General features: G+C 73.5%; 54 protein-coding genes, 3 tRNA genes, 1 pseudogene and 1 riboswitch (1 of these 59 only partly in view). Of the genes and pseudogenes, 23 read left to right on the forward strand and 35 right to left on the reverse strand.

The window, feature by feature from the left end:
* From rnc to fakA, 7 genes are all read right to left on the reverse strand, one after another.
* Positions 1–140, reverse strand: partial view of a ribonuclease III gene (gene rnc / locus MF672_RS02670; RefSeq protein WP_242379249.1) — the beginning only. Its footprint begins 595 nt before the window's first position; the window shows 140 of its 735 coding nt (coding positions 1–140); it begins with the start codon at positions 138–140; its stop codon lies beyond the left edge, outside the window.
* A gap of 295 nt (positions 141–435) precedes the next feature.
* Complete coding sequence (rpmF, locus tag MF672_RS02675; protein WP_033409409.1) at positions 436–615, reverse strand: 50S ribosomal protein L32; 180 nt, start codon at positions 613–615, stop codon at positions 436–438.
* Position 616: 1 nt separating this feature from the next.
* Positions 617–1,186 (reverse strand): YceD family protein, encoded by a 570-nt coding sequence (locus MF672_RS02680; RefSeq protein ID WP_242379236.1) that lies wholly within the window; start codon positions 1,184–1,186, stop codon positions 617–619.
* A 54-nt stretch (positions 1,187–1,240) separates the two neighbouring features.
* A complete protein-coding gene (gene coaD, locus MF672_RS02685; protein WP_242379233.1) occupies positions 1,241–1,717 on the reverse strand; it encodes a pantetheine-phosphate adenylyltransferase in 477 nt (158 codons plus the stop codon).
* A 14-nt stretch (positions 1,718–1,731) separates the two neighbouring features.
* On the reverse strand, positions 1,732–2,301 hold the full coding sequence (gene rsmD / locus MF672_RS02690) for a 16S rRNA (guanine(966)-N(2))-methyltransferase RsmD (RefSeq protein WP_242379228.1): 570 nt from the start codon (positions 2,299–2,301) through the stop codon (positions 1,732–1,734).
* Positions 2,302–2,558: 257 nt separating this feature from the next.
* Positions 2,559–4,742: an ATP-dependent DNA helicase RecG gene (gene recG / locus MF672_RS02695; RefSeq protein WP_242379226.1), complete on the reverse strand. Its 2,184-nt coding sequence runs from the start codon at positions 4,740–4,742 to the stop codon at positions 2,559–2,561.
* A gap of 54 nt (positions 4,743–4,796) precedes the next feature.
* Positions 4,797–6,380 carry a DAK2 domain-containing protein gene (gene fakA / locus MF672_RS02700; RefSeq protein WP_242379223.1) on the reverse strand — a complete coding sequence of 528 codons (1,584 nt, stop codon included), beginning with the start codon at positions 6,378–6,380 and terminating at the stop codon, positions 4,797–4,799.
* A 202-nt stretch (positions 6,381–6,582) separates the two neighbouring features.
* Here fakA and rpmB point away from each other — a divergent pair, with 202 nt between their 5' ends.
* The gene (gene rpmB / locus MF672_RS02705) at positions 6,583–6,768 is read left to right on the forward strand and encodes a 50S ribosomal protein L28 (RefSeq protein WP_049556934.1); all 186 of its coding nucleotides are present in this window, start codon (positions 6,583–6,585) and stop codon (positions 6,766–6,768) included.
* Positions 6,769–6,877: 109 nt separating this feature from the next.
* On the opposite strand, the gene thiD is transcribed toward rpmB, so the two are convergent.
* From thiD to MF672_RS02720, 3 genes are all read right to left on the reverse strand, one after another.
* Positions 6,878–7,681 (reverse strand): bifunctional hydroxymethylpyrimidine kinase/phosphomethylpyrimidine kinase, encoded by an 804-nt coding sequence (gene thiD / locus MF672_RS02710; protein ID WP_242379220.1) that lies wholly within the window; start codon positions 7,679–7,681, stop codon positions 6,878–6,880.
* 26 nt (positions 7,682–7,707) lie between these two features.
* Positions 7,708–9,867 carry a hypothetical protein gene (locus MF672_RS51205; protein WP_302893145.1) on the reverse strand — a complete coding sequence of 720 codons (2,160 nt, stop codon included), beginning with the start codon at positions 9,865–9,867 and terminating at the stop codon, positions 7,708–7,710.
* 269 nt (positions 9,868–10,136) lie between these two features.
* Entirely contained in the window at positions 10,137–11,132 is a 996-nt protein-coding gene (locus MF672_RS02720) for a thiamine-phosphate kinase (RefSeq protein ID WP_302893146.1), read from the reverse strand.
* 47 nt (positions 11,133–11,179) lie between these two features.
* Here MF672_RS02720 and MF672_RS02725 point away from each other — a divergent pair, with 47 nt between their 5' ends.
* Together MF672_RS02725 and MF672_RS02730 are read left to right on the forward strand one after the other, a co-directional pair.
* Positions 11,180–11,413 (forward strand): Lrp/AsnC family transcriptional regulator, encoded by a 234-nt coding sequence (locus MF672_RS02725; protein WP_242379215.1) that lies wholly within the window; start codon positions 11,180–11,182, stop codon positions 11,411–11,413.
* 25 nt (positions 11,414–11,438) lie between these two features.
* On the forward strand, positions 11,439–11,867 hold the full coding sequence (locus tag MF672_RS02730) for a DUF3515 domain-containing protein (protein WP_242379212.1): 429 nt from the start codon (positions 11,439–11,441) through the stop codon (positions 11,865–11,867).
* Here the strand turns inward: MF672_RS02730 and MF672_RS02735 are convergent, their stop codons facing one another.
* From MF672_RS02735 to MF672_RS02745, 3 genes are all read right to left on the reverse strand, one after another.
* Complete coding sequence (locus tag MF672_RS02735; protein ID WP_242379208.1) at positions 11,868–12,965, reverse strand: D-alanine--D-alanine ligase family protein; 1,098 nt, start codon at positions 12,963–12,965, stop codon at positions 11,868–11,870. It abuts the gene before it with no gap.
* Positions 12,966–13,050: 85 nt separating this feature from the next.
* Positions 13,051–14,061 carry an NAD(P)H-dependent glycerol-3-phosphate dehydrogenase gene (locus tag MF672_RS02740; RefSeq protein ID WP_242379206.1) on the reverse strand — a complete coding sequence of 337 codons (1,011 nt, stop codon included), beginning with the start codon at positions 14,059–14,061 and terminating at the stop codon, positions 13,051–13,053.
* A gap of 4 nt (positions 14,062–14,065) precedes the next feature.
* On the reverse strand, positions 14,066–14,722 hold the full coding sequence (locus MF672_RS02745) for a lysophospholipid acyltransferase family protein (RefSeq protein WP_242379203.1): 657 nt from the start codon (positions 14,720–14,722) through the stop codon (positions 14,066–14,068).
* Positions 14,723–14,850: 128 nt separating this feature from the next.
* On the opposite strand from MF672_RS02745, the gene cofC reads away from it, so the two are divergent.
* Positions 14,851–15,498 (forward strand): 2-phospho-L-lactate guanylyltransferase, encoded by a 648-nt coding sequence (gene cofC, locus MF672_RS02750; protein ID WP_242379201.1) that lies wholly within the window; start codon positions 14,851–14,853, stop codon positions 15,496–15,498.
* Here the strand turns inward: cofC and MF672_RS02755 are convergent.
* Complete coding sequence (locus tag MF672_RS02755) at positions 15,482–15,724, reverse strand: hypothetical protein (RefSeq protein WP_242379199.1); 243 nt, start codon at positions 15,722–15,724, stop codon at positions 15,482–15,484. The genes cofC and MF672_RS02755 overlap by 17 nt on opposite strands.
* A gap of 52 nt (positions 15,725–15,776) precedes the next feature.
* Positions 15,777–16,226 (reverse strand): annotated as a pseudogene (locus MF672_RS52010) (MFS transporter); the annotation flags it as partial.
* 57 nt (positions 16,227–16,283) lie between these two features.
* Between MF672_RS52010 and MF672_RS02760 the strand changes: the two are divergent.
* A complete protein-coding gene (locus MF672_RS02760) occupies positions 16,284–16,484 on the forward strand; it encodes a hypothetical protein (RefSeq protein WP_242379197.1) in 201 nt (66 codons plus the stop codon).
* 87 nt (positions 16,485–16,571) lie between these two features.
* On the opposite strand, the gene MF672_RS02765 is transcribed toward MF672_RS02760, so the two are convergent.
* The 4 genes from MF672_RS02765 to leuC all read right to left on the reverse strand — a co-directional run bounded on the left by MF672_RS02765 (position 16,572) and on the right by leuC (position 19,158).
* Entirely contained in the window at positions 16,572–16,871 is a 300-nt protein-coding gene (locus tag MF672_RS02765) for an HU family DNA-binding protein (protein ID WP_242379195.1), read from the reverse strand.
* 98 nt (positions 16,872–16,969) lie between these two features.
* Complete coding sequence (locus MF672_RS02770; protein ID WP_242379193.1) at positions 16,970–17,197, reverse strand: SCO5555 family protein; 228 nt, start codon at positions 17,195–17,197, stop codon at positions 16,970–16,972.
* Positions 17,176–17,763, reverse strand: a complete 588-nt coding sequence (gene leuD / locus MF672_RS02775) for a 3-isopropylmalate dehydratase small subunit (RefSeq protein ID WP_242379190.1) — start codon at positions 17,761–17,763, stop codon at positions 17,176–17,178. The genes MF672_RS02770 and leuD overlap by 22 nt, the downstream gene beginning before the upstream one ends.
* Positions 17,764–17,772: 9 nt before the next feature.
* On the reverse strand, positions 17,773–19,158 hold the full coding sequence (gene leuC / locus MF672_RS02780) for a 3-isopropylmalate dehydratase large subunit (protein WP_242379188.1): 1,386 nt from the start codon (positions 19,156–19,158) through the stop codon (positions 17,773–17,775).
* 142 nt (positions 19,159–19,300) lie between these two features.
* Between leuC and MF672_RS02785 the strand changes: the two genes are divergently transcribed.
* Positions 19,301–20,017: an IclR family transcriptional regulator gene (locus tag MF672_RS02785; protein WP_020543978.1), complete on the forward strand. Its 717-nt coding sequence runs from the start codon at positions 19,301–19,303 to the stop codon at positions 20,015–20,017.
* Between the two features lie 58 nt (positions 20,018–20,075).
* Positions 20,076–21,791 (forward strand): hypothetical protein, encoded by a 1,716-nt coding sequence (locus tag MF672_RS02790; protein ID WP_242379185.1) that lies wholly within the window; start codon positions 20,076–20,078, stop codon positions 21,789–21,791.
* A 115-nt stretch (positions 21,792–21,906) separates the two neighbouring features.
* Here the strand turns inward: MF672_RS02790 and MF672_RS02795 are convergent.
* From MF672_RS02795 to MF672_RS02810, 4 genes are all read right to left on the reverse strand, one after another.
* Positions 21,907–21,979, reverse strand: a tRNA-Glu gene (locus tag MF672_RS02795).
* 18 nt (positions 21,980–21,997) lie between these two features.
* Positions 21,998–22,073: transfer RNA gene (locus tag MF672_RS02800), tRNA-Glu, on the reverse strand.
* Between the two features lie 80 nt (positions 22,074–22,153).
* Positions 22,154–22,765: a response regulator gene (locus MF672_RS02805; RefSeq protein WP_242379183.1), complete on the reverse strand. Its 612-nt coding sequence runs from the start codon at positions 22,763–22,765 to the stop codon at positions 22,154–22,156.
* Positions 22,762–23,835 carry a sensor histidine kinase gene (locus MF672_RS02810; RefSeq protein WP_242379248.1) on the reverse strand — a complete coding sequence of 358 codons (1,074 nt, stop codon included), beginning with the start codon at positions 23,833–23,835 and terminating at the stop codon, positions 22,762–22,764. Before MF672_RS02810 ends, MF672_RS02805 begins: the two co-directional genes overlap by 4 nt.
* Before the next feature lie 273 nt (positions 23,836–24,108).
* Between MF672_RS02810 and MF672_RS02815 the strand changes: the two genes are divergently transcribed.
* Positions 24,109–25,038: an alpha/beta fold hydrolase gene (locus tag MF672_RS02815; protein WP_242379181.1), complete on the forward strand. Its 930-nt coding sequence runs from the start codon at positions 24,109–24,111 to the stop codon at positions 25,036–25,038.
* Positions 25,039–25,078: 40 nt separating this feature from the next.
* On the opposite strand, the gene MF672_RS02820 is transcribed toward MF672_RS02815, so the two are convergent.
* Positions 25,079–25,150: transfer RNA gene (locus MF672_RS02820), tRNA-Gln, on the reverse strand.
* A gap of 166 nt (positions 25,151–25,316) precedes the next feature.
* On the opposite strand from MF672_RS02820, the gene MF672_RS02825 reads away from it, so the two are divergent.
* Positions 25,317–27,287: a M3 family metallopeptidase gene (locus MF672_RS02825; protein WP_242379177.1), complete on the forward strand. Its 1,971-nt coding sequence runs from the start codon at positions 25,317–25,319 to the stop codon at positions 27,285–27,287.
* A 121-nt stretch (positions 27,288–27,408) separates the two neighbouring features.
* On the opposite strand, the gene gltX is transcribed toward MF672_RS02825, so the two are convergent.
* A complete protein-coding gene (gene gltX, locus MF672_RS02830) occupies positions 27,409–28,740 on the reverse strand; it encodes a glutamate--tRNA ligase (RefSeq protein ID WP_242379247.1) in 1,332 nt (443 codons plus the stop codon).
* Positions 28,741–28,774: 34 nt separating this feature from the next.
* Positions 28,775–29,551, reverse strand: coding sequence for a fumarylacetoacetate hydrolase family protein (locus MF672_RS02835; RefSeq protein ID WP_242379174.1), 777 nt, complete (start codon positions 29,549–29,551; stop codon positions 28,775–28,777).
* Positions 29,552–29,716: 165 nt separating this feature from the next.
* Here MF672_RS02835 and MF672_RS02840 point away from each other — a divergent pair, with 165 nt between their 5' ends.
* The 8 genes from MF672_RS02840 (at position 29,717) to MF672_RS02875 (ending at position 34,102) form a co-directional block, all read left to right on the forward strand.
* On the forward strand, positions 29,717–30,226 hold the full coding sequence (locus tag MF672_RS02840; protein ID WP_242379246.1) for an Asp23/Gls24 family envelope stress response protein: 510 nt from the start codon (positions 29,717–29,719) through the stop codon (positions 30,224–30,226).
* Positions 30,223–30,579 carry a hypothetical protein gene (locus MF672_RS02845; RefSeq protein WP_242379173.1) on the forward strand — a complete coding sequence of 119 codons (357 nt, stop codon included), beginning with the start codon at positions 30,223–30,225 and terminating at the stop codon, positions 30,577–30,579. The genes MF672_RS02840 and MF672_RS02845 overlap by 4 nt, the downstream gene beginning before the upstream one ends.
* The gene (locus MF672_RS02850; RefSeq protein WP_242379170.1) at positions 30,576–30,764 is read left to right on the forward strand and encodes a DUF2273 domain-containing protein; all 189 of its coding nucleotides are present in this window, start codon (positions 30,576–30,578) and stop codon (positions 30,762–30,764) included. The genes MF672_RS02845 and MF672_RS02850 overlap by 4 nt, the downstream gene beginning before the upstream one ends.
* Positions 30,761–31,120, forward strand: a complete 360-nt coding sequence (locus tag MF672_RS02855) for an Asp23/Gls24 family envelope stress response protein (protein ID WP_242379167.1) — start codon at positions 30,761–30,763, stop codon at positions 31,118–31,120. The genes MF672_RS02850 and MF672_RS02855 overlap by 4 nt, the downstream gene beginning before the upstream one ends.
* A complete protein-coding gene (locus MF672_RS02860) occupies positions 31,117–31,842 on the forward strand; it encodes a DUF6286 domain-containing protein (RefSeq protein ID WP_242379165.1) in 726 nt (241 codons plus the stop codon). Before MF672_RS02855 ends, MF672_RS02860 begins: the two co-directional genes overlap by 4 nt.
* Positions 31,839–32,417: an alkaline shock response membrane anchor protein AmaP gene (locus MF672_RS02865; RefSeq protein ID WP_242379163.1), complete on the forward strand. Its 579-nt coding sequence runs from the start codon at positions 31,839–31,841 to the stop codon at positions 32,415–32,417. Before MF672_RS02860 ends, MF672_RS02865 begins: the two co-directional genes overlap by 4 nt.
* Positions 32,418–32,441: 24 nt before the next feature.
* Entirely contained in the window at positions 32,442–32,825 is a 384-nt protein-coding gene (locus MF672_RS02870; protein ID WP_242379161.1) for an antibiotic biosynthesis monooxygenase family protein, read from the forward strand.
* Between the two features lie 107 nt (positions 32,826–32,932).
* On the forward strand, positions 32,933–34,102 hold the full coding sequence (locus MF672_RS02875; protein WP_242379159.1) for an alkene reductase: 1,170 nt from the start codon (positions 32,933–32,935) through the stop codon (positions 34,100–34,102).
* On the opposite strand, the gene MF672_RS02880 is transcribed toward MF672_RS02875, so the two are convergent.
* Entirely contained in the window at positions 34,036–37,602 is a 3,567-nt protein-coding gene (locus MF672_RS02880; protein WP_247815150.1) for an AfsR/SARP family transcriptional regulator, read from the reverse strand. The genes MF672_RS02875 and MF672_RS02880 overlap by 67 nt on opposite strands.
* A gap of 4 nt (positions 37,603–37,606) precedes the next feature.
* The gene (locus tag MF672_RS02885; protein WP_242373427.1) at positions 37,607–38,203 is read right to left on the reverse strand and encodes an HD domain-containing protein; all 597 of its coding nucleotides are present in this window, start codon (positions 38,201–38,203) and stop codon (positions 37,607–37,609) included.
* A 141-nt stretch (positions 38,204–38,344) separates the two neighbouring features.
* Between MF672_RS02885 and MF672_RS02890 the strand changes: the two genes are divergently transcribed.
* Both MF672_RS02890 and MF672_RS02895 read left to right on the forward strand, forming a co-directional pair.
* Positions 38,345–39,982: a heparinase II/III family protein gene (locus MF672_RS02890; RefSeq protein ID WP_242373428.1), complete on the forward strand. Its 1,638-nt coding sequence runs from the start codon at positions 38,345–38,347 to the stop codon at positions 39,980–39,982.
* Between the two features lie 91 nt (positions 39,983–40,073).
* Positions 40,074–40,361, forward strand: coding sequence for a hypothetical protein (locus tag MF672_RS02895; RefSeq protein WP_242373429.1), 288 nt, complete (start codon positions 40,074–40,076; stop codon positions 40,359–40,361).
* A 9-nt stretch (positions 40,362–40,370) separates the two neighbouring features.
* Here the strand turns inward: MF672_RS02895 and cimA are convergent, their stop codons facing one another.
* Together cimA and MF672_RS02905 are read right to left on the reverse strand one after the other, a co-directional pair.
* Positions 40,371–41,945 (reverse strand): citramalate synthase, encoded by a 1,575-nt coding sequence (cimA, locus tag MF672_RS02900; RefSeq protein WP_242373430.1) that lies wholly within the window; start codon positions 41,943–41,945, stop codon positions 40,371–40,373.
* Between the two features lie 199 nt (positions 41,946–42,144).
* Positions 42,145–42,789 (reverse strand): DsbA family protein, encoded by a 645-nt coding sequence (locus MF672_RS02905; protein WP_242373431.1) that lies wholly within the window; start codon positions 42,787–42,789, stop codon positions 42,145–42,147.
* A gap of 58 nt (positions 42,790–42,847) precedes the next feature.
* On the opposite strand from MF672_RS02905, the gene MF672_RS02910 reads away from it, so the two are divergent.
* Complete coding sequence (locus MF672_RS02910) at positions 42,848–43,492, forward strand: O-methyltransferase (protein ID WP_242373432.1); 645 nt, start codon at positions 42,848–42,850, stop codon at positions 43,490–43,492.
* Between the two features lie 22 nt (positions 43,493–43,514).
* Here MF672_RS02910 and MF672_RS02915 read toward each other — a convergent pair whose 3' ends face one another.
* Positions 43,515–44,612, reverse strand: a complete 1,098-nt coding sequence (locus tag MF672_RS02915; RefSeq protein ID WP_242373433.1) for a branched-chain amino acid aminotransferase — start codon at positions 44,610–44,612, stop codon at positions 43,515–43,517.
* A gap of 240 nt (positions 44,613–44,852) precedes the next feature.
* Positions 44,853–45,899 (reverse strand): 3-isopropylmalate dehydrogenase, encoded by a 1,047-nt coding sequence (locus MF672_RS02920; RefSeq protein WP_242373434.1) that lies wholly within the window; start codon positions 45,897–45,899, stop codon positions 44,853–44,855.
* A 111-nt stretch (positions 45,900–46,010) separates the two neighbouring features.
* A riboswitch (cyclic di-AMP (ydaO/yuaA leader) is annotated at positions 46,011–46,154 on the forward strand.
* Positions 46,155–46,178: 24 nt separating this feature from the next.
* Between MF672_RS02920 and MF672_RS02925 the strand changes: the two genes are divergently transcribed.
* On the forward strand, positions 46,179–46,754 hold the full coding sequence (locus tag MF672_RS02925) for a C40 family peptidase (protein WP_242373435.1): 576 nt from the start codon (positions 46,179–46,181) through the stop codon (positions 46,752–46,754).
* Positions 46,755–47,258: 504 nt separating this feature from the next.
* On the opposite strand, the gene serA is transcribed toward MF672_RS02925, so the two are convergent.
* Entirely contained in the window at positions 47,259–48,848 is a 1,590-nt protein-coding gene (serA, locus tag MF672_RS02930; protein WP_242373436.1) for a phosphoglycerate dehydrogenase, read from the reverse strand.
* Between the two features lie 242 nt (positions 48,849–49,090).
* Between serA and MF672_RS02935 the strand changes: the two genes are divergently transcribed.
* Both MF672_RS02935 and MF672_RS02940 read left to right on the forward strand, forming a co-directional pair.
* Positions 49,091–49,945 carry a hypothetical protein gene (locus tag MF672_RS02935; protein ID WP_242373437.1) on the forward strand — a complete coding sequence of 285 codons (855 nt, stop codon included), beginning with the start codon at positions 49,091–49,093 and terminating at the stop codon, positions 49,943–49,945.
* 95 nt (positions 49,946–50,040) lie between these two features.
* Positions 50,041–51,402 (forward strand): MFS transporter, encoded by a 1,362-nt coding sequence (locus tag MF672_RS02940; RefSeq protein ID WP_242373438.1) that lies wholly within the window; start codon positions 50,041–50,043, stop codon positions 51,400–51,402.
* On the opposite strand, the gene MF672_RS02945 is transcribed toward MF672_RS02940, so the two are convergent.
* Both MF672_RS02945 and MF672_RS02950 read right to left on the reverse strand, forming a co-directional pair.
* Positions 51,362–53,983: an ABC transporter permease gene (locus MF672_RS02945; protein WP_242373439.1), complete on the reverse strand. Its 2,622-nt coding sequence runs from the start codon at positions 53,981–53,983 to the stop codon at positions 51,362–51,364. The genes MF672_RS02940 and MF672_RS02945 overlap by 41 nt on opposite strands.
* Positions 53,980–54,663, reverse strand: coding sequence for an ABC transporter ATP-binding protein (locus MF672_RS02950; RefSeq protein ID WP_242373440.1), 684 nt, complete (start codon positions 54,661–54,663; stop codon positions 53,980–53,982). The genes MF672_RS02945 and MF672_RS02950 overlap by 4 nt, the downstream gene beginning before the upstream one ends.
* Positions 54,664–54,786 lie beyond the last annotated feature (123 nt).

Below are 54,786 nucleotides of genomic sequence, written 5' to 3' on the forward strand. Positions count from 1 at the left end.
AACTCCAGGCGCTCGTTGGTCGGCAGGCCGCCGTTCTCGTACGCGTACGAGCGGTGCGTCAGCGCCCGCTCCAGGATGTCGGCGTCGAGGCCGACCGACAGAACCCGCTCCAGTTCGTCCCTCGCGACCTCGACGGCCACTGGCTTAGGACCTGCGCCCACGTGCTTCCTCCTCGGACATCTTCCTCATGGCGATGGCGCGCCGACTGCGGGAAGATGCCCGAAAACGTGGTGGGCGTCGGGGGAACGCGTCAGCCCCGGCGTCCACCACGGCCGCGGGCGTACCGCCGCCGCACGCATCTGAGACGGTAACGCCGACCGAGGCACAATGGCACCCGGTCGGCATCACGTCAACTGCTGACGGGAAACCTGCGCGGTGACCGCCGTCGTCCGGAGGGGCGGCGGCGGGGCCGGCAGGCCCGGTCGGGCCGGCGGATCAGGCGGACGGCTCGATGACCTGACGGCGGTTGTAGGTGCCGCAGGTGGGGCACGCGATGTGCGGCTGCTTCGGCGAACGGCACTGCGGGCAGCTCACCAGGGCGACGGCAGTCGTCTTCCACTGGGAGCGACGGGCGCGGGTGTTGCTCCGCGACATCTTTCGCTTCGGGACGGCCACGTCACTTCTCCTGATCGTTATCTTTGTCGGAAATCAGACCTTGCAGCGACGCCCAGCGGGCATCGATCTTCTGGTGCCGGTGGTCGTCGCCGGCCTCGGCCAGCTTGACCCCGCACTCCGCGCAGAGCCCCTCGCAGTCCTCGCGGCACACGGGGCTCAGCGGCAGTGCGAGCACCACCGCGTCGCGGAAGGTCGGCTCGAGGTCGAACAGCTCGCCGTCGAGCAGCGAGTCGTCCTCGGAGGCGTCCTCGTCGGAGTAGAAGAAGAGCTCCTGCAGATCGACCTCGATGTCCGAGGACATCGGGTCGAGACAGCGGGCGCACTCCCCGGCGAGCGGGGCGCGCGCCGTGCCGGACACGAGCACGCCTTCCATCACTGCTTCGAGCCGGAGGTCCAGCTCGACTTCGGAGTCTTTGGGGACTCCGATCATGTCGACGCCGAGGTCTGCCGGTGCCGGGAGCGTCAGGGTCATCTGCCGCATCGTGCCCGGCCGCTTGCCCAGGTCATGAGTGGAGATCACCCACGGGGAGCGGGGGTCGAGGTGCTGAGTCATCCTGATCTCGCTAGGCATGGCGATAACGATCGCCGTCGTACAAGGCCGAAATGAAAGGATAGCAGGTCGCGCTCAGCCCCTGAGCCGCTCGATGAGCAGCTTGTGGACGAGGTCGGGCACCAGGCCCGACACGTCGCCGCCGTAGCGGGCGATCTCCTTGACCCTGCTGGAGGACAGGAACGAGTACTCGGGGTTGGTCGGCATGAACAGCGTCTCGACGCCCGACAGACGGTAGTTGAGCTGGGCCATCTGCAGCTCGTAGTCGAAGTCGCTGACCACCCGGATGCCCTTGACGATGGCGGGGATGTCGTTCTGCTTGCAGAAGTCCACCAGCAGTCCGTGGAACTTGCGGACCTTGACGTTGGCGAACTCCTTGGTCACGGTCTGGAGGATCTCGATGCGTTCATCGACCGTGAACAGGCTGCTTTTCTCGACGTTGATGAGGACCGCCACGGTCACCTCGTCGTACAGGCGGGCCGATCGCCCGATGATGTCGAGGTGGCCATTGGTGATGGGGTCGAACGACCCCGGGCAGACTACGCGGCGCAAGACGCCTCCCAGGTCTACGGGTTCCCGGCGGCGCGACCGTACCAAACGGACGCTTCGCCATAACGACGGACCCTCTCCTCAACGTACCCCCCGGGCCACACCAGGGACTTTCCCCTGCTTTCCCGCTCGAATGCCACCAATCCCTCATCAACCAGCCACCCGTTGTCCCGCAGCAGCTCCAGCACGGCCGTCACCCCGGCGTCCGGCACTGCGTACGGCGGATCGGCGAACACCACGTCGAACGGCCCGCCCTCCGGCGGCCCGGCCAGCAGCCGCTCGGCCTTGTCCGCGACCACCCGCGCGCCCGCCAGGCCCAGCGAGCGCACGTTGTCCTTGATCGTGCGCACCGCCTTCGGGTCCGACTCCACCAGCACCGCCTCGGCCGCGCCGCGCGACAGCGCCTCCAGGCCGATCGCGCCGGAACCGGCGTACAGGTCGAGGAAGCGGACCTCCTCCAGGCCGTACAGGGAGGCGATCGTCAAGAAGATCCCTTCTCTGGCCCTGTCGCTGGTGGGCCTCGTGCCGCGCCCCGGCGGCACCGCCAGCCGCCGGCCACCTGCGCTCCCCGCGATGATCCGAGTCATGTGCCCCATTCTTTCGCATGTTCCCGCAGGTCAAGAGTGGACAAGTGTCGTCCTCGAACGAGCAAGGGTGATTGGTTTCCGCCCGGGGGCCGCGCATGATGAGTCTGCGGCCTTCAAGGTGACCCACATGAAGGCCGACCGGCGTGATCGTGAGCCCTTCCGCACGCCGGTTCCCTCGGCACCTGACCCGAGGGTGGGCCCAGCCGGGGACGGCATTCGGGGGGAGGCCGTCCCCGCGGCTGGGTTCTTTTTCTCTGTCAGGTCTTCTCCAGGTATTCGGCCCGCTCGTCCCGCAGCAGCCGGTCGATCTCGGCGCGGAGCGCCGGGTGGCCGGTGAGCTCCGGGTCCTCCGCCAGGAGGGCGGCGGCCTCCTGGCGGGCCGTGGCGATCACGTCCTCGTCGCGCAGGAGCTGCAACAGCTTCAGGCTGCTGCGCTTGCCCGACTGGGCGGCGCCCAGCACGTCGCCCTCGCGGCGCTGCTCCAGGTCGACCCGGGACAGCTCGAAGCCGTCGAGCGTGGCGGCCACCGCGTCGAGGCGGGCGCGGGCCGGGGTGCCCTCGGCGAAGTCGGAGACCAGCAGGCACAGACCGGGCAGGCCGCCCCGGCCCACCCGGCCGCGGAGCTGGTGGAGCTGGGAGACGCCGAAGCGGTCGGCGTCCATGATGATCATGACGGAGCTGTTGGGGACGTCCACGCCGACCTCGATCACCGTGGTCGCGATCAGCACGTCGAGCTCGCCGCGCGAGAACGAGCGCATCACCGCGTCCTTCTCCTCCGGCGGCAGCTTGCCGTGCAGGACCCCCACCCGAAGGTCGTGGAAGGGGCCCTGGGTCAGCAGCTCGGCCACGTCGAGCACGGCCAGCGGCGGGCGGCGGTCGTCGTCGCCGGACGCGCCCGCCTGCAGGTCGCCCTCGTCGCCCTCCAGGTCGCCGATGCGCGGGCACACGATGTACGCCTGCCGCCCCAGCGCCACCTCCTCGCGCACCCGCTCCCACGTGCGCTCCAGGTAGTGGGGCTTCTCGGCGGCCGGGACGACGTGCGTGGTGATGGGCGCGCGGCCCGCCGGGAGCTGCGACAGCGTGGAGACCTCCAGGTCGCCGAAGACCGTCATGGCGACCGTGCGCGGGATCGGCGTCGCGGTCATGACCAGCACGTGCGGCCGGGCGTCGCCGGCCTTCTCGCGGAGGGCGTCGCGCTGCTCGACCCCGAAGCGGTGCTGCTCGTCGACGACCACCAGCCCGAGATCGGCGAACTGCACGTGCTCCTGGAGCAGCGCGTGCGTGCCGACCACGATCCCGGCGTTGCCGGAGGCCGCGTCGAGCAGAGCCGCGCGCCGGGCCGCCGCCCCCATCGAGCCGGTCAGCAGCGTGACCGCCGTGCCGCCGAACATGCCGCCCTGCGCCAGGTCGCCCAGCATGCTCGTGATCGAGCGGTGGTGCTGCTGGGCCAGCACCTCGGTGGGGGCCAGCAGCGCGGCCTGCCCGCCCGCGTCGACCACCTGGAGCATCGCGCGCAGCGCCACCACGGTCTTGCCCGCGCCCACCTCGCCCTGGAGCAGGCGGTGCATCGGGTGCTCGCGGGCGAGGTCGTCGGCGATCTCCTCGCCGACCGCGGCCTGCCCCTCGGTCAGCGCGAACGGCAGCCGCCCGTCGAACTCGGCGAGCAGCCCGTCGGCGCGGCGCGGCCGGGGCCGCGCGGGCCAGGCCGTGGCCGCCTGGCGGCGCTGCAGCAGCACGGACTGCAGCACGAACGCCTCGTCGAACTTCAGCCGCTGCCGCGCCCGCCCCATCTCCGCGAAGTCCTTCGGGCGGTGGATGCCGGCCAGCGCCTCGCCGAGCGGCTGCAGCTTGTGCCGGGCCCGCAGGCCGGCGGGCAGCGGGTCGTCGAGCGGGCCCAGCGTGTCGAGCACGACGCCGATCGCCCGCCTGATGGCCCACGGCGTGACGTCCTTGCCCGCCGGGTAGATCGGCACCGGCGCGGAGGCGAACTCCTCGGCGCCGCCCTCGCCGTCCTCCTCGAACAGCTCGAACTCCGGGTGCGCGAGCTGCCAGCGCGGCCGGCCGCGCTGCCCGAACAGCCCCACCTTGCCGGCGAACATGCCCCGCCGCCCCGGCTTCAGCCGCGACTCGGCCACGTGCGAGCCCTTGCCGAAGAACGCCAGGTAGATCTTGTTGCCGTTGCCGTCGACGACCTCGACCTCCAGCCAGGTGCCGCCGCGGTTGCGCATCGGCTTGCGCATGAGCCGGGTCACCTCGCCGACCACGGTGGCGTGCTCGTCGACCTCCAGGGCGTCGAGCGAGGTCAGCTCGCCGCGCTCGGCGTAGCGGCGCGGGTAGTGGCGCAGCAGGTCGCCGACCGTCTCCAGGCCGAGCACGCTGTGCAGCAGCTTGGCGGTCTTCGGGTCGAGCGCCTTCGTCAGAGGCTCGTCGAAACGGCTCACGGCATTAAGTTCTACCGCCTGCGGCCGACAGGAATCCCGCGATCCCCCGGCGCGTCACTCGACGCCGATCAGCAGCGGGTATCCGCCCTGCCCGCCCTCGTACACGACGAGGTCCACGTCCGGCCGCGTGGCCCGCAGGTGCTCCTCCAGGGACGCGGCCAGCGCGGGCGGCGCCTCCGCGCCCGTGACCAGGGTCACCAGCTCGCCGCCGCCCGCCACCAGCCGGTCCACGATCAGCTCGGCCACCCGCTCCAGCGAGCCGCCGATCACCGCCACGTCGCCCTCGATCAGGCCGAGCACGTCGCCCGGGCGGCACAGGCCCGCGCTGGTGAACGCCTCGCGGTCGGCCGTCGTCACGTGGCCGTAGCGGGTCTGGCCGGCCGCGTCCGCCATCGCCACCACGTCGTCGGCGAAGCGGCGCAGCGGGTCGTGCACGGCCAGCGCCGCGAGGCCCTGGACGCTCGCCCTGGTGGGCAGCACGCTGACCGCGCGGCCGTCCTCGCGGGCGATCGCCGCCGCCGCGGCGGCCACGTCGCCGGTGCCCTCGTCGTTCGGCAGGACCGCGACCTCGCTGCCCGCCCGCCTGATCGCCGCCAGCAGGGCGGGCAGGGCCGGCCGGGTGCCCGGCTCGCGGCGCACCACGACGGCCCCGCACTCCTCGAACAGCGCGGCGATCCCCTCCCCCGCCGCGACCGCCACCACGCCCCTGCCCGGCTCGGCGCGCCGGGCGGGCTCCTGCCCGGCCAGGTACGTGATCCGGACGCGATGCGGCCGGCCCGCCCGGATCCCGGCCTCGACGGCGGGCCCGGCCTCCGGCACGTGGACGTGCACGTTCCACAGGCCGTCGCCGCCGACCACGACGAGGGAGTCGCCCATCGCGTCCAGCTCGGCGCGTAACGCGGTCACGGCGGCGTCGTCGGCGTCCAGCAGGTACATCACCTCGTAGCCGGGCCCGGCGGGCGGCTCCCCGCCGGGCGGCGGCGTCCCCGGCCGCCGCGCGGCCCCCGTGACCGGGGCGGGAACGTCGTAGTGGGCGTCGTACGAGCCGGTGATCACCGCGGCCAGGGTCTCCAGCACGATCGCCGCCCCCGCGCCGCCCGCGTCCACGACGCCGTTGCGGGCCAGCACGTCGAGCTGGCGCGGGGTGCGGCCCAGCGCCGCCCGCGCCGCGCCCGCCGCCCGCCGCGCCACCTCGCGCAGGTCGCCGTCGAGCTCCTGCCCCTGGACGGCGAGCGCGGCCGACTCCAGCACGCTCAGCACCGTGCCCTCCACCGGCCTGGCCACGGCCTCCCTGGCCAGCACGGCGGCCCGGTGCAGCGCGGCCCGCAGGTCGTGGCCGTCCTTCAGCACCTCGGCCAGGCCGCGCAGGGCCTGGCTGACGATCACCCCGGAGTTGCCGCGCGCCCCGACCAGCGCGCCGTACGCCAGCGTCTGCCACACCACGGCCGCGTCCACGTCCTCGGGCAGGGACTCGACGGCCTCGGCCGCGGACAGCAGGGTCAGGTGCAGATTGGTGCCGGTGTCGCCGTCGGCGACCGGGAACACGTTGAGCGCGTCGATCTCCGTCCTGGCCCGGCCGAGGGCGTCGGCCGCCAGGCGGGCCCAGCGGCGCACCGCGGGCGGGTCGAGGATCCTCATCCGCGAACCTCCCGTATGCGCTACCGTTGTCGAAGGAGAATATCCCTGTGCCGGGCCGCTGAGTGCTCCGGCCAGTGCTTCAGTTCGCGCCCAACGGTGTGGATCGGATATTCTCGTCTGGCTGGCCGGTTGTCCCGGCATGCCCTCCGCCCGGAAAGCATCAGCGGACAGGGCTACATCGACTGTTTTAAGGAGCGATACCGTGGCTTCCGTCTGCGATGTCTGCCGCAAGGGGCCGACCTTCGGTAACAACGTGTCCCACTCCCACCGCCGTACCCGCCGTCGTTGGAACCCCAACATCCAGACGGTGCGCGCGGTCATCGGCGGCACGCCGAAGAAGCTGAACGTGTGCACCTCGTGCATCAAGGCGGGCAAGGTCACCCGCTAAGTTCCCGCACGTCACGCACGAAGGCCCGCCCTTCCCTTCCCGGGAGCGGCGGGCCTTCGTCGTGCCCGCGCCCGGGCACGGGCCCGGGCCCGGGCCCGGGCACGGGCGGTCAGCGCAGGCGCCAGGCGTGGTCCACCGGGCCGATGCCCGCGCCCAGCGGGAAGCCGTGGGCGATGGCGCCGGTCACGTACTCCTTGGCCGCCCGCACCGCCTCCGGCACGCCGTCGCCCAGCGCGAGACGGGAGGCGATCGCGGAGGCGAGCGTGCAGCCGGTGCCGTGCGTGTGGCGGTTGTCGTGGCGCTCGGCCGTGAAGCGGTGCTCGGTCGTGCCGTCGGTCAGCAGGTCCACCGGCTCGCCCGGCAGGTGACCGCCCTTGATCAGCGCCCAGGCCGGCCCCAGGGCCAGGACGGCGTCGGCCGCGCGGCGCAGGCCGTCCTCGTCCTCCACCTTGACCGAGGTGAGCTGCTCGACCTCCCACAGGTTCGGCGTGGCCACCGTCGCCACCGGCATCAGCCGGGTGCGGACCGTCTCCACGGCCTCGGCCGCGAGCAGCGGGTCACCGTGCTTCGACACCCCCACCGGGTCCACCACGACCGGCGCCCCGTACCCGCCGAGCACCTCGGCGACCACCTCGACCAGCTCGGGCGAGGCCAGCATGCCGGTCTTGACCGCCTGCGCGCCGATGTCGCCGAGCACCGAGCCGAGCTGCGCCCGCACGGCCTCGGGCGGCAGCTCCCAGTAGCCCTGGACGCCGAGCGAGTTCTGCGCGGTCACCGCCGCGATGACGCTCATGCCGTGCACGCCCATGGCCATCATGGTCTTCAGGTCGGCCTGGATGCCCGCGCCGCCCCCTGAGTCGGAGCCGGCGACGGTGAGCACGCGTGGAGGGGTCGAAACCGTCATGTCCCCCATCCAACCACCCACGCGGCTTCGGCCGGTCAGGCGACGGAGCACTCCCCGCTGACCATGCCGCACGTCTCGGCCCGCTCGCCCTCGCCCGTGGCGGTGAACGTGACCTCGGTCTCGTCACCCGACCCCAGCGACGCGCGCACGTCGAGGATGAGCAGGTCGCCGTCCTGCGTCCAGGTCGCGCCGCGCACGCTCAGCACCCGGCCCTCGACCGGCACCGACACCGTCGGGCCGTCGAGCGTCCGGGCCGAGGTGTTGGCCACCTTGAGGCTGGCCGAGTAGGTGCCGGCCCGCTGCTTGATCGTCTGCTGGACGTTGACCGAGCCGCCGCTCGCGCCGCCCTGCCCGAACGGCCCGGGGCCGCCGGTGCCGGCGGGGGTCGGCTGCGTGGTGACCGAGGTGCCGCCGCCGTCGTCCGACGTGGTCTGCGGGTTCGGCGTGAGCGTGTCGCTCTCCTCCGCGGCCGTCGGCTCCTCGATGACGGAGTCGTCGGACGGCTGCGCGGACGCCTTCACCCTGGTTCTGGTGGGCTTGGGCGTGGGCGTGCTGGTGCGGCGCGGGGCGCGGGCCACGTACGAGGCGGTGGGCGTCGGCCGTCCGGCGGGCGTGGTCCGCTCGTCGTCCGGCGACGGCTCCTCCGACGGCTCGCTCTCCTCCTCGGTCGCCGGGTCGGAGACGGCGGGGCCGGGCTGGTTCGGGCTCTTCTGGACGGCGGCGCACGTCGCGCCCTCGCACTTGGCCGGGTCGCCGGAGCTCATCAGCTTGACCCCCGCCACCGTGCCGCCGAGCACGACGGCCACGGCCGCCACGGACAGCAGCGCCACCCGGCCCTTGCCGCCGCCCGACGACGGCGGGCCGCCCAGGAGGTCGTCCTCCCGGTCCCTGCCCCGGTCCCGGCCGTTCTCCCGATCCTGGCCGTTCTCCCGGGTCCGATCCTCGGCGTCGCGGCCGAGCCTGCGGCGGGCGCGGCGGCCCTTGGGCTCGTCCGGCTCGTCCAGGTCGCCGTCGCCGGACCAGCCGGAGCTGAGGAAGCCGGTCTCAGCCTCCGCCCACGCCGGGGCCTGGACGGCGGTGGGCTCGCCGGCCACCTTGATGTCGCCGGGCATCGGCGGGCCGGCGGAGACGGGGGGCTGGACGTCGAAACGGGCCGTACGGTCGGACGGGCCGTCGAACGGCGACCCGGCATGCCCGTCACCCCCGCCGTCACGGCCCTCGGGCCCGTCGAACGGCCCCGGCTCACCGAAGAACCCCTCACCAGCGGCCCGCCCGAAGGAACCGGTGCCGGAGGGCTGGTCAAAGGGGCCCGTGCCGTCCGGACGGTCGTGAGGGCCCGTTCCGGGCGGGGCGCCGAAAGCGGCGGTGCGCTCGGCGGGCGGGCCGAAGAAGCCGTCGCCCGGCCGTGGCTGGTCGCCTTGTCCCGGCGTGGTCCGGTCGAAGGTGCCCGGCACCTCGAAGTCGCCGGTCATGGGCCCGCCGAAGGGCCCGGGGCCGCCGGGGCCGGGCCGATCGCCCCGGGAGCCGGCGGCGGCCGCATCCCCGGGAGAACCGGAGCCGGCCGGATCACCCGGGAAGCCGAAAGAGCCGGTCGGGTCGCCAGGGAAGCCGGGAGAACCGGCCGGGTCGCCGGGGTAGCCGGTGGTGGCGGTCGGGTCGCCGGAGAAGGCGGGGCCGGGAGGGGCGTCCCAGTCGGAGGGGCGGGCGAAGGCGCCCGTCACCTCGAAGGGACCGGCCTGCTCACCGCCCGGCGCGGGCGGCGGCGGGAAGGGGCTGCCCGGACGGTTCGCGTGCGGGCCGGCCGGGCCGCTCCCCTGCGGACCGGCGGGGCCGTTCAGCTGCGGACCAGCAGGGCCGTTCAGCTGCGGACCGGCGGGGCCGCTCCCCTGCGGACCGAGGGGGCCGTTCGGCTGTGGGCCGGCCGGGCCGTACCCCTGGGGACCTGCTGGGCCGTTCCCCTGGAAGCCCTCGGGGCCGTTCCCTTGGGAGCCTGCGGGGCCGCTTCCCTGGGGGCCCGTGGGACCGGTGCCGGGCGGGAAGGGGCCGGAGGGGGCGGCGCCAGAAGGGAAGGGGGTGGCGGAGTCGGTGCCCGGCGGGAAGGGGGTGGCGGAGTCGGTGGGCACGGCGAAGGCGCCGGTGGTCTCGAACGGCTCGGACTGCGGCCCGCGCGGCGGCTCGCTCTCGCGGCGTGGCATCGGGGCCCACTGCCCCGTGACCTCCGGCCGGTCCGGGAGGAAAGGCCAGCCCGGCGGCTCGGCCTGCTCGTCAGGACCCCAGAATGCGCTGCCGCTCTCCTTGTCTTCCCCGTCGTCGGATCCACCTGTGCCGTGGCGGCCCATGGCTGCCCTTTCTTCCGGTTACAGTGGCCGCCAATCTTCATAACACCTTTGCTACGCCGTTGTCACAGCAATCCCACTAGTCGTACCCCAAACCAGGAAAATATCCCAAAAATCGGGACAGATCATCACCGAAAGTGATCCCAGCCCCCACGTCCCATTTCTCGCCCATACACCAGAACGCCGTCCCCCTCGACCACCCGCCCCACGACCTGCCACGACGCCGGCAGCCGCACCCCGGCGGGAAAGGCCGCCGCAAGGGCGTGATCCTCACCCCCGGTGAGCACCCATTCGAGCGGATCCGTCCCCAATATCCCCGCCGCCGCCGCCACCGGCTCCCCCACCGTGAACGCCGCCGGATCCAGCTCGATCCGCACCCCGCTCGCCCGGGCCACGTGCCCGAGGTCCTGGAGCAGCCCGTCGCTGACGTCCAGCATCGCGCTCGCGCCCAGCTCGGCCGCGCGCGGCCCCTCCAGGTACGGCGGGCAGGGCCGCCGGTGCGCCGCCACGGCCTCCTCCAGCGCACCGCGCGGCTCCACGCCGGCCTCCAGCGCGCCCCGGGTGTCCGCCCCCGCCTCCAGCAGCGCCCAGCCGGCCGCCGCGTGCCCGAGCCGCCCCGCCACCGCCACGACGTGCCCCGGCCGGGCCCCGTCCCGCCGGACGGCCGCCCGCCCGCCCAGGTCACCGAGCGCGGTCACCCCGAGGACCACCAGGTCGCACCGGGTGACGTCGCCTCCGGCCACGCTCGCCCCGACCACCGCGCACTCGTCACGGAAACCGTCCGTCAGCTCGTCCAGCCACTTCACGGGCAGGTCGGCGGGGATGCCGAGGCCGATCACGAGCGCGGTGGGGGTGGCGCCCATGGCGGCCACGTCGGCGAGGTTCTGGGCGGCCGCCTTGCGGCCCACGTCGTACGGGCTGGACCAGTCGCGCCGGAAGTGCCGGCCCTCCAGCAGCAGGTCCGTGGAGACCACGACGCGACCGTCGGGGGCGGCGACCAGCGCGGCGTCATCCCCCGGACCGAGCATTACCGCCGCACCCTGGGGCAGACGACCGGTAATACGATTTACCACGCCGAATTCGCCGAGTTCTCCGACTGTGATGACGCACCTCCTGACGCACACAGGGTACGGTGGCCCTTCGGCGTGATCCAATCGCCCGGGAGGACGTGATGGTGCAGGCCTACATCCTTATTCAGACCGAGGTCGGCAAGGCCGCCGCCGTGGCCGGGGAGATCTCCGGGATCCCTGGTGTGACGCAGGCGGAGGACGTGACGGGTCCGTACGACGTGATCGTCCGTGCGGAGGCCCGCAATGTGGACGAGCTGGGCAAGCTCGTCGTGGCCCAGATTCAGGCGGTGGAGGGGATCACGCGTACGCTGACGTGTCCGATCGTCCACATCTGAATCGTCATCCGAAGGTATGTGTCGCATGCGTGCCGCCGCCGTCCTGCTCGTTCTCCTAGCGCTCGCCGGTTGCGGCGGCACCGTCCGGGTGGAGCCGCCGGCGCCCCAGGGCCCGGCGGTGGCCGCCTGCGGCAAGCTCGCCACGCTGCTGCCCGGCTCGCTCGACGGGGCCGGGCGCGGCGAGTCGGAGCCGGCGTCGCCGTACGTGGCCGTCTGGGGGGACGGCACGATCGCGCTGCGCTGCGGCGTTCCCCGGCCGGCCCGCATGGCGCCGACCGACCAGCTCCAGGAGATCGACGGCGTGGGCTGGTTCGCCGATCCCGACCGACCGGCGCTGTTCACCGCCGTGACCGACCCGGCGTACGTGGAGGTCACGGTCGGCGGCGGTCACACGCCCGGCGACGTGCTCGCCGAGCTGTCCGGACCGGTGGGCCGGATGGCCGCCCAGCGGTGATCACCGCAGGCCGGACGGCCGGTTCAGGGCGAGCTGGATGAGCCGGTCGACCAGCTCGGGGTAGGACACCCCGGTGGCCGCCCAGAGCTGCGGCGCCACCGACAGCGAGGTGAAGCCCGGCATGGTGTTGATCTCGTTGAGGATCAGCCGGCCCTCGGGGGTGTAGAAGAAGTCGACCCGCGCCAGGCCCTCGCAGTCGAGCGCCTCGAACGCCCGCACCGCCATGGCCCGCAGCTCCTCGGCCGTGCCGTCGGGGATGTCGGCGGGCACGGTCAGCGACATCTGGTCGGGGTAGTACTTGGCCTCGAAGTCGAAGAACTCCTGCCCGCCCTCGACCTTGACCTCGCCGGGCAGCGACGCGGCGGCCAGCTCGTCGCCGGGCGACTGCAGCACCGCGCACTCGATCTCGCGGCCCTCGATGGCGGCCTCGACGAGCACCTTGGGGTCGTGCCGCCGGGCGGCCTCCACGGCCTCCTCCAGCTGGGCGCGGTCGTGGGCCTTGGAGATGCCCTGGGAGGAGCCGGCGCGGGCGGGCTTGACGAAGACGGGGTAGCCGAGCTGCTCCTCGGCCTCCTTGAGCACCAGCTCGCGGTTGAGCCGCCAGTCGCGGTCGCGGACGGTGACGTACCTGCCGGTGGGCAGCCCGGCGGCGGCCAGCACGGTCTTCATGTGGGACTTGTCCATGCCGACGGCGCTGGCCAGCACGCCGGAGCCGACGTAGCGCACGCCGGCCATCTCCAGCAGGCCCTGGATGGTGCCGTCCTCGGCGAAGGGCCCGTGCATCACGGGGAACACCACGTCCACGGCGCCGAGCTCGACCGGGATCGCGCCGGGGTCGTAGGCCACCAGGCTGTTGCCGCCGGAGGGCAGCGCGAGCGCCGCCCCGGAGGTGTCGACGACCGGCAGCTCGCCCTCCTCGATGGCGAAGCGCTGGTCGGACGCGGCGAGCACCCACCTGCCGTCCTGGGCGATCCCGATCGGGACCACCTCGTACTTGCTCCTGTCGATCACATCCAGCACGCTCCCCGCGCCCATCAGGGACACGGCGTGCTCGGAATTGCGACCTCCGAAAACGACGGCGACGCGTGGCTTGCTCATGGTGTCCGAATCTACCGGGGTGTCCCCTGCACAGCGAGCCAAGCACGCGGTACGGCGCGCCCGCTCACGCGCCCCGCGCGACCGGTCACACCCCGTAGCGTTCCGGCTTGGGCGAGCGCGACATCAGCAGCATGCCGGCCTCGGCCGGGGACATGCCGTCGTGCACCACGCCGACCACGACCTCGGTGATCGGCATCTCCACGTCGTGCTTCCTGGCGAGGGCGAGCACCGACTCGCAGGACTTGACGCCCTCGGCGGTCTGCTTGGTGGCCGCGACCACCTCGGCCAGCGTCATGCCGCGCCCCAGGTTCTCGCCGAAGGTGCGGTTGCGCGACAGCGGCGAGTTGCAGGTGGCGACCAGGTCGCCCATGCCGGCGAGCCCGGCGAAGGTGTGCGGGTCGGCGCCGAGCGCGACGCCGAGCCGCTGCATCTCGGCCAGGCCGCGGGTGATGAGCATGGCGCTGACGTTGTCGCCCATGCCCATGCCGGCCGAGACGCCGACGGCGAGCGCGATGACGTTCTTGACCGCGCCGCCCAGCTCGACGCCGACGACGTCGGGGTTGGTGTAGGGGCGGAACCACGGCGGCAGGTGGCAGACGGCCTGCAGCTTCTCGGCGACGGACTCGTCGGTGCAGGCCACGACGGTGGCGGCGGGCTGGCGCTGGGCGATCTCCTTGGCCAGGTTGGGCCCGGAGACGACGGCCACCCGCTCCTCCGGCACCCCGGCCACCTCGCGGATCACCTCGCTCATCCGCTTGGCGGTGCCGAGCTCGATGCCCTTCATCAGGTTGACCAGGACCGCGCCGGGCGGGATGTGCTCACGCCAGGCGGTCAGGTTGTGCCGCAGGGTCTGCGACGGCACGCACAGCACCACGAACTCGGCGCCGTGCAGCGCCCGCTCGGGGTCGCTGGTGGCGCGCAGCGAGGACGGGAGCCGCACGCCGGGCAGGTACTCGGGGTTCTCGTGGGTGCGGTTGATGACCTCCGCCTGGTCGGGCCTGCGCCCCCAGAGCGTGACCTCGTTGCCCGCCTCCGCCAGGATCATCGCGAACGTGGTGCCCCACGAGCCGGCGCCGAACACGGCCACTTTCGTCATGCCGTCACCGCCCCGCCGGGTCGTAGGGGGTCTCGGGGGCCTTCTCGCCCCGCAGCTCGGCGAGCTGCGCGGTGATGGCCGCCATGATGTCGGCGGTGGCCTCGTGCAGGACGGAGGCGCGCGGGGGCCGGCCCGCGTACTTGGACAGGTCGACCGGCGGGCCCACCGACACGTGGAAGGTCTTGCGCGGGAACAGGCGGGGCTTCTTCTCCCCGTACGGCAGCAGCTCCTGCGCCCCCCAGTGGGCGACGGGGATGACGGGGGCACCGCTCTCCAGCGCCAGCCGGGCCGCGCCCGTCTTGCCCACCATCGGCCACAGGCCGGGGTCACGGGTGCAGGTGCCCTCAGGGTAGAACAGGATCGCGCAGCCGTCCTGGAGCCGCTGCGAGGAGATCCGCAGCGACTTGGCGGCCTCGCTGCTGCCGCGTTCGACGGGGATGGCCAGCAGCCCGGTCACCGCCCTGCCGAGCAGCGGGACGCGGAACAGGGCGGACTTGGCGAGGATGACCGGCCACCGGCCGTTGTTGAAGAGGAAGTGCGACAGCAGGACGGGGTCCGTCCAGGAAAGGTGGTTGGCCGCGATGATCACGCCGCCGGTGCGGGGGATGCGCTCGCCGTGCCGCCAGTCTCGCTTGACCAGGAGCCGGGACAGCGGTTTCACGATAACGACTGCCAGGGTCTCCCAGAAACGCGACGGTCGCGTGGGGCGGCTCATGGACTCCTCCTCGGGTATGCGCCCCAAGTCTCCCGGTTGCCCGCCGAGGATGTCGAGGCGCGATGCTTAAGGGTATGAGCTTCCGGTGGTCACTGGTCATTCCGGTCAAGACGCTGGTCGCCGCGAAGACCAGGCTGGCCGACGCGACGGGGCCGCACCGCACCAGGTTCGCCGTGGCGGTGGCGAGCGACACGGTGGCGGCGGCGTTGTCCTGCCCCGCCGTGGCGCGGGTGATCGTGGTGACGGCCGATCCGGCCGCTGCGGGGCCGCTCGCGGCGCTCGGGGCCGAGGTGGTGGGCGATCCCGACCGCGGGCTGAACACCGCGCTCCGCACCGGCGCCGCGCACGCCGCCGGGGTGGCGCCGGGCGACGCGGTGGGGGCGCTGCAGGCCGACCTGCCCGCGCTGCGGCCGGCCGAGCTGGCGACGGCGCTGGACGCGGCGGCCGAGTTCGACCAGGCGTTCGTGCCGGACGCGCTCGACGTCGGCACCACGTTCTACGGGGTGCGGCCGGGCCTGGCGTTCACGCCGCGCTTCGGCGGGGAGTCGCGGGTCAAGCACCTGGCGGGCGGGGCGAAGGAGCTGTGCGTGCCGGGCATCGACTCGGTGCGGCGTGACGTGGACACCCCCGACGACCTGCGTGCGGCCATCGCGCTGGGGCTGGGCCGGCACACGGCGGCGGTGGTGGCCGAGCTGTGGCCGGGGTTCAGGCCGCCCGCCTGATCGCCGGGGCGGTGACGACGGCCAGGTGCGACAGACCGGTCAGCAGCACGGCCGCGGCGCCCGCGGCGACGGCCGACATCAGCAGCCCGTACGTGGCCGAGCCCACGTCCAGCTCGTCGATCAGGTAGAGCGGCAGCCCGACGGCGGCGACGCCGTTGGCGGTCATCATGAGCGCGCCGACGACCGCGATCCTGCGCAGCACCGGCTCCTCCCGCACGAACCGCACGCCCTCGGCGATCTCCTTGCGCAGCGCCCGCTCGCCGCCGGCCGCCGGCGCCCGGCCCGGCCAGCACCGAGACGTTCCTGGTGACCTCCAGCACGCCGTTGCCGCGTTCGAGCCGGTCCCGCGGCACGACGGCGGGCAGCAGGCTCATGTGGGCGACGTCGAAGAAGACGGCGCCGACGCCCAGCACGAGCGCGACGGCGTAGAGCTGGGGCAGCGACACCACGCCGAGCCAGGCCGCCACGGGCACCGACAGCAGGGCGAGGCCGCGCGCCAGGTCCGACCGGATGAGGACGGGAAGGCGGCGCGCCCGGTCCACCCACACGCCGGCCGGCAGCCCGATCAGCAGGAACGCGACCGTCTGGAGCGCCGCCAGCACGCCGAGCTGGAACGCGCTGGCGTGCAGCGTGAGCAGCGCGGTCAGCGGGAGCGCGACGACGGTGACCTGGGTGCCGAGCTGGGTGACCCCGTTGGCCCACGCGAACCGCCAGAAATCGCCCCCCATGATCGATCATCCTGGCCTGCTCGCCCCGGCCCGGGCAAACCGATTACGCTGGTCGGCGTGCAGGGCACGGTACGCAGCTTCGACGAGACCACCAGGTCGGGCACGGTCTTCCTGGACGACGGGACCGTCCTGGAGTTCGACGCGCCCGCCTTCGACGCGGGCCCGCTGCGGCTGCTGCGCACCGGCCAGCGGGTCAACCTGGCGGTGACCGGCGGGCGCGTCACCTACGTGACGCTGTCCACGTTCCCGCTGCCTTAGAAAGCCCGCCCTGGAAAAAGCGCCGCCCTGGAAAAACGCTACGCCCGGGCCACGTGCGACGGCCCGGGCGCGACGATCAGCGCGCGGCTACTTCTTCTTGCCGCTCTTCTTGCCGCCCTCGTTCACCAGGTCCTTGAACTCCGAACCGGGGCGGAACTTGGGAGCCCAGCTCTCCGCGACATTGATCTCCGCGCCCGTCGACGGGTTCCTGGCCGTGCGGGCCGGCTTGTTCACCATCTCGAACGCGCCGAAGCCGGTGATCGAGACCTTGTCGCCGCTCGCCACGGCCTTCTGGATGGTGTCGATGACCGCGTTCACGGCCTCGGTGGCCGTCCTCTTGTCGCCCACCCGGTCCGTGATGGCCTCGACGAGCTCTCGCTTGTTCATGAAAGTCCTGCTCCCCCAGTCATGGTCAGGGTTCCAGCACACGAGTTCGACGTAGAAACCCCTTACGGGCTCGAAAGTAGGCGGGATCGCGGGGGAACTCAATCACCGACGGTGTTTTCGCCATCGCGTGGCGTGTCGAGCGTGGAGAGAAACGCCTCCAGCCGGGCCGCCGCCCGGCCGGGATCGCGCTTGGCGAGGTCGCAGATGGCGAGGTAGCGGCGGGCCCCCCGCTCCCGCTCGGCGGCGGGCAGCAGGCGGACGCGGCGGTGCGCCTCGCGCAACCGCCGCGCCAGTTCGTCGTCCTCTAGACGGTCGTCGGCAGCCATGGCTGCCGACCATTCTCGTACGTGGTGATGTCCTCGGCGTGACGCAGGGTCAGCCCGATGTCGTCCAGGCCCTCCATGAGCCGCCAGCGGGTGTAGTCGTCGATCTCGAACGGCACGCTCTCGCCCGCCCAGCGGACCTGGCGTTCGGCCAGGTCGACGGTCACCTCCAGCTTGGGGTCGGCCTCGACGGCCGACTGCAGCGCCTCGACCTTGTCGCCCGGCAGGACGACCGGCAGCAGGCCCATCTTGGTGGAGTTGTTGCGGAAGATGTCGCCGAAGCGGGCGGCGATCACGACGCGGAACCCGTACTGCTGCAGGGCCCACACCGCGTGCTCGCGGGAGGAGCCGGTGCCGAAGTCGGGGCCGGAGACGAGGATCGAGCCGCCCTCGTAGGACGGGTCGTTCAGGACGAACGTCGGGTCCTCGCGCCAGGCGGCGAACAGGCCCTTCTCGAAGCCGGTGCGGCTGACCTGCTTGAGCCAGACGGCCGGGATGATCTGGTCGGTGTCGACGTTGCTGCGGCGCAGCGGCACCGCCGTACCGGTGTGGGTGGTGAACGCTTCCATGTCGGCTCCTTACAGGTCGGCGGGGGCGGTCAGGCGGCCGGTGACCGCGGTCGCGGCGGCGACCTGCGGCGACACCAGATGGGTGCGGCCACCCTTGCCCTGGCGGCCCTCGAAGTTGCGGTTGGAGGTCGAGGCGCTGCGCTCGCCGGGCTGCAGCGTGTCGGGGTTCATGCCGAGGCACATGGAGCAGCCGGCCTCGCGCCACTCGGCGCCCGCGGCCTTGAACACCTCGTGCAGCCCCTCCTGCTCGGCCTGCAGCTTGACCAGCATCGAGCCGGGCACGATCAGCGTGCGGGTCCTGACCTGGCGGCCCTTCAGGATCTCGGCGGCCGAGCGCAGGTCCTCGATGCGGCCGTTGGTGCAGGAGCCGACGAAGACGGTGTCGACCTCGATCTCGCGCAGCGGCGTGCCGGCGGCCAGGCCCATGTACTCCAGCGCCCGCTCGGCGGCGGCCCGCTCGACCGGGTCGGCGAAGGACTCGGGCGCGGGGACGGTCTCGCCCAGCGGCAGGCCCTGGCCCGGGTTGGTGCCCCACGTGACGTACGGGGTGAGCGTCGTGGCGTCGATCTCCACGACCTTGTCGAACACGGCGTCGTCGTCGGTGCGCAGCGACTTCCAGTACTCCACGGCCTGGTCCCAGGCCGCGCCCTCGGGCGCGTGCGGGCGGCCCTTGAGGTAGGCGAACGTGGTCTCGTCGGGGGCGATCATGCCCGCCCGCGCCCCGGCCTCGATCGACATGTTGCAGACGGTCATGCGGCCCTCCATGGAGAGCTTGCGCACGGCCTCGCCGCGGTACTCGATGATGTGGCCCTGGCCGCCGCCGGTGCCGATCTTGGCGATGATGGCCAGGATCAGGTCCTTCGCGGTGACGCCGACCGGCAGCTCGCCGCTGACCTCGATGGCCATGGTCTTCGGCCGGTAGGCGGGCAGCGTCTGGGTGGCGAGCACATGCTCGACCTCGGAGGTGCCGATGCCGAAGGCGATGCCGCCGAACGCGCCGTGCGTCGAGGTGTGCGAGTCGCCGCAGACGATCGTCATGCCCGGCTGGGTGAGGCCGAACTGCGGGCCGATGATGTGCACCACGCCCTGCCCGGCGTCGCCCATCGGGTGCAGCCGGATGCCGAACTCGGCGGCGTTCTTGCGCAGCGTCTCGACCTGCGTCTTGGACACGGGGTCGGCGATCGGGCCGAGCACGGTCGGCACGTTGTGGTCCTCGGTGGCGATCGTGAGGTCGGGACGGCGGACCTTGCGGCCGGCGAGGCGGAGCCCGTCGAACGCCTGCGGGCTGGTGACCTCGTGGATGAGGTGCAGGTCGATATAGAGCAGGTCAGGTTCGCCCTCGGCACGCCGGACGACGTGTTGCTCCCAGACCTTCTCGGCCAGTGTGCGGCCCATGATCTCCTCCTGTGTCGTCGCGATGCTCCGTCGCATCGCCCCTCGAGGCCCGCCCCCGCTCGCCGCCCCGGGCTCCGGCGCTTCTTCGCGGGAGTTTGCCACCGACTTGCTTTCTCATATGTCGAGACTGCAGTATCGGTACATGGACAACTCTAGCGGAGTCGGAGTACTCGACAAGGCCGTTCTTGTACTCAATGCCCTCGAAGCGGGGCCCGCTTCCCTGGCGCAGCTCGTCCAGGCCACCGGCCTGGCCCGCCCCACGGCCCACCGCCTGGCCGTCGCCCTGGAGCACCACAGGATCGTCAGCCGGGACACGCAGGGCCGGTTCGTGCTGGGCCCGCGGCTGTCGGAGTTGTCCACGGCGGCCGGCGAGGACCGGCTGCTGGCGGTGGCCTCCCCCGTGCTGATGCAGCTCAGGGACCTGACCGGGGAGAGCGCGCAACTTTACCGCCGCCAGGGCGACGAACGGGTGTGCGTGGCGGCGGCCGAGCGGGCCAGCGGCCTGCGCGACACCGTCCCGGTCGGCTCGGCGCTGCCCATGACGGCCGGTTCGGCGGCGCAGATCCTGCTGGCGTGGGAGGAGCCCGACCGGCTGCACCGCGGCCTGCGCGGCGCCAAGTTCACCGCCGCCACCCTGGCCTCGGTGCGGCGGCGCGGCTGGGCCCACAGCGTGGGCGAGCGCGAGCAGGGCGTGGCCAGCGTCTCGGCCCCCATAAGGGGCAGCGGCGGGAAGGTGATCGCGGCCGTGTCGGTCTCCGGGCCCATCGAGCGGCTGACCCGGGCCCCCGGCCGGCTGCACGCGGTGCCGGTCATGGCAGCTGCCGAGCGGATCACCGAGGCGATGCGCCGCACGTCATGATCAGCAAAAGGATGTATTTCGGGAGCCGTCAGCGTCGTCGGCGCACTAGCCTGAGTGCGTGACAGATCGCATCGAGGTAGCCGCCACTGAGCTGCGACCCCTGCTCGAAGAGTTCATCATGTGGGCGCGCGTCAACGCGCCCGACAGCGACCCCGAGCTCGTGGGGCCCGCCGCCCTGTGGCACCGTCTCGCCTTCTCGCAGGACCTCGGCACGTGGAAGCGCGCCGACCTGCGCAACCTGCTGCTCGACCGCATGCCGAAGGTCGTGGAGGACCCCGACGCCGCCGCCGACGGCATGCTCCCGGCCGTGGACGCGTACCTCACGTTCCTCTCGCAGACCGGCAGGCTGACCAAGCGCTCCGACGCCCTCGCCGATCTGCAGGCCGAGCTCGACGACGTCGAGGACGAGTTCGTCGACCTCATGGAGGAACTCATCGAGGACGGCGACGGCGCGGACGGCGACGAGGAGGAGGCCGGCGACCTCGGTGACTTCGAGCCGTTCGCCGACGAGCTGGCCGAGCTCGACACCATCAGGCTGCGGCCCGACTCCGAGCTGGCCGCCGCCGCCCGGCAGGCCCCGCTCATCGCCAAGGCCCGCGACCTCGCCCTCTGGGTGGGCTCGGGCCGCCGCGTGGGCGAGGACACCCTGCTGTCCGACGCCGAGGTGGAGGAGGCGCTGGCCGCCGTCGGGCTGCCCAGGCCCGACACCGACGGCCCGATCGCCGAGGCCGTGCCGCAGCTGTGGAACATCTGGAACCTGGCCGTGGACCTGGAGTTCCTGGAGCCGGGCGAAGGCAACACGGTCGCGGTGCAGGACGACACCGCGGAGTGGCCGTTCGACGACGACGAGGACGTCCTCGACGCGTGGATGCTCGGCCTCCACTCCGTCGACTACGGCGACCCCGAGCTGCCCGACGACGACCTCACCATGGCGCTGGCCGGCCTGACCCGCGGCGTGCTGGTGCGGCTGCTGCTGGCCGGCGGCTCCCGCGACCTCGACGAGCTGGCGGCCGAGCTGTCCGAGGCCGCCGCCGAGCTGGACGAGGAGCTGGGCGCCGACGCCTGGGAGGCGGCCGGCGACCCGCTCGCGCCCGCCGTCGACTGGCTGACCGGCTACGGCATGGTCGAGGTCGAGGGCCGCACGCTCAGGCTCACGCCGCTCGGCACCGAGGGCGTGGTCCACCTGGTGGACGACGCCGACATCGAGGTGGACGCGCGCCCGGCGATCGAGTCGATGAGCGCCCACGAGCTGCTCGCGCTCAGCGCCGAGCTGCCCGAGGACGAGGCAGACGCCGAGTTCGCCGCCTGGATGCGGCTGCGCGAGCCGGCCAAGGCCGCCGAGGAGCTGCTGGAGGCGGCGGCCGAGGACGAGAGCGACGCGCTCATCCGGGTGCAGGCGGCCAGCGTCGTGGGCACGCTGGGCGAGGCGGCGATCCCGGCCTGGCAGGCGGCGCTCAAGCAGCCGTCGCTGCGGCCGTACGCGGCCACGCACCTCAGCCAGCTGGAGGTGGAGGGCGCGCCCGAGCCCACCCAGGACGACACGCACTGGCTGATCCTCGACATGTGGACGATCTCGGCCGGGCTCGGCCGCTCGGAGTTCGTCAGCAGCCTCCAGGACATCGGCCCCGACATGGTCAACGAGCTGCTGGAGGTGATCTGGAAGATCCCTCACGCGCACGTGGAGGAGCTGCTGGACCTCATCTCCCAGGTGCACCCCGACAAGCAGGTCGCCAAGACCGCCCGGCGGGCGCTGTTCAAGGCCCGCTCGGTCTGACGTCGCGGAGCCCTCGCCGTTCGCGGCGGGGGCTCGTGCGGGGACGCCGGGGACGCCGGGGACGCGAAAACGCCCCGGGCCGTGGGGCGCCGGAGCGTGAGAGGTGCAGCAGACGTAGTCCCGACCGGATTCGAACCGGCGCTACCGCCTTGAGAGGGCGGCGTCCTGGGCCACTAGACGACGGGACCTTCGCGAGCTTGTGACAGTGGTAGTCCCGACCGGATTCGAACCGGCGCTACCGCCTTGAGAGGGCGGCGTCCTGGGCCACTAGACGACGGGACCCTGTCCACAAGCTTTTCGCCGGGCCTCCCCGGCGACGCAGGTAACTCTACCGCACCCGCAGACCACCACCAAACCGCTTATCAGCGCAGCAGGCCGCGCCGGTGGCCCTCGCTCACGGCGGCCGCCCGGTCGCGGACGTCGAGCTTGGCGTACACGTGCAGCAGGTGCGTCTTGACGCTGGCCTCGCTGATGAACAGCGCGGCCGCCGCCTCCTTGTTGGTCGCCCCGCCCGCCACCAGCCGCAGCACCTCCAGCTCGCGCCTGCTCAGCACGCCTCTGGACGGCCTCCGCACCTGCTCGGCCAGCCGGCCGGCGACGGCGGGCGCGAGCACCGTCTCGCCCCTGTGCACGGCGAGCACGGCGGCGGCCAGCTCGCCGGGCGGGGCGTCCTTCAGCAGGTAGCCGTGCGCGCCCGCCTCCAGCGCGGGCAGGACGTCGGTGTCGAACGTGGTCAGCACCAGCACCCGGGGGCCGGTGCCGGCGATGCGCCTGATGGCGGCGACGCCGTCCAGGCCGGGCATGCGCAGGTCCATCAGGACGACGTCCGGGCGCAGCTCGGCGGCCAGCCGCACGGCCTGCTCCCCATCGCCGGCCTCCCCCACGAGCTCCACCCCGGAGCCGGGGCAGAGGGCGGCGCGCAGCCCGTCGCGCACGATCGGATGGTCGTCGGCGACCAGCACCCGCACCGTCATCGCTCCTCCTTGCCGAGGGTCATGCTCTCATCGGCGGGCGCGGGCGGCAGGGCCGGGACGGCGGCGGCGAGAGCCGTGCCCGCGCCGGGCGCGGACTCGATCTCCAGCGTGCCGCCGGCGGCCCGGACCCGCTGCCGCATGCCGTCGAGCCCGAAGCCGTCAGCGGGCGCCTGCGGGTCGAAACCCCCTCCGTCGTCTCGTATGTCGAGAAGCACGAGTTCGTCCGTGTACGACAGGGTCAGGGCCGCCCGGGCCGCTCCGGCGTGCTTGGCGACGTTCGCCAGGCCCTCCTGCGCGACGCGGAACAGCGCGGCCTCCACGTCGGCGGACAACGCGGCGGGCCGCCCGGTGACCTCGAAGGCGAGCGGCACCCCCGAGGCCCGCGACCACGACTCCGCCATGTGGCCCAGGGCCTCCGGCAGGCTCGACCGCTCCAGCGGGCCCGGTCGCAGCGCCCGTACCGACCTGCGGGCCTCGGCCAGGCCGCGGCGGGCCAGCTCGGCGGCCTGGCCGAGGTGGCGGCGGGCGGCGTCGCCCGTGGTGGTGCGGGCGGCGGCGTCGAGCTGGCGGATCAGCGCCACGAGGTCCTGCGCGAGGGTGTCGTGCAGCTCCCCCGCGACGCGGTGCCGCTCGTCGCGGACGCCGGCGTGCCTGGCCTGGCCGAGGAGCCTGGCGTGCAGGGCGGCGTTCTCGTCCATGGCGGCGCGGAGATGGTCGACCAGGCGGCGGCGTTTGTCGTGCTCGGCGGCGACGTACCAGCCGGCGACGGCCAGCGGCAGGGCGACGCCCGCGAGCACGGTGAGCAGCGCGCCGCGCTGCCCCGGCCCGGCCTGGGCGGCCACCACCGCGACGGCGGTGACCGTCACCCCGGCCATGACCAGCCGGGACGGCAGCAGCGCGAGCGCGAGCGGGTAGCCGATCGCGGCGAACACGGCGAAGGCGGCGTGCGCGGCCGTCAGCCAGCCGGCGAGGGCGACCAGGACGAGGTAGTGGCCGACGACGAGCGCGCGGCGGCGGTCGCGGCGCGGGTACAGCCAGGCGACCGGCGCGACCCAGACGGCGGCGGCCATGGCGGGCACCGGCCCACTCGACGGCGGCGGGCACAAGCCGATCGGCCGCGCCGCCGGTGTCCCCGGCGGTGCCGGTGAGGGCGGCGGCGGTGGCGGAGATCGCGAGGAGCGCGTACGCGAGCCCCAGGAACGCCCACCGTTCGCGCCCGTCGAGCCAGCTCATGCCCACCAGCCTGGCACGGGGTCAGCCGATCGGTGGATGCCCGGCCTCCACCGATCGCGGAGCCGGACGGGCGACGCGCCGCCGGGCCGTCCCGCGCGAGCATCGACGGCATGAACAATCTGACGCGAAGGACGGCGTTCCACCTGGCCGCGGTCGCGGGCGCGCTCGGCGGCGCCGGCGCGGCGGGCGCCGCGAAGGGGCGCGAGGAGGTGACGACGTTCGTGTTCGTCACCGGCGCGAACGGCGTGGCCGCCGACGCCGAGCTGACCCTGCGCGGCCACCGCTCCCTCGGCGTGAGCCTGCCCGGCCACGACCCCGGCGAGCAGTTCGACATCTCCTACCAGGCTCCGCAGGACCTCGCGGCGCTGGCGGCGCGGAAGTCGCCGATGGCGGGCGTGACGCTGGACGACTACGTGGCGGCGACGGTGGAGGCCGTGCGCCGGGCCGCCCGCCACGGCCGGGTGGTGCTGGTGGGCGGCAGCCTGGGCGGCTCCACCGTCACGAGGACGGCCGACGCCGTGCCCGACCTGATCGACCTGCTGGTCTACGACGCGGCCTACTGCTGCACCGCGCTCCGCTCCCCGGCGGAGTACCTGGAGACGCCGGAGAGCGAGGCGAGCCTCGCCGGCAGCGTGCTCGGCGCGATCGTCGGCGACCCGCGCGAGCTGGGCGCGATCCGGGTGAACTGGCGGACGAACGACCGGGACTTCCTGGCGGCCGCCAAAGCGGCGTTCATGGCCGGCGGCACCGACGGCGAGCTGCTGGCCATGCTGAACACGCTGCTGCCCGACGAGAGCCTTCAGGTGTCGAGCGCGGACGCCCGGGGCCGCCCGGACGCCTGGGGCCGGGTGCCGCGCGTCTACATCAGGCACGCCCGCGACCGGGTGATCCCCCTGGCCCTGCAGGACCGCATGATCAGGGAGGCGGACGCGGCCACGCCGGGCAACCGCTTCAAGGTCTTCACGGTGGACACCTCGCACGCCCCCACCCCGGAGGACTACCGGCAGATCACCGACATCCTCGACCGGCTGGCGAAATGAAAAAGCGGACGTCTCCACGTGGAGGACATCCGCTCACCTGCTGGGGTACCAGGACTCGAACCTAGACTAACTGAACCAGAATCAGTCGTGCTGCCAATTACACCATACCCCACCGCTGCCGCGAGCTCCGTGGAGCGCGCTTGGCGACGTCCGAAAGAATAGCCCAGCTCCGGGGGTAAGACCAAAACGATTGCCGGCGGGGGCTCCCGCCGCACGCGACGGGAGCCCGGCCGTGCCAAGCTGTGGGGGACAAAACACCACGTGGAGGAGCCCGAGCTTTGGCAGAGAATCCCTTCTTCGCCCCCAGCGAGCTGCCGTACGAGCTGCCGCCCTTCGCCGAGATCCGCGAGGAGCACTACCTGCCCGCCTTCCGGCGCGGCATGGCGGAGCAGCTGGCGGAGGTCGAGGCGATCGCCGGCAGCGCCGAGCCGCCGACCTTCGGCAACACGATCGCCGCGCTCGAACGGTCGGGACGGATCCTCGACCGCACGGCCACGGTCTTCTTCAGCATGGCCTCCTCCAACTCCAGCGACGGCATCATGGAGATCGAGAAGGAGATCTCGCCGGAGCTGACCCGGCACAACGACGCGATCCGGCTGAACCGGGCGCTCTGGGCGCGCGTCAAGCAGGTCGCCACCGACGACCCGGAGGAGTCCTGGCTGCTGGAGAAGTACCGCGAGGACTTCGTCAGGGCCGGCGCCGACCTGTCGGAGCCCGAGCAGGCCCGGCTGCGCGAGCTGAACGAGGAGCTGTCGCGGCTGTCCACCGACTTCGCGCAGGCGCTGCTCAAGGCGGCCACCGAGGCCGCGCTGGTGGTGTCGGACCCGGCCGAGCTGGACGGCTTCGACCAGGCCAGGATCGACTCCCTGCGCCGCGAGGACGGCACGTACGCGCTGCCGCTGCTCAACTTCACCGCCCAGCCCGCCCTGGCCCAGCTCACGAACCGGGACGTGCGCCGCAGGCTGTACGAGCTGAGCGTCGGCCGCGCGCCGGGCAACTTCGCGATCGCGGCCAGGATGGCGGCGCTGCGCGCCGAGCGGGCGGCGCTGCTCGGCTTCCCCGACCACGCCTCCTACGTGGTGGCCGACCAGACGGCCAAGACCGTCGAGGCGGTCGAGGCGATGCTCGGCCAGCTCGTCGGCCCGGCCGTGCGCAACGCCGGGCGGGAGGCCGAGGAGCTGTCGGAGCAGGCCGGGTTCGCGATCGAGCCGTGGGACTGGCCGTACTACTCCGAGCAGGTGCGCAAGGCCCGCTACGACTTCGACGCCGCCGCGATGCGGCCGTACTTCGAGCTGAACCGCGTCTACCGCGACGGCATCTTCTTCGCGGCCGGCAAGCTGTACGGCATCACCTTCGCCGAATGGCCCGACCTGGCCGGCTACCACCCCGACGTGACCGTGTTCGAGGTGTTCGAGGAGGACGGCGGCCCGCTCGGGCTGTTCGTGCTCGACCCGTACGCCCGCCCGAACAAGCGCGGCGGGGCGTGGATGAACAACCTGGTCGACCAGTCGTTGCTGTTCGGGCTGCGGCCGGTGGTGATGAACAACCTCAACGTCACCAAGCCCGCCTCGGGGCCGACGCTGCTGACGTACGACGAGGTGAACACGGCCTTCCACGAGTTCGGGCACGCGCTGCACGGCCTGTTCTCGAAGGTGCGCTTCCCGCGCGTGTCCGGCACCAGCGTGCCGCGCGACTTCGTCGAGTACCCGTCGCAGGTCAACGAGATGTGGGTGACCTGGCCCGAGGTGCTGGCCAACTACGCCAGGCACCACGAGACGGGCGAGCCCATGCCGGCCGCGCTGGTGGAGAAGCTGACCGCGGCCGAGACGTTCAACCAGGGCTTCAAGACCGTCGAGTACCTCGCCGCGACGCTGCTCGACTGGGCCTGGCACCGGCTCGCGCCGGGCGCGGAGGTCGCGGACGCCGCGGCGTTCGAGGCGGCGGCCCTGGAGCGGGCCGGGATCGCGGTGCCGCAGGTGCGGCCGCGCTACCGCACGAACTACTTCGCGCACATCTTCGCGGGCGGCTACAGCGCCGGCTACTACTCCTACATCTGGAGCGAGGTGCTGGACGCCGAGAGCGTGGAGTGGTTCAAGGAGAACGGCGGGCTGACCCGCAAGAACGGCGACCACTTCCGCCGCGAGCTGCTGTCGCGGGGCGGCAGCCTCGACCCGCTGACCGCCTTCCGCAACTTCCGGGGGCGTGAGCCGCGCATCGACCCGCTGCTGCAGCGGCGCGGCCTGGACTGACCGGCCGCCGGGCGGCCCCTGCTCTCACGGGGGCCGCCCGGCCGCGGCGGGTCAGGCTGGGCGAATCAGGCCCGGCGGGTCAGGCGGGGCGGGTCAGGCGGGGCGGGTCAGGCGGGGCGGGTCAGGCGCCGAGGCGGGTCAGGGCGGCGCGGAGGCGGTCCTGGGTGCGCTCGCGGCCCAGCACCTCGATCGACTCGAACAGCGGCAGGCCGACCGTGCGGCCGGTGACCGCCACCCGCACCGGGGCCTGGGCCTTGCCCAGCTTGAGCCCGTGGGCCGCGCCGACCTCCTCCAGCGCCTCCTTGAGCGACTCGGGGTCCCAGTTGAGGACGTCCAGCCGCTCCAGGTAGCCGGAGATGATCTCCACCGGGGAGTTCTTCATCGCCTTGTCCCAGGACGCCTCGTCGAACACCGGCTCGTCGAGGAAGAGGAAGTCGACGTTCTGCCGGATCTCCGACAGCACGCCGATGCGGGTCTGGGCGAGCGGCGCGACCTTGCTGAACAGCTCGCGGTCCCAGGACGGCTCCAGGTAGGGCGAGCAGCGCTCCTCGAAGGTCTCCAGCGGCAGCGCCCGGATGTACTCGCCGTTGAAGGCGCGCAGCTTCTTCTCGTCGAAGAAGGCGCTGGAGGAGTTGACGTCCTCCAGCCGGAACAGCGGCGCCATCTCCGACCACGGCATGATCTCGCGGTCCTCGCCGGGGCCCCAGCCGAGCAGCATGAGGTAGTTGACCATGGCCTCGGCGAGGTAGCCCTCGGCACGGTAGTCCTCCAGCGCCACCTTGTCGCGGCGCTTGGACAGCTTTTTGCGCTGCTCGTTGACGATCACCGGCAGGTGCGCCCACACCGGCGGGTTGGCGCCGAGCGCGGGCCAGAGCAGCATCTGCTTGGCGGCGTTGCCCAGGTGCTCCTCGCCGCGGACGACGTGGGTGATGTTCTGGGTGATGTCGTCGACCGCGTTGGCCAGCACGTAGAGCGGCGAGCCGTCGGTGCGGGCGATGACGAAGTCCTCCTGGGCCTCGTTGGGGAACTCGACGTCGCCCCTGATGAGGTCGGGCACGACCGTCACGCCCTCGTCGGGGGTGCGGAAGCGGACCGCGCCCTCGGTGAGGCCGCGCTTGCGGCAGTGGCCGTCGTAGCCGCGGTGCTCGGAGCCGGTGCGGGCGACCAGCGCCTCGCGGGTGCAGTCGCAGTAGTAGGCGCGGCCGTCGGCCAGCAGCTTGGCCACGGCCTCGCGGTGCTGCGGCTCGTACGCGGACTGGAAGTAGGGGCCCTCGAAGGCCGGGTTGGTGCCGTTGATGCCGATCCAGTCGAGCGCCGAGATGATGCCCTCGGTCCACTCGGGACGGTTGCGCGAGGCGTCGGTGTCCTCGACGCGCAGCACGAAACGGCCGCCGGACTGCTCGGCCAGCGCCCAGTTGTACAGCGCCGTGCGGGCGCCGCCGACGTGGAACATGCCGGTGGGGGACGGGGCGAACCTGACGCGGACGTCAGTCACGGGAGACCACCTTGTTCGTGAGTGTGCCGATGCCTTCGATGCCGACGCTGACCTCGTCGCCGACCTGGAGCGGGCCGACGCCGGCCGGGGTGCCGGTGAGGATGACGTCGCCGGGGATGAGCGTCATGACCGCGCTGACGTAGGCGACGAGCGCGGGGATGTCGTGGATGAGCTGGTTGGTGCGGCCGCTCTGGCGCACCTCGCCGTTGACCGTGGTGGTCAGGGCGAGGTCGCTCGGGTCGAGGTCGGTCTGGATCCACGGCCCGAGCGGGCAGAAGGTGTCGAACCCCTTGGCCCGGGTGAACTGCACGTCCTTCTTCTGCAGGTCGCGCGCGGTCACGTCGTTGGCGCAGGTGTAGCCGAAGACGACGTCCTTGACCCGCTCGACCGGGACCTCGCGGCACAGCCGGCCGATCACCACGGCCAGCTCGCCCTCGTAGTCGACGCGGTCGGACAGGGACGTGGGGTAGGCGATGTCCTCGCCGTGGCCGATCACCGAGGTGGACGGCTTGATGAAGATCAGCGGCTCCTCGGGCACCTCGTTGCCCATCTCCCTGGCGTGCTCGGCGTAGTTCCTGCCGATGGCGACGACCTTGCTCGGCAGCATGGGGGCCAGCAGCTTCACCTGGGTGAGCGGGTGGCGCTCGCCGGTGAACTGGACCTGGTTGAACGGGTGGCCGGCGATCGTGGAGACGAACTCCTCGCCTGGGCCGCCCTCGACCACGCCGAACGACACGCCTTCGCCTGTGGAGAACCTCGCTATACGCACCCGTCAAGGCTATCGCCGCCGCCGGAGGGGTCCGGTCACCCGGCCCGGGCGGGTCATGCACCGGCAATGAATGTGCCCGAAGTCCGTTTTGTCATGCATTAGGCGCATAGCACCGGAAATCCACATCAAGACGTATGTACGGGGGTGGTTGAAGTGTCGGACACGATGTCCACGCACGCCGCGGGGACCGGGCAGGCGACGGTGCCGCGCGCCCGCACGGAGAGCGGCGGCGCCTCGGGGAGCTCGCTCGTCACCGACAAGGGCACCACGAGCATCGACGACGGGGTCGTCGCGAAGATCGCCGGCCTGGCCGCGCGCGAGGTCTCCGGCGTGCACGCCATGGGCGGCGGCACGGCGCGGGCCCTCGGCAGCGTCCGCGGGCTCGTCGGCGGGGAGCGGAGCGTCGCGCAGGGCGTCTCGGTCGAGGTCGGCGAGCGGCAGGCCGCCGTGGACCTGGACCTGGTCGCCGAGTACGGGACCGCGATCCCGGACCTCGCGGCGGCCGTGCGCAAGAACGTGATCGGGGCCGTCGAGCGGATGTGCGGGCTGGAGGTCACCGAGGTCAACATCCGGGTGGACGACGTCCACCTGCCCGACCAGGACGGCGACCGGGACCGCGACCGCAACCGGGACTCATCGGACGGGGCCGGCGAACCCGAGCCCAGGGTCCGATGACGACCGGGACGACCCGGGCGGCCGGCGAGGGGGCCGGCGAGGGGGCCGGGGCGGCGCGGGCCGCTGACGGCCGTGGCGAGGCGTGGCTCATCGCCGAGCGGGTGCGGGCCTGCGCCGGGGTCGCCGGGCTGTCCGGCGGGCCGTTCGGGACGGTGGCCACGTACCTGCCGGGAGAGCGGCTGACCGGCGTCTCCGCGGACGCCGGCACGGTGGAGATCGCCCTGGTGGCGCGCGCCGGCCGACCGCTGCCCGAGACCGCCGACGAGGTGCGGCGGGCCGTGGCCGACCTGGCCGGCGACCGCCCGGTCAACGTCCGCATCGACGACATCACCGACCTGGTGGAGGGATCATGAACAACGTGCACTGGATGCCGGTGATCGGCATGGCCGCGGGGATCGTGCTCGGGCTGGCGGGGGCCTTCGGGGGGCTGGGGGCGTTCCTGCTGGTGCTGGTGCTCGGGGCGGTCGGGTTCGTGGTGGGGCGGCTGGCCGAGACCGGCGAGGTCAACCTGTCCGGGCTGTCGGTGAGGCGCAAGTGACAGCCGCTCCCGGGCCCGCCCCCGCGCTGTCGCCCGTGGCGGCGGAGCGGCGCGGGCGGACCGAGGTCGCGGACCGGGTGGTCGTCAAGATCGCCTGCTGCGCCGCCGAGGAGGTGCCGGACGTGCGGGCCGTCCACGTCAAGGGGATGCCGTGGGAGCACGCCTCCGAGGCGCAGGTCCGCGGCGACCGGGCCACGGTCCGGATGAACGTCGCCGTCGCCTATCCGGCGCCGCTGCACGCCGTCGCCGCCAGGCTGCGGGAGCACGTGACCCGCAGGGTGGCGTACCAGACGGGGCTGACCGTGGACCGGCTGGACATCAAGGTGACGGACCTGGAGAGCGAGGGCCGGCCATGACCACCTCCGGACAGGACCCGAACGGCCCGACGGCGCGCGGGGCCACGACCTCGGGCAGCGCGCCGGCGGCCGGGCCGGATCCGACGTTGCCCAGCGGTCTGGACCCCGCCCTCGGCACGGCCTCCGCCGTCCCCGGACGTGGCCGCTCGCGTGGCCACGTCCAGGACCGGCGGGCGGAGCGGGCGGCGGTGCGGGCCTTCCGGCCGCGGCGGCGCGTCCCCGCCGTCCTCGTCGCCACCGTCCTCACCCTGCTCGGCCTGCTCGTCGCGGCCGAGACGATCTCCGCGCTGGTGGGACGGCCGCTGCGGCTGGTCCCCTACGACCGGATGCTCGCCGGGGCCTCGGCCACGCCGTGGGCGAACCCGTGGGTCCTGCTGGGCTCGGCGCTCGCCCTGCTGCTGGGGCTGGCCCTGCTGGCCGCCGCGCTCGTGCCGGGCCGGCCGCGCCTGCTGCCGGTCCGCACCGGCGACCCCGACCTGGTCATGGGCCTGCGCCGCAAGAGCGTCACCCATGCCCTGGCGCACGCCGCCGAGCAGGTGCCGGGCGTGCACGAGGCCCGCGCGCGGATCAGGGGCCGCACGGTCGCGGTGACGCCGGTCACGTCCGGCTGGGACGGCGAGCGGTTCCGCGAGGGCGTCCGCGAGGCGGTGCTGACCCGGCTGGCGGAGCTGGACCTGGTGGAGCCGTACCGGGTGGCCGTCGAGGTGAAGGAGCGCAGATGAGCAGGCGGACCGGCCGGGTCAACCGGTGGGCGCTGGCGCTGACCGGCCTGGTGCTGGCCGCGCTGGGCGGGACGGCGCTGGCGCGGGGGCTGGGCGCGTTCGGGCAGGATCCGCGCGCCCCGATCGTGAGCGGCGAGGTCCGGGCGTTCTTCGCCCGTGCGGGCTCGGGCATCTGGTGGGCGGTGGCGCTGGCGTCGATCGTCCTGGTCCTGCTGGCGCTGCGCTGGCTGTTCGCCCAGGGACGCGGCGAGGTCCCGGGCGTGCTGCGGCTGGACGACGGCCCGGACGGCGTGACCGAGGTGTCGGCGGGCGGCGTGGCGCAGGCGGTGGCGGCCGACGTCGAGGCGAGCCCGGCGGTGCTGAGCGCGCACGCCGGGCTGGTGCGCTCGCGCGGCGGCCCCGAGGTGCGGCTCACCGTGGTCGCCGACGAGGCCGCGCCGATGAGCGAGGTGGCCGGGCACCTGTCCGGGGTGGCCCTGCCGCACATGCGCGACGCGCTGGACCGGGATCAGGTCCCGGCGGTGGCCCGCGTTAGCCTGGAGCCCTCACCTGCGCCGCATCGGGTGGTGCACTAGAGGCGCTGACGAGAGGGGTTCCCGTTGTCCGTCGTGAAGATCAACGTGCTGACCGTGCCCGCCGAGATGCGGGAGGAGCTCGAACGGCGCTTCTCCGGCCGGGCCGGGATGGTGGAGTCGGCCGACGGGTTCGAGTGGTTCGAGCTGCTGCGGCCGGTGGACGGGACCGAGCGGTACCTGGTCTACACGCGCTGGCGCAGCGAAGAGGACTTCCAGAAGTGGCAGCAGAGCCAGGAGTTCGCGCGCGGCCACGCGCGGGCCGCCGCCGACGCCCAGCGCGCCCAGGGGCAGGGGCAGGGGCACGGTCAGGGCCACGGGCAGGGTCAGGGCCACGGGCACGGGCCCGCCGCGTCCGGGTCCGAGGTGTGGACGTTCGAGGTCGCCGAGAGCGCCGCCCCCAAGGCGTAGCGGCGGGCTTCGGGCCGCGCGTCAGCGGACCGTCAGCGCGTCCGAAGGGTCCGCGAGCAGAGTCGTCCCCGTAAGCGCTTCCCGCTCACGCGACAGGGGACGGACAGATGACGACATATGCGGACCGCGGCTTCTTCGACCGGGCGCAGGCCGGCGCCCTGGAGCTGCCCAACCGGCTGGTGATGGCCCCCATGACCCGCAACCGGGCGGCCGAGGACGGCACCCCCGAGCCGATCATGGCGACGTACTACGCCCAGCGCGCGTCGGCGGGCCTGATCATCGCCGAGGCCACCACGCCGAACGCCGTCGGGCGCACGTACCCGAACATTCCCGCCCTGCACGAGCCCGCGCACGTGGCCGGGTGGCGGCGGGTCACCGGCGCGGTGGCGGCGGCGGGCGGCCGGATGTTCGTGCAGCTCCAGCACGGCGGCCGGGTCGGGCACCCGGACAACAGCGGGCTGACGCCGCTCGCGCCCTCGGCGGTCCCGCTGCCCGGCACGATCTACACGCCCGGCGGGCACCGGCCGGCGGTCGTCCCGCGGGCGATGACCGCCGGCGAGATCGACGCCACGGTGGCCGACTTCGCCGCCGCCGCCAGGAACGCGATCGAGGCCGGGTTCGCCGGGGTCGAGGTGCACGCCGCCAACGGCTACCTGCTGCACCAGTTCCTGGCCGGGAACACCAACCGCCGCACCGATGCCTACGGCGGCTCGGTGGCCGGGCGCATCCGCTTCCCCGTGGAGGTGGTGCGCGCGGTGGCGGAGGCCATCGGGCCCGAGCGGGTGGGGGTGCGCCTCGCGCCGGGCGTCACCGTCAACGGCATCGCCGAGGACGACACCGACGCGCTGTACCCGGCGCTGGTGGCGGCGCTGCGGCCGATCGGGCCCGCGTACCTGCACGTCGTCTTCGCCGACCCCGGGCAGGAGCTCTTCCACCGCATCCGCGCGGACTGGCCGGGGACGCTCATCGCCAACCCCGCCCTGCCCTGGCCGTCCCCGTTCCCGGCGGACGGCGGGCGAGCGGCGGGCGAGCGCCTGCTGGCCGCGGGCGCCGACCTGGTCGCCCTGGGCCGCGCCTTCCTCGCCAACCCCGACCTGGTCGAACGGTTCCGGACCGGCGCGCCGCTGAACCCGATCAGGGACACCGGCTGGATGTACGCGGGCGGCCCCGACGGCTACACCGACTACCCCACCCTCCACCCGTCCTCACCTCAGCCCTCGTCGCAGCCTTCTGCGCAGGCCGAGGGGCGGCTCGTGCCCGCGGCGGCGGCCTGCTGAGCGGCGACCCGGGCCGTCTCCCCGGGCGTCAGGGCCGCGCCCTGCCGGAACGCCTCAGCGAAGGCGGCCGCCCCGAGCACCTCCGTCGCGGACGCCGTCACGCGGTCCACGTCGCCGCGCTCGGCGGGCGGCAGCGGGGCCGACACGCCGCGGCGGGCCGCGTCCGCCGCGCCGAGCAGCAGGGCGGCGCGCCGCGCCCCCTCCACGTCACCGGCGAGGGCCGCCGCCCCCGCCAGGCCCTCCAGGGACAGCGCCATCGCCCGCGGCTCCCCCAGCTTCGCCGCCAGCTCCCGGCCGAGCCCGTGGTGGGCCGCCGCGAGAGCGGCCTCGCCGCGCAGCTCGGCGACGAAGCCCAGCTCGGCGTGGAGCAGGTGCCGGCCCGCCAGGGACGACACCCGGGCGGCGTGGATGCGCTGGAGCCGGGCCTCGGCCGCGTCGAGCTCCCCGGAGCGGCGGTCGCCGAGCGCGAGGCCCATCTCGGCGTGCACCTCGCCGTACAGGTGGCCCTGCCCGGCGGCCAGCCGCAGGGCCCGGCCGTGCAGCTCGCGCGCCCGGTCCCAGTCGCGTTCGAGCAGCGCCAGCCGTCCGAGGCCGGACAGGCGCGCCGACACCTCCGTCTCCAGCCCCAGCTCGGAGGCGATGCCCAGCCCCTCGCGCTGCGCCCGCGCCGCCTCGGCGTAGTCGCCCTGCACCTCGGCGAGCGCGGCCAGTGGGGGCACGGTCTGCAGCTCGCCCCAGCGGTCGCCCAGCTTGCGGAAGAGCGCGGCGCTCCGCAGCCCGTCCCGCTCGACGGCGGCGAGATCGCCGCCGAGCAGCGCGGTCATGGCGCGGAGCGCGAGCGCGGCGGCGACGCCCCACCGGTCGTCCGCGGCGGTGGCGAGGGCGAGGGCGCGCTCGCCGGTCCGTTCCGCCTCGCCGGGCTCACCCGCGTGGAACAGCCCGTACGCGTACAGCCACACGGCCCGCCCGCGCCGGACGGGATCGGCGATGGCGGCCTCCGGGCAGTCGCCGCCGCCGGACCGGTCCCCGGTGAGCAGCGCGAACGCGTTCCGCAGCACCCGGGCCTCGGCGGCGTCCCGCGCGGTCGCCGGCACCTCCTCAAGGGCCCGCCGTCCCTCGTGCAACCGGCCCCGCAGCAGCCACCACCAGGCGAGCGCGACCGCCAGCCGCGCCACCTCGTCCCCGTCCGCCGCGCCGCCGGCGGCCGCACCGGAGGCGGCGTCGGGAGTGCGGGCGGCGTGCAGGTTGGCGGCCTCGGCGTCCAGGCGGCGCAGCCACTCGCGCTGCGCCGGCCCCCTGAGCAGGGGCTCGGCCCGCTCGGCCAGCGCCAGGTAGTGGCGGCGGTGCCGGGCGCGCACGGCGGCCGGGTCCTCGGCCTCCGCCAGCCGCTCCAGCGCGTACGCCCGCACCGACTCCAGCAGCCGGTACCTGGGCCCCTCGGCCACGGCCACCAGGGACCGGTCGACCAGCCGGGTCAGCAGGTCGAGAACGTCGTCCCGGCCCACCTCGCCCCCGGCGCAGACCGCCTCGGCGGCGGCCAGGTCGCAGCCGTCGGCGTGCACCGCCAGCCGCCGCAGCACGGCCCGCTCCGGCGCGCCGAGCAGCTCCCAGCTCCAGTCGATCATCGCGCGCAACGTCCGCTGCCGGGCCGGGGCTCCCCTGCGGCCCTGGGTGAGCAGCCGGAACCGGTCGGTCAGCCGGGCGGCCAGCTCCCGCACCCCGAGGACGCGGACCCTGGCCGCCGCCAGTTCGAGCGCGAGCGGGAGGCCGTCCAGGCGGCGGCAGATCTCCGTCACGGCCTCGCGGGTGGCCTCGTCCAGGACGAACCCCGGGGCGGAGGCGGTGGCGCGCTCGGCGAACAACGCCACCGCGTCGTCGTCCCGCAGCGGCTCGACCAGGTACACCGTCTCGCCGGGCAGGGCCAGCGGCTCCTGGCTGGTGACGAGGACGCGCAGGCCGGGGGCGGCGCGCAGGAGCAGGCCGGTCAGCTCGGCGGCCGGTTCGACGACGTGCTCGCAGTTGTCCAGGACGAGCAGCGCCCGCCGCCCCCGCAGGGCCGCCGCGAGCCGGGCCGCCGCGTCGTCCCCGGGCGCGGGGTGGGCGTCGTCGCGCAGGCCGAGGGCGGCGGCCACGAGCCGGGCCAGGCCGGCGACGTCGCCCGCGCGGTCGCCGGCCAGCTCCACCAGCCACACGCCGTCCAGGCCGGCCCCGGCCCCGGCCCCGGACAGGCGGGCGGCGCACTCCAGTGCCAGGCGGGTCTTGCCGACGCCGCCGGTGCCGGCGAGCGTGACCAGGCGGCTGGTCCCGAGCAGCCGGACGACCTCCGCCGCGGCCTCGTCCCTGCCGATCAGCGGGGTGAGCGCGGCGGCCAGCCCTCCGGCCCCGCGCACGTCGGGGGCGGGGGCCGTGACGGACGCCCCGAGGAAGGAGTCCCGCGCCTCCGCCAACGCCCCCAGCGTGGGCTGCCGGCCTGCCCCGTTGGGCGAAGGTCCTTGAGCGGGCGCGGTGGGCCCAGGCCCTTGAGCTGGGGCTGGGGCTGGGAGGCCGTCCGCCCGGGTCGGCCCGGCGAGCGAGGGCGCCTCAGCAGGCCCGGCGAGCGAGGGCCCCCAGGCGGGCCCGGTGGACGCGGGCGGCTGAGCGGCCCCGGTGGGGGCGGGCGGGTGGGCGGCGGTGGTCAGAGCGGGTGGTGGGGTGGGGGGCGTGACGGGGAGGGGCGGGGTGGTGAGGGTGGGGTCGTGGCGGAGGACGGACCCGTGGAGGGCGGTCAGTTCCGGGCCGGGGTCGATGCCCAGCTCCTCGGCCAGCAGCTCCCGCAGCTCCCGGTACGACTCCAGCGCCTCGCTCTGCCGCCCGGCCGCGTACAGCGCGCGCATCTGGACGGCGCGCAGCCGTTCCCGCAGCGGGTGCCGGCTGACCAGGCCGGCGAGCTCCCCGGCCAGCGAGGCGTGGTCCCCGGCCGCCAGCCGGGCCTCGGCCCGTTCCTCCAGGACGGTCAGCCGCTGCTCCTCCAGCCGCCGCACGGCGGCCCGGGCGAACTCCTCGTCGGCGAAGTCCGCGTACGCGGGCCCGCGCCACAGCCCCAGCGCCTCCGTCAGCAACGCGACCCGCTCCCGCGGGTCCCCGGCCCGCCGCGCCTGGGCGGCCAGCCGCTCGAAGTCGGCGGCGTCCACGCTGTCGAAGTCCACGCTGTCGAAGGAGCCGCGCACGGGGCCGGCGGAGCCGGCGAGGTCGAGGCGCAGGCGGTAGCCGGCGGGCTGGCGCACCACGCGGTCCCGGCCGAGCGCGCGCCGGAGCTGCGAGACCTTGGCCTGCAGGGCGTTGGCGGGGTTGCCGGGCAGGGCGTCGCCCCACAGGTCGTCCACCAGCCGGTCGGCGGGCACCGGCCGGCCCTCGTGCGTCAGCAGGTCGGCCAGCAGCGCCCGGACCTTGGCCTCGGGCACCCTGATCTCCCGCCCGTCGCCGTCCCACACCGTGACGGGACCGAGCACGCCGAACCGCATCGGGTCAGGCGTCCAGCGGGTTGCGCGAGATCCGGTCCGCGGCTCCGGCCCGCACGAACCGCGCGGCGGCGCTGCCCGGCTTGCGCGCGCCCTGCTCGGACAGGCACACGGTGAACTCCTTGGGGAGGTCGAGCCGCGGGTAGCGCTCCAGCACCTCGCGGCGCACGCCGGCGGGCAGCTCGTCGACGCGCCGGCCGGAGATGTCCATGCCGGTGGACAGCTCCAGCAGGTGCCCCTCGGGGTCCTCCTCCAGCGGCACCTCGTCCCACATGTGCCGGACGATCACCTCGGCGGCGCGGTCGCGCCGCTCCGGAGACCAGCCGGCCCCGGCGCAGAAGGCCCAGGCGACGTGCCCGCCGGCCTCCTCGAACGGCACCGTGTGGCTGTCGAACTCGGCCGTCAGCCCGAGGTCGTGCAGCAGGGCGGCGACGTACAGCAGCTCCGCGTCGAAGTCGATGCCGTGGTCCTGCGCGTACGCGGCGGCCCACAGGTAGGCGCGGACGCAGTGGTTCAGCAGCGACGGCGAGTGGTAGCGGGCGGCCACCTCGAACGCGCCACGGCAGGCGGGCGTGTCGGGGATCACCAGATCGTCGAAAGTCACGTGTCCCAGCATGTCGCAGGATGTCCGGCCGCGCGCCCCCGGGGCGTCCGGCGGTTAACGAATCGGGCACTCGGCTTGACCGGATGATCGCGGGTCCGAAAGCATGTCCCACCTCCACTTTTCGTCCCGGAAGGAACTGGCGTGCGCCGGCTCGCGATACCCCTTGCCCTCGTGCTGGCGCTCGGCGGCGGCCTGACGACTCCGGCGCGGGCGGACAAGGTGACGCGCACCGCCGCCTGCCAGGGCGACTGGCTGCCCGGCACCCCGACCGCCGACGACGTGATGCGCGGCGAGATCTCCCTGGTCGGGCTGCCGGCGGTCAAGCTCGGCGAGAAGATCGACTGGGGCGCGAGCCCGTACAGGAACCGCTCGTGGGAGTTCGTCTTCCAGTCGCTGCGCTGGATGGGCGCGCTGGTGGTCGAGTACGAGAACACCGGCGAGCAGCGTTACCTGGACCGCGCCACGCAGATCGCCAAGGACTGGGTGACGCACAACAAGTACGGCGCCTCCGGCACGAAGTCCTACGTCTGGCAGGACCACCCGGTCTCGCTGCGCACCCAGCCGCTGCTGTGCCTGAGCGAGCACGTCAAGGACTCCTGGCTGAAGGACAGCCTGGCCGTGCACGCGAAGCTCCTGTCGAACCCGGCCCTGTACAAGAAGGGCCACAACCACGGCATCGACCAGGACATCGCGCTGATGGGCATCGGCTGCCGCTACGGCCGCAAGGACTGGGCGGACCTGGCGGCCAGGCGCCTGACCGGCACGGTCAAGCTGGACGTGGACGCCCAGGGCGCGCTGATGGAGCAGGCCCCCCGCTACGCCGTCTACGTCTACGGCCGCCTTCAGGTCGCGATGACGAACATGAAGTCCTGCGACCGCAGGGTCCCCGGCGAGATCGCCGCCCGCGCGGAGGCGCTGAAGGACTTCATCGCGCACGCCACCATGCCGAACGGCTTCATGACCCCGATCGGCGACGGCAGCGCCGAGACCGAGCCGAAGATGGAGACCGGCACGCCGAAGCAGAAGGTCAAGGTCTACCGGGCGGGCTACGTGTTCGGCCGCACCGCCTGGGGCAAGCCCGACTCGGCGTACTACTCGATCAGGTTCGGCCCCGGCATGAAGTTCCACGGCCACGAGGACCACCTGGGCGTCACCTACTACGCGCAGGGTCACGACGTGCTGGTGGACGCGGGCTTCCACTCCTACGAGAAGAGCGCCTACCGCTACTGGACGCTCTCGCCGGAGGCGCACAACGTGCCGACGGTGGCCGGGGCGCGGTTCCGGCCGCGCACCGCCTCGAAGCTGGTGAAGTCCTCGCTCGGCGCGGACCGGCAGGCGTTCCGGCTCACCGACCGCGCCTACGGCGTGAGCCGCACCCGCTCGGTGCTGGTGAACCACGGCGAGCAGGACCTCATGGCGGTGCTGGACACCGCCTCGGGCGGCCGGAAGGTGCAGAACGTGTGGCGCTTCGCCCCGTCGCTGAAGCCGGTCTCCACCGGCGGCGGCCGGGTGGTGCTCGGCGACGGCAAGTTCCGGGTCACGCTGGTGCAGTTCACGCCGTCGTGCGAGCGGGTCGGCGGGCAGAAGGTGGAGCGCGGCGGCAGGCTCGGCTGGGTGTCGCCGGTCTACCTGTCGAAGGAGGCGGCCACGGTGGTGGTGTCGCCGGCGGCGAAGGCGCTGCTCACGGTGATCGTGCCGGGCGGGGACGAGGCGAAGGTGTCCTGCTCGGGCGGCAAGGTCACGGTCGAGGGGGCCTCGTTCGCCACCGGCCTGCTGTGAGGCCTGTTGTGAGGCCTGTTGTGAGGAATGCACGCCCGCCGGTGACGGGCGCCTCTGGGCGGGACGCGGCGGCCTTCCTAGCGTTGGGTGCGTGAAACGTCTCGCGTTCTCCCTCGCGGCCGTCCTGCCGTCCGTGCTGACGATCGTGCTGCTGGCGGCGCCGCCCGCGCGTGCGGACGGCGCCCACCGCTGCTTCTTCGGTGACCTGACCGCCCAGGACGCCGACGGCTACGACTTCGCCGCCAACGGCTGCGACGGCACCGGCTACGGCGACGTGGTGGTCACCGTGCTCGGCGGCACCGCCGCGGGCGTGCACCGCTGCCGCTACGTCTTCCCCTGGAACGGCACGCTCGGCGCGTACGGCTGCGCCCCCGCGTGACGGGGCCGCTCAGCAGTCGCGGCCGGCGCGCAGCAGCCCGTAGGTGACCGCCTGCTCCAGCGCCTGCCAGGAGGCGTCGATGATGTTCTCGGCGACGCCGACGGTGGCCCACTCGCCCGTGTCGTCGCTGGAGGTGATGAGCACGCGGGTGACGGCGTCGGTGCCGTGGGTGTCCTCCAGGATGCGCACCTTGAAGTCGACCAGCTCCAGCCGGGCCAGCTCGGGGTAGAGCTGCTCCAGCGCCAGCCGGACGGCCTTGTCGAGGGCGTTGACGGGGCCGTTGCCCTCGCCGGTGGCCACGATGCGCTCGCCCTTGGCGTGCAGCTTGACCGTGGCCTCGCTGACCAGCTCGCCGCCCTTGGTGCGCTCGACGATGACCCGCCAGGACTCCACCTCGAAGTGGCGCTTGCGGGAGCCGTGCACGGTGTCGCGCAGCAGCAGCTCGAAGGAGGCGTCGGCGGCCTCGAAGGTGAAGCCGCGCGACTCCAGGTCCTTGACCCGCTCGACCAGCGACTTGGTGTGCTCGGGGGTCAGCTCGTAGCCGAGCTCGCGGCCCTTGAGCTCGACCGAGGCGCGCCCGGCCATGTCGGAGACCAGCATGCGCATGTCGTTGCCCACGGCGGCGGGGTCGATGTGCTGGTAGAGGTTGGGGTCGACCTTGATGGCGCTGGCGTGCAGGCCGGCCTTGTGCGCGAAGGCGGACATGCCGACGTACGGCGCGTGCGAGTTGGGCGTGACGTTGGTGACCTCGGTGATGGCGTGGGCGACGCGCGTCATGTCGGCCAGCGCGGCCGGCGGCACGAGGTCGTAGCCCCGCTTGAGCTGCAGGTTGGCGACGACGGTGAAGAGGTTGGCGTTGCCGGAGCGCTCGCCGTAGCCGTTGGCGCAGCCCTGCACGTGGGTGGCGCCGGCGCGGACGGCGGCGAGGGTGTTGGCGACCGCGCAGCCGGTGTCGTCGTGGCAGTGGATGCCGACCCGGGCGCCGGCCTGCACGGCCTCGTGGACGATGTCGGCCAGCTCGTCGGGCAGCATGCCGCCGTTGGTGTCGCACAGGGCGATGACGTCGGCCCCGGCCTCGGCGGCGGTGCGCAGGACCTCCAGCGCGTACGCCGGGTTCGACTTGTAGCCGTCGAAGAAGTGCTCGGCGTCGAGGAAGACCCGCTGCCCCTCCGCGCGCAGGTGGGAGACCGTGTCGCGGATCATCGCGAGGTTCTCCTCAAGGGTGGTGCGGAGAGCCAGCTCCACGTGCCGGTCGTGACTCTTGGCGACAAGGGTCACGACCGGCGCGCCGGATTCGCGCAGTGCGGCGACCAAGGGGTCGTCGGCCGCCTTCACCCCGGCCCGGCGGGTCGCGCCGAACGCGGCGAGCTGCGCGTGCTTCAGGTCGAGCTCTGTTCGAGCCCGCCGGAAGAATTCGGTGTCCTTCGGATTGGCTCCGGGCCAGCCGCCCTCGATGAAGCCGACGCCGAGACCGTCCAGGTGACGCGCGACGGCGAGCTTGTCGGCGACGGTCAGGTTGAGACCTTCCTGCTGCGCGCCGTCACGCAGGGTCGTGTCGTAGACGTGGAACCGGTCGTCGGCCATGAGCCTCTTCCTTCTAGGAGATGTCCCGGAAAACAAAAAGACCCCTCACGGACGTGAGAGGTCTGCGCGCTGGCGGTGTCCCTGTGTCAGCCAGCGCGCCTGCCGATAATGAGCAGACCGTAGAACATGGTGCCGTCCAGTCTGCCACACCGATCCACCATCCGGCACACCGGTCTCAGGACGTGGACAGCATAGGCCGTCACACAGTCACCCCGCCGTTCCCGGCGATCAGCTTCTCCAGCGCGGCCGGGTCGAACGCCTCGTCGCCCAGCACCCGCCCGTCGAGCAGCAGCGTCGGCGTGCCCTCCAGCCGGGTCTTGGCGCTCTCGGCCAGGTGCGCCTCGGCGTACGACTGCCCGCGCACGCACGCGTCCACCTGCGCGCCCGCCTTCCTGGCCGCCTTGACCAGCTCCTCGACGGTGAAGCCCGAGGCGACGCCGTGCGGGGCGGGCTGGATGGCGTACAGCTCGTCGCGGAAGGCGAGCCAGCTCTCCTCCGGGACGCAGCGCGCGGCCGCGGCGGCGCGGATCGAGTTCGAGCGCATCGGCTCGTCGCGGAAGATGGTGACGGCGTGGAAGACGACCTTGACCTTGCCCTCGCGGGCCAGCCGCTGGATGGTCGGGTCGGTCCGGGTGTGCATCTCCTTGCAGACCGGGCAGTCAAAATCTTCGTAAACGTCCAGCACGGGGGCGTCGCCGCCCCGGTCCGCCAGCACCATCGACCCGTCCACCTGCCGGGTCAGGCGCACCCCCTCGGAGCTCGCGCCCGGCTCGGAAAAGGCCAGCACGCCGAGGACGGCGATCGCCACGCACGCGACCGCGACCGCCACCAACCGCTTCATCATCCGCCCACTCTCACCTCGTCGATCGCGCAGACCCTATCGGACCCGAAAGAATGTCCGTATGAAGGCCGACCTCCTGAGCCCCGCCGTGGCCCGCTACGTCCACGACCACTCGACCAAGCCCGACCCGCTGCTGGAGCGGCTGGCGCGCGAGAGCGCCGAGTTCACCGGCGACAGCGCGGGCATGCAGATCAGCCCCGACCAGGGCACGTTCCTCACGATGATCACCCAGATCATGGCCCCGGACGTCGCGGTGGAGGTGGGCACGTTCACCGGCTACTCGTCGATCTGCATCGCGCGGGGGCTGCGGGGCGGCCGGCTGCACTGCTTCGACGTCAGCGACAAGTGGACGTCGATGGCCCGCCGCTACTGGGCCGAGGCCGGCGTCGAGGACCGGGTGACGCTCACCCTCGGCCCGGCCCTGGACACCCTCGCCGCCTTCGACCAGACCATCGACCTGGCCTTCCTCGACGCCGACAAGGGCAACTACCCGGGCTACTACGAGCTGCTGATCTCCCGCATGCGCCCCGGCGGCCTGCTGATCGCCGACAACACGCTGCGCCGGGGGCACGTGGCCGACCCGTCGCACGACGAGCCGACCACCGTGGAGATCCGCCAGTTCAACGACCTGGTGATCGAGGACCCGCGGGTGAGCGTGCTGCTGCTGCCGGTGGCCGACGGCATGACGCTGATCACCAAGCACTGAGCGGGCGGCCGGGTCCGCGGGTTCAGGCGATCTTGTGGACCCAGCCGTGCGCGTCGGGGCGGGCGCCGTACTGGATGCCGACCAGCTCCTCGCGCACCCGCATCGTCACCGGGCCGGGCGTGCCGTCGGCGACCGTCCAGGCCCGGTTGGCGCCCTTGACGGAGCCGACCGGGGTCACCACGGCCGCCGTGCCGCAGGCGAAGACCTCGGTCAGCTCGCCCGACTCGCACGCCGACTGCCACTCCTCGACCGAGACGAGCCGCTCCTCGGTCTCCAGGCCGAGGCCGGCGGCCAGCTCGAGGATCGACTCGCGGGTGATGCCGGGCAGCAGGGTGCCGGTCAGCGCGGGGGTGACGAGCTTGTTGCCGAAGACGAAGAACAGGTTCATCCCGCCCATCTCCTCGACGTACTCGTGGGCCTGGGCGTCCAGCCACACCACCTGGTCGCAGCCGTTCTCGACGGCCTGGCGCTGGGCGACGAAGGCCGCGGCGTAGTTGCCGCCGCACTTGGCGAAGCCGGTGCCGCCGGGCGCGGCCCGGGTGTACTCGGTGGACAGCCACACCGAGACGGGCTTGATGCCGCCGGTGAAGTACGACGCCGCCGGCGAGGCGATGACCATGTACTTGTAGCTCTTGGACGGGTAGTTGACGCCCAGCCCCGCCTGCGTGGCGATCATGAAGGGGCGCAGGTAGAGGCTGTGCCCCTCGGTCGTGGGCACCCACTCCTCGTCGGTCCTGACGAGCAGTTCGAGCGACTCGACGAACGTCTCCTCGGGCAGCTCGGGCATCGCCATGCGGGCGGCCGAGCGGTTGAAGCGGGCCGCGTTGGCGTAGGGGCGGAACATCACGATCGAGCCGTTGATCTGCCGGTACGCCTTCAGCCCCTCGAACAGCTCCTGGGCGTAGTGGAAGACCGCGGTGGCCGGGTCGAGCGAGAGCGGCCCGTACGGCACGAGCCGGGCGTCGTGCCAGCCGCGGCCCTCGGTGTAGTCGACGGTGATCATGTGATCGGTGAAGGATTGCCCGAACCCGGGGTTCGCCAGTACCTGCTCCCGCTCGGCCGCGGTGCGAGCGTGGTCGGATAGCTGCACGTCGAAGCTGAGCTTCTGAGCGATGGTCATGACGACGGTCCTTTTCTCTGCGATTTCGCGAAAATCTACCGGAGCCCCGGAGCCTGCGGACGCCGCGGGCTCCGCGGTCCCGTGATGGTGCGGCAGCACTGCCCGGAGGCAGCTCGTACTTCCTATTGTCTCGCCATATGGGATGACAAGCGGCCAATGGGGTGGTTCGACCGTTTGGACAGCAAAAAGCGCCTGGCAGTCCAGTCCGGACCGCCAGGCGCGTACGGGAGCTAGGCGGCCCTAGCCGGATACTCGCGCGGTGATGTCGTCACCGATCTGGGACGTGCTGCGCCCCGCGCCGCCCGCCGCCCGCTCGGCGAGGTCGGCGGCGACCGCCTGCTCGACCTTGGCCGCCTCGGCGGCGAGGCCCAGGTGGTCGAGGAGCATGGCGACCGACAGGATGGTGGCGGTCGGGTCGGCCTTGCCCTGGCCCGCGATGTCGGGGGCGCTGCCGTGCACCGGCTCGAACATGCTGGGCGCGCTGCGCTCGGGGTTGACGTTGCCGCTGGCGGCCAGCCCGATGCCGCCCGCGATGGCCGCGCCGAGGTCGGTGATGATGTCGCCGAACAGGTTGTCGGTGACGACGACGTCGAAGCGCTCCGGCTGCGAGACGAAGAACATCGACGCCGCGTCGATGTGGCAGTAGTCGGTGGTGACCTCGGGGTACTCGGCGGCCACCCGGTCGACGGTGCGCTGCCACAGGTCGCCGGCGAAGGTGAGCACGTTGGTCTTGTGGACCAGCGTCAGCTTCTTGCGCGGGCGGCCCTGGGCCTTGTCGAAGGCGTAGCGGACGACGCGCTCGACGCCGTAGGCGGTGTTGAGCGACTCCTGGGTGGCGATCTCGTGCGGCGTGCCGCGCCGCATCGCGCCGCCGGTGCCGGCGTAGAGGCCCTCGGTGCCCTCGCGGACCACGATCATGTCGATGTCGTCGGGCCCGGCTCCGGCGAGCGGGGTCGAGACCCCGGGGAAGAGCTTGACCGGGCGCAGGTTGACGTAGTGGTCGAAGGCGAAGCGCAGGCGCAGCAGCAGGTCGCGCTCCAGGACGCCGGGCGGCACGCTGGGGTCGCCCACCGCGCCGAGCAGGATCGCGTCGTAGCCGCGCAGCTCCTCCATCACCGAGTCGGGCAGCGTCTCGCCGGTGCGGTGGTAGCGGGCCGCGCCCAGGTCGTAGTGCGTGGACTCGATCTTCGTGCCCACGGCCTCCAGGACCTTGAGCCCTTCGGTGACGACCTCGGCGCCGATGCCGTCGCCGGGGATGACGGCCAGGCGGATGTTACGCGACTCCATGCCGGTACCTTACCGGGTCGTCTCGCCTGCCGAACACCGCATCTCATTCATCGGACTATTTCCGTAAAGTCCGGTTTACGGGGTTTGCGGTCTTTTGACCGTTTCGTTAGAGTCCCTGACCTGCCTAATCCACGCGGCGGTTCGCGTGGAGCCGGGGACCCACTCTCCCCCCAGGGGCGAATCGGCACCGCGCCGTAGGGCTGCTTCCAGGCCCGAGCCCGTCAGCTAACCCGGTCGGCCGTATGGAAGGACAGTCCCCTGTTCCGCATCGCCATGTTCGTGGCGGCGGGCGCAGCCGGCCTCACCGTGCTCGCCTCCCCCGCCCAGGCATCCACCACCACCCCCGAGGACGCGCTCGACCAGGCCGCCCTCACCACCACTCTCACCGGCCCCGAGCTGAAGAGCATCCAGGACCGGCGCTACCGGCCCGCCTGGAAGGTCGCCCTCGACTTCGCCCTGGACAAACAGGGCGTCCCGTACCTGTGGGGCGGGACCGGCAGAGGCGGGTACGACTGCTCGGGGCTCATGCTCCGGGCCTACGAGAAGGCGGGGATCGACCTCCCCCGCACGGCCGCCGAGCAGTACGCGGCGTTCGGCCGGAAGATCGCCTGGAACGACCTCAGACCCGGCGACCTGGTCTTCTTCAGCGGCCTCGGCCACGTCGGGATGATCTCCCGGCCCGGTTACATGGTGCACGCGCCGCACAGCGGCGACGTCGTCAAGGAGGAGAAGCTGTCGAGCTGGCGCAGGGACGCCTTCGTCGGCGCCGTGCGTCCCGACGCCAAGGGCGTGCGGGAGTGGGCCGAGCGGCGCGCGGCGCCCGCCCCGGCCATGCCGGTGGCCTCGGTCCTCTGAACCGGATCTCCGCCGAACCGTCCGGGCGGCCTCGTACCCCTGGGGGGCCGCCCGGACCTCGGCTACCGGCCGGAGCTCTGCGGCGCGCCGCCGTTGTCGCGGCGGTCCAGCGCGGTCTGCAGGGCCTCGGCGGCCTCGTCCTCGTGCTCCTCGGCGCGGTTCCAGGCATACATCTCGTACATGGTTCTCATCTCGTTTCGCGGGCGCGTTCCTACGGGTGAGGTCGGACCCCGGTCGCGAATCCGAACGGGGGCCTGTCGTCGCGGGCCCGGGTCACGGGCCGGGACGATGGGACTTACCGGCCGACGCATGCCGCTCACCGCGGCGAGTCGTCGACCTGCCCTAACAGGCCTCGCCGCGGCAGGTAATGAGTACGAGCACCTGGCGCATGTGCCTTCCACGGTAACCGAGGAATCTCGTTGGATGTCCTAGTATCTTGCATGCTGAGACAACAAAAGGCCGCCGCCCGAGCCGGGCGGCGGCCTTGTCGCAGGCGGGAGGGGGTCAGTCCTCCAGGTCCACCGAGCGGCCGCTGTCGGCGCCGATCTCGGTGGCGATCTGCTCGATCACGTCGGCCGGGATCGCCGAGTCGACGGTCAGCGCGATGAGCGCGCTGCCGCCCTTGGTGTCGCGGGCCACCTGCATGGAGGCGATGTTGACGCCGTGCTCGCCGAGCAGGCGGCCGACCACGCCGACGATGCCGGGCCGGTCGGCGTAGGTGAAGAAGGCGAGGTGGGCCGTCGGCTCGATCTCCATCTCGTAGCCGTTGACCTCGACGATCTTGGTGATCTGGCGCGGGCCCGACAGCGTGCCCGACACCGAGACCTGGCGGCCGTCGGCCAGCACGCCGCGCACGGTGACGACGTTGCGCCAGTCGGGGCTCTCGGAGCTGGTGACCAGCTCGACGGCGACGCCGCGGTCCTTGGCCAGCAGCGGCGCGTTGACGTAGGTGACCTGCTCCTCGATCACGTCGGCGAAGACGCCCTTGAGCGCGGCCAGCTCGATGACCCGCACGTCCTGGGAGGCGATCTCGCCGCGCACCTCGACGTCGAGCTTGGTGGCGACCTCGCCGGCGAGGGCGGTGAACACCCGGCCCAGCTTCTCCGCCAGCGGCAGGCCCGGCTTGACGTCCTCGGCCACCGCGCCGCCCTGGACGTTGACCGCGTCGGGCACGAACTCGCCCGCGAGCGCCAGCTTCACGCTGCGCGCGACCTGGGTGCCGGCCTTCTCCTGGGCCTCGTGCGTGGAGGCGCCGAGGTGGGGGGTGACGACGACCTGGTCCAGCTCGAACAGCGGGCTGTCGGTGCAGGGCTCCTTGGCGAACACGTCGAGGCCCGCCCCGGCGACCCGGCCCTCCTTGAGGGCCGAGTAGAGCGCGGCCTCGTCCACGATGCCGCCGCGGGCCACGTTGACGATGCGCACGCTCGGCTTGACCTTGTGCAGCGCCTCGTCGCCGATGAGGCCGAGGGTCTCCTTGGTCTTCGGCAGGTGCACGGTGATGAAGTCGGCCTGCTTGAAGACCTCGTCGAGGCTCACCAGCTTGACGCCGAGCTGCGCGGCGCGGGCCGGCGGCAGGTAGGGGTCGTAGGCGATGATCTCGACGCCGAACGGCGCGAGCCGCTGCGCCACGAGCTGGCCGATCTTGCCGAAGCCGAGGATGCCGACGACCTTCTCGTCCAGCTCGACGCCGGTGTACTTGGACCGCTTCCACTCCCCGTTCTTCAGCGCGGCGTGGGCCTGGGCGGTGTTGCGCGCGCTGGCCAGGATGAGGGCGATGGTCTGCTCGGCGGCGCTGGTGATGTTGGAGGTCGGCGCGTTGACGACCATGACCCCGGCCTTCGTGGCGGCCTCGACGTCGACGTTGTCCAGGCCGACGCCCGCGCGGGCGACCACCCGGAGCCTCGGCGCCGCGGCGATGGCCTCGGCGTCGACCTGGGTGGCGGAGCGCACGATGAGCGCGTCCACGTCGGCGAGGGCGGGCAGCAGCTGGGCACGGTCGGCGCCGTCGGTGTGGCGGACCTCGAAATCCGCGCCGAGCACGGCGAGGCCGGCCTCGGACAGCTCTTCTGCGACCAGTACGACGGGCTTGTTCACGGGTGGATCCTTAGGGGCTTCCGGCGGGTCTTCGAGGGGGACACGTCCACGGATCCCCCGGCGGTCCCACCGAGTCTAACCGGCGCTTGTGAACGCTTTCACGAGACACCCACCATATGAGACAGGTGGGCCGTACCCAGGGGTGGGAAAAGTCATCCATCCTGGGCCCATCTTCGTCTTGATCGGGAGATTTATTCGCCATTAGCCTGATAAGCCGTGGCCGACTACCTATGGTTCGTCATATGAGCATCGGGAATCCTGCGCTTGCCGACGTTCTCGCCCAGCATGGCACGCCCCACCGGCTGCTGGGCGCTCTCGCCGACGCCGGCGTCCTGGTGGCGGTGCGACCAGACCGCTCGGTCGTCCTCGGGACGACCCAGGCCGGCGACCGCGTGTTGCTCGGCTACACCAGCCCCACCACGTACGCCCGGCACCGCGGCGGTCATTCCCTGTCGGCCTGTGACGCCGACACCATCCTGGACATCCAGCGCGTCACGGGCGTGCGGGAGATCGTGATCGACGCGGCCGGTCCCGCCGCCGCCGCCGTGCCCATCGACGACCTCCAGCGCTTCCTCACCACGACCAGGACCGGCCCCACGCCCGTGCTGTCGGGGGCGGCCCCGGCCGCCTACGCCACGGGCGCGATGGCCACCGTGTCGCGGGGCGCCGCGCTGGCCCAGGTCGCCCCGCCGGCCCCGCAGGCGCCGGCCTTCCCGTGGGTGCCCGCGCCGCGCCCCCACCTGTCGGGCCCGATGCAGCAGGTGGACCCCGGCTACCGCAGGTGCACGCACCCGATCCTGCCCGCGCTGCGGCAGGCGATCGCGTACCTGCTCATGGACTTCCCGCTGGTGCACCACGTCTGGATCTCCGAGGCGAGCACCGCGTCCGGGGCCACCGGCATCATGCTGCACGTCAAGGTGCACATGTCGGCCGCCGAGGACGTCGTGCGCGACCTGCACCGCCTGGTGCGGGCCCGGCTGCCGCAGTTCGCGGCGAGCGGCGCGCCCATCCTCATGGCCCGGGTGGCCGACGCGCGCAGCGAACGCCGCATGATCGAGATCGGCGCGCACGTGGTGTGCGCGAACGTGAGCGACTGACGGCGACGGGAACGCCCGGCGGCGGAGCGTCACCGCCCGCCGCCGGACCGCGAGTGGGTCTCCCCGGCAGCCCTGAGGTCGGCTCTAATGTGGGCATGATCGCACCGGCGGTGGACACGCCCACGGTCTCCAGGGGCGTGCGCCTCGGCTACGGCGTCGGCTCCTTCTGCACGGCCACGGCCAACGCCGTACCCGGGCTGCTGCTGCTGTTCTACATGACGAACCTCCTCGCCGTGCCCGCCTGGCTCGCCGGGGTGGTGGTCACCGCGCCCAAGGTCTGGGACCTGGTGATCAACCCCCTGATCGGGCGCTGGTCGGACCGGACGGTGTCGCGGTGGGGGCCGCGCCGGCCGTGGCTGCTGGCCGGGGCCTGCACGCTGCCGGTCGCGTTCTTCCTGGTCTTCGCCGGGCCGCCGCTGACGGGGGCGCCCGCCGCCGCCTACGTCGCCGTCTGCTTCCTCGCCACGGCGACCGCGTACGCGCTGTTCGAGGTGCCGTACAAGGCGATGCCCGGCGAGATGACGCACGACTACCACGAGCGCACGTCGCTGCTCCAGTGGCGGATGGTCTTCGTCGGCGTGGCCACCGCGCTCAGCGGCGTGCTCGCCCCGGCCCTCGCCACCAGCGACGGCGCCGAGGGGACGCTCGCCAGCTACCGCACGATGGCGCTGGTCATCGCGGCCATCCTGCTGGTCGCCATGCTCGGCTCCTTCCTCGGCACCGCCCGCGCCCCCATGACCGGCGCGCCCGAGGCCGACCGGGGCACCTGGCGCGAGCAGCTCGCCGCGATCAGGGGCAACCGGCCGTTCCTGTGGCTGACCGTGCTGGCCTGCACGCAGATGCTGGCCGCGAGCATGATGCTGGCCGCCGCGCCGTACTTCGCCACGTACACGATCGGCGACCCCAAGGCCACGCAGACGCTGTTCGCCGCGCTCGTCGGGCCGATCCTGCTGACCATGCCGCTGTGGGTGCGCCTGGCCAGGCGCTTCGACAAGCGCGGGGCGATGGTGCTGGCGGCCTCGCTGTTCGGGACGGGCACCGCCGCGGCCATGGCGACGCCGGTGTTCGGCTCGTTGTGGGCGCACGCGACGATCCTCGTCGTCGGCGTCGGGTACGCCGGGCTGCAACTGCTGCTGTTCTCCATGCTGGCCGACGTCATCGCCGTGGACGCCGCCGAGAGCGGCAAGCGCCGCGCGGGCGTGCTCACCGGCCTGTGGACGGCCATCGAGAACGCGGTCAGCTCGTTCGGCGCGCTGGTCTTCGGCGTCCTCCTGTCGCTCAGCGGCTTCGTCGAGTCGCAGCCGGACACGCCGGTCCGGCAGCCGGACAGCGCGGTCACCGCGGTCCTCGTCGGGCAGACCGCGATCCCCGCGCTGATCATCTTCGCGTCGGTGCTGGTGACGCTGAAGTACCGGCTCAGGCCGCCCGCCGCGCCGGAGCCCAGCGCGTCCGCGTGACCGCCCCCGTCACCAGCGCCGCCAGCAGCGGCAGCCCGGCCACGACCACCGCCAGGAACACCCACGGGACGTGCACCTGGGACTCGCCGTGCGAGAGCAGCACCCCGCCGCCCGTCACGTACGACCGGGCGTACGGGGAGGTGAGCGCCACCCCCACCGGCACCCCGCCGGCCAGCCCCACCAGCGCCCCGAGGCCCGAGACGCAGGCCGCCTGGGCGGCCACCACGAGCCTGCGCACCCGGGGCGCGCCGCCGACCGCCGACAGGATGTCGAGGTCCTGCCGCATGTCGGCCGCCGCGAGGCCGGTCGCCGCGAACGTGCCGCCGAGCACCAGGACCAGCGCCGCGCCGAGCAGCGCCAGCAGGTAACCGGTGAGGTCGCGGTCGTAGGGGCGCTCGACGTCCGTGAACACCGCGCCGCTCACCGCGTTGAGCTCCCGGTTCAGGCGGTCCTCGTCGACCGGCTCGTACGCCGCGTAGAGCGCCCGGTCGGCCACCTGAAGCCCGGCCGCCGTCACCGCCGACGCCGGGACGAGGGCGCCGGCCTGCTCGGGCTCGGCCGCGCTCGCCACCACCGCCGGCACCCGGAACGTCGCGCGCGTCTCCCGCTCCGGGTCGCGGGCCTCCAGCGTGACGAAGCCGTCCCGCACCGCCTCCGGCGTGAAGACGACCGCCTTGCCCGCCGCCAGCGCGGCCGTGGCCGCCGCGTCGCGCCGGCCCTGCAGCAGCGCCAGCAGCCGCTCGTCGCCGATCGGCAGGTCCAGGTCGTGGTAGGCGGGCGGCCGGCACGCGCCAGGGTCGGGGCACGAGGACGGGCTCCACGCCAGGGCGAGCTCGACGGCCTCGCCCTTCCGGTCGCGCGCCTTCAGCCCGGGCACCGGTGCCGCTCCCGGCAGCTCCCGCTCCGCCACCGCCCGCGCCCGGGACCACTCCGCGTCGGTCCGCACCTGGCGGCCGTCCACGGTCACCGTGCCCACGGGCGTCACCGCCCGGCGGTCCGCCTCGCGTCCGGCGAAGGAGGTGTTGACCGCGATGCCGAGCGCGACCACCGCCATGGTGGCCGCCATCACGGCGGCGGCGGCCGAGGACGTCCTGACGCGGTGCCGGGCGGCGTCGCGCACGGACAGCCGCATCGGCAGCGGCAGCCGCCCGGCGAGCCGCCCCGCCAGCTGCACCAGCCACGGCATCACGGCCACCAGGCCGAGCCCGGTGACGGTGGCGGCGATCAGCGCCGGCTGCCCGGTCCCGAGGAACCCGGCGCTCCGGTACCACGGGTTCCCCGGCCGCACGCCCGCCACCAGCCCGGCGAGCCCGAGCGCGACCAGGACCAGCCCGAGCACCGGACGCCCGGCCCGGCCCGGCGGGTCCACCGCGGCTCGCCCGGCCAGCACCTGCGCCGGGCGTTGCCGGGCCGCCTGCACCGCGGGGACCAGCGCGGCGATCAGGCCGCTGAGCACGCCGAGCGCGGCCACTCCCGCGATCCGCCACCCGGGCACGTCCACGGGCCCGTGCGTCCAGTCCAGCGCCGGCGCGAGCAGCGACTCGGCGAGCACGCCCGCCCCCGCGCCCAGGCAGGCCCCGATCAGCGCGGCGAGGCCGCCCAGCACCAGCCCGTCGGCCAGCACGACCGCCCGCAGGTGCGCCGCCGAGCCGCCCTGCGCCGCGATCAGCGCCAGCTCCCTGCGCCTCCGCCGCAGCCCGACGGCGAACGCGGGCCCGGCCAGCAGCACGGTCTCGGCGACGATCACCACGACGGCCAGGCCCGCCGAGACGACGCCCGCCAGCCTGCGTCCGGCTCCCTCCCTCGCCCGCAGCTCGGACGCGGTCGGGCTCTCGATCACCGCGCGGGAGGCCACGGCCAGGCCCGCCCGGTTCAGCCGCCGCACGTCGGCCCGGCCGACCGGGCGCGGGGTGCCGGCCAGCCAGCCGCTGCTGTTGCCGTCGTTCTGGTGCCCCAGCACGGCCTCGGGCAGGGCGACGACCTCGGCGAGTCCGGGCCGGTTCGGGTGGCGGGCGACGCCGACCACCCGCATCGGCCGTTCCTGGCGGGTGACCCCGATCGTGCCGCCCACCTTGACGCCGCGCCCGGCCAGCTCGGGCGAGACCACGACCTCGCCGGGCGCGGCCGCGAACCGGCCCTCCACCAGCTCGCGCATCCCCCGGGCGAGCGGGTCGCGCAGGTCCGTCTCCAGCACGTCCACCCGGTCGAAACCGCCCCCGACGCGGGCTTCGACGGAGTTCTGCTGGTAGCGGAGCAGGCGGCCGCCGCTGAGCAGGGCGGTGACCTCCTGAGGGGTCCACGGCCGTTCCCGGCGCTTCGCGTCGCGCTGGGAGGGCCCGTCGGCGGCGTAGTCCTGCTTGACCGCGGTGCGGAACGGCAGCGTGACGATCCGGGCGTCGGCCGCGCCGAGCAGGGCGGGCAGCCGCTCCTGCGGCGTGAGGTCCGTGGTGGCCCCGCCGGTGAGCACGGCCGTGATGACCAGCACGGGCAGGCCGATCAGCGTCATGATGAGCGCGGTGCGGCCCTTGGCGCGCAGCGCGTCCCTGCGCGAGATCCGCAGCGCCGCGCGGACGGCGCTCATCGGGCGCTCTCCAGCCGCACCGCGTTCGACTCGGCGACCAGGCCGTCGCGCAGGTAGACCACCCGGTCGGCCCAGGCGGCGTAGCGCGGCTCGTGGGTGACCAGCAGCACCGCCACGCCGGCCGCGTCGCAGCGGGCCCGCAGGAGCTGCAGCACGTCGTCGCCGGTGGCGGTGTCCAGGGCGCCGGTGGGCTCGTCGGCCAGCAGCAGCCGCCGCTCGCCGGCCAGCGCGCGGGCGATGGCCACGCGCTGGCGCTGCCCGCCGGACAGCTCCTCGGGGAAGCGGCCGGCCACGTCCTCGGCCCCCACCTCGGCGAGCGCGGCGAGCGCCTCCTGCCGGGCGCGGCGGGTGCGGACGCCGTCCAGCTCCCTCGGCAGCATCACGTTCTCGGCGGCGGTCAGGGACGGGATCAGGTTGAGGTCCTGGAAGACGTACCCGACGCTGCCGCGCCGCAGGGCGGCGAGGTCCTTCACCCCGGCCAGGTCGCGGCCCGCCACGAGCACCGTGCCGGAGGTGGGCCGGTCCAGGCCGCCCGCCAGGTTGAGCAGCGTCGACTTGCCCGAGCCCGACGGGCCCATGACGGCGACCAGCTCCCCCGCCGACACCTTCAGGCTGACGCCGCGTAAGGCGGGCACCTGGCCGTGCTCGCGGGTCACCTCGCGCAGCTCCACGACAGTCATGAGTTCTTCTTTCTGGGAGAGCTTCCTGTGCGGCACGGTCTCGAAGATCGGCGGGTCGGAGGCCCGGCAGCATGAATACCGAGTATGCATACGGGGTATGCGATCGGCAACTGATACGGCGTA

Origin of the sequence: Actinomadura luzonensis (assembly GCF_022664455.2) — a bacterium.
GTDB lineage: Bacteria > Actinomycetota > Actinomycetes > Streptosporangiales > Streptosporangiaceae > Nonomuraea > Nonomuraea luzonensis.

Coding starts and splice junctions, on each gene's coding strand:
- leuD (WP_242379190.1), bottom strand. CDS start 17,763: ATGGAAGCGTTCACCACCCACACCGGTACGGCGGTGCCGCTGCGCCGC.
- gltX (WP_242379247.1), bottom strand. CDS start 28,740: ATGTTCCACGTCGGCGGCGCCCGCACGGCGCTGTACAACTGGGCGCTG.
- thiD (WP_242379220.1), bottom strand. CDS start 7,681: ATGGGGGACATGACGGTTTCGACCCCTCCACGCGTGCTCACCGTCGCC.
- leuC (WP_242379188.1), bottom strand. CDS start 19,158: ATGGGCCGCACACTGGCCGAGAAGGTCTGGGAGCAACACGTCGTCCGG.
- MF672_RS02880 (WP_247815150.1), bottom strand. CDS start 37,602: ATGCGGTTCGGCGTGCTCGGTCCCGTCACGGTGTGGGACGGCGACGGG.
- cofC (WP_242379201.1), top strand. CDS start 14,851: ATGAGCTTCCGGTGGTCACTGGTCATTCCGGTCAAGACGCTGGTCGCC.
- MF672_RS02905 (WP_242373431.1), bottom strand. CDS start 42,789: ATGATGAAGCGGTTGGTGGCGGTCGCGGTCGCGTGCGTGGCGATCGCC.
- MF672_RS02840 (WP_242379246.1), top strand. CDS start 29,717: ATGTCCACGCACGCCGCGGGGACCGGGCAGGCGACGGTGCCGCGCGCC.
- MF672_RS02725 (WP_242379215.1), top strand. CDS start 11,180: ATGGTGCAGGCCTACATCCTTATTCAGACCGAGGTCGGCAAGGCCGCC.
- MF672_RS02765 (WP_242379195.1), bottom strand. CDS start 16,871: ATGAACAAGCGAGAGCTCGTCGAGGCCATCACGGACCGGGTGGGCGAC.
- MF672_RS02875 (WP_242379159.1), top strand. CDS start 32,933: ATGACGACATATGCGGACCGCGGCTTCTTCGACCGGGCGCAGGCCGGC.
- MF672_RS02810 (WP_242379248.1), bottom strand. CDS start 23,835: ATGGCCGCCGCCGTCTGGGTCGCGCCGGTCGCCTGGCTGTACCCGCGC.
- MF672_RS02945 (WP_242373439.1), bottom strand. CDS start 53,983: ATGAGCGCCGTCCGCGCGGCGCTGCGGATCTCGCGCAGGGACGCGCTG.
- MF672_RS02815 (WP_242379181.1), top strand. CDS start 24,109: ATGAACAATCTGACGCGAAGGACGGCGTTCCACCTGGCCGCGGTCGCG.
- MF672_RS02850 (WP_242379170.1), top strand. CDS start 30,576: ATGAACAACGTGCACTGGATGCCGGTGATCGGCATGGCCGCGGGGATC.
- MF672_RS02915 (WP_242373433.1), bottom strand. CDS start 44,612: ATGACCATCGCTCAGAAGCTCAGCTTCGACGTGCAGCTATCCGACCAC.
- MF672_RS02730 (WP_242379212.1), top strand. CDS start 11,439: ATGCGTGCCGCCGCCGTCCTGCTCGTTCTCCTAGCGCTCGCCGGTTGC.
- MF672_RS02785 (WP_020543978.1), top strand. CDS start 19,301: ATGGACAACTCTAGCGGAGTCGGAGTACTCGACAAGGCCGTTCTTGTA.
- rsmD (WP_242379228.1), bottom strand. CDS start 2,301: ATGACTCGGATCATCGCGGGGAGCGCAGGTGGCCGGCGGCTGGCGGTG.
- MF672_RS02735 (WP_242379208.1), bottom strand. CDS start 12,965: ATGAGCAAGCCACGCGTCGCCGTCGTTTTCGGAGGTCGCAATTCCGAG.
- MF672_RS02845 (WP_242379173.1), top strand. CDS start 30,223: ATGACGACCGGGACGACCCGGGCGGCCGGCGAGGGGGCCGGCGAGGGG.
- fakA (WP_242379223.1), bottom strand. CDS start 6,380: ATGAGGATCCTCGACCCGCCCGCGGTGCGCCGCTGGGCCCGCCTGGCG.
- MF672_RS51205 (WP_302893145.1), bottom strand. CDS start 9,867: ATGCCACGCCGCGAGAGCGAGCCGCCGCGCGGGCCGCAGTCCGAGCCG.
- MF672_RS02940 (WP_242373438.1), top strand. CDS start 50,041: ATGATCGCACCGGCGGTGGACACGCCCACGGTCTCCAGGGGCGTGCGC.
- MF672_RS02950 (WP_242373440.1), bottom strand. CDS start 54,663: ATGACTGTCGTGGAGCTGCGCGAGGTGACCCGCGAGCACGGCCAGGTG.
- MF672_RS02860 (WP_242379165.1), top strand. CDS start 31,117: ATGACCACCTCCGGACAGGACCCGAACGGCCCGACGGCGCGCGGGGCC.
- MF672_RS02680 (WP_242379236.1), bottom strand. CDS start 1,186: ATGCCTAGCGAGATCAGGATGACTCAGCACCTCGACCCCCGCTCCCCG.
- cimA (WP_242373430.1), bottom strand. CDS start 41,945: ATGGCCGACGACCGGTTCCACGTCTACGACACGACCCTGCGTGACGGC.
- MF672_RS02920 (WP_242373434.1), bottom strand. CDS start 45,899: ATGGAGTCGCGTAACATCCGCCTGGCCGTCATCCCCGGCGACGGCATC.
- MF672_RS02935 (WP_242373437.1), top strand. CDS start 49,091: ATGAGCATCGGGAATCCTGCGCTTGCCGACGTTCTCGCCCAGCATGGC.
- MF672_RS02865 (WP_242379163.1), top strand. CDS start 31,839: ATGAGCAGGCGGACCGGCCGGGTCAACCGGTGGGCGCTGGCGCTGACC.
- MF672_RS02770 (WP_242379193.1), bottom strand. CDS start 17,197: ATGGCTGCCGACGACCGTCTAGAGGACGACGAACTGGCGCGGCGGTTG.
- MF672_RS02910 (WP_242373432.1), top strand. CDS start 42,848: ATGAAGGCCGACCTCCTGAGCCCCGCCGTGGCCCGCTACGTCCACGAC.
- MF672_RS02805 (WP_242379183.1), bottom strand. CDS start 22,765: ATGACGGTGCGGGTGCTGGTCGCCGACGACCATCCGATCGTGCGCGAC.
- MF672_RS02740 (WP_242379206.1), bottom strand. CDS start 14,061: ATGACGAAAGTGGCCGTGTTCGGCGCCGGCTCGTGGGGCACCACGTTC.